Source organism: Acinetobacter sp. 826659 (genome assembly GCF_000588515.1).
In the GTDB taxonomy this organism is placed as follows: domain Bacteria; phylum Pseudomonadota; class Gammaproteobacteria; order Pseudomonadales; family Moraxellaceae; genus Acinetobacter; species Acinetobacter pittii.
Genome location: NZ_JFYD01000004.1, coordinates 115343 through 173013, shown reverse-complemented (window position 1 = coordinate 173013; position 57671 = coordinate 115343). Strand labels below are relative to the sequence as shown.

The following is a 57671-nucleotide window of genomic DNA, read 5'->3' as shown; positions in this document are numbered from 1 at the left end:
CTGCTGCAATTCAAGATTATGAGCGCGGTATTATTATTGGTAGTACAACAACTGGTAAGGGTACAGCTCAGGTACAACTTGATACTCTGGCATATGGTCAAGCGACTTTAACTCAGCGTAAGTTCTATCGTATTACTGGTGGTAGTACACAAAATAAAGGTGTAGTGCCAGACATTAAACTCGTCGATATCTATAACGAAGAGTTTGGTGAACGTAAATCGAAGAATGCGTTGAAGTGGGACACAATTCCTACCGCACCATTTAAACGTGAAGGTTCTGTTCAGCCTTATGTGACAAAGTTGTCTCAATTCTCTGAACAACGTGTTGGCAATGATGCTCAGTTTAAATATCTAAATAAACGTACTGCGATTGCTAAGGTGACGAGTGATCAAAAACAAGTGGTACTTGATATTGATAAGCGCCGTGCTGAATTACTTGGTTTAGAGAAACAAACTTTAGATGCAGAAAATGAACGCCGTGCTGCAACGGGTCAAAAGCCTTTTGCAAACTGGGAAAGCTATCAAGCTTCATTAGATGCTCTAGCTGAATCTCGCGCTAAAATGAAAGCATCGCAACGTCCAGCGTTACCAGAAGAGGAAACTTTTGTGACTGAAGCTGCTAATGTACTCATGGATTATGCAAAATTGCAAAATCGCTAAGAGTTACTAGAATTTAAGAAAAAGCATGCTGTCATCAGTGTGCTTTTTTTATTTTTCATGTCAGTAAACTGTCATGCATTTATCATCAAAATGTCAAAAAAACTGCTTAATCTTTAAGCATGAAAATAAATACATTGATGGATGGCGCTATGCAAAGTTCATATGCGACAGCACTATTAAAACAACAGCAACTTCCTGAAAGCTTCCAATTCTTTTTTAAACAAAAGCAGCAGCTATCTAATGCACATTCATTGCATGATTTGGTGCGTCCACGTTTAAAAATTGCGATTGTGACGGAAACTTGGCCACCCGAAATCAATGGTGTGGCACTTTCATTATTACAGTTATGCCAAGGTTTACAAAAACAGGGGCATAAGATTTTACTGATTCGCCCAGAGCAAAAAGCGAAATGTCATGACTTTACGCCAGAGCAAGAATGTCTGGTGATGTCACAAGCTATTCCAAAATATCCAACTTTACAATTTGGTTGGCCACAATATTTAAAAGTATCGAAAGCTTTTGAAAAGTTTGTGCCAGATGTTGTGCACATTGTGACTGAAGGGCCGTTAGGTTTAACCGCCATGCAGGCTGCTAAGGCAAAAGCTATTCCTGTTTCGAGCGGCTTTCATTCGCCATTTCAAGACTTTAGTCGTTTCTTCGATTTGGCTTTTTTAGTCAAACCGATTCAAAAATACCTGTGCTGGTTTCACAATAACACTCAAGTAACTTGTGTGCCGAGTAAAGATACTCAAGAAGCATTACGCGGTTTTGGTATTACTTGTCCACTGGTTGTCGTTGGGCGTGGCGTAGATACAACCAGATTTTCACCGAAGTATCGCTCTGAAAATTTGCGAAAACAATGGGATGCTGATGAGAATACACGCGTTATGCTTTATGTGGGGCGTTTGTCTCCCGAAAAAGAAGTACAAGTTCTCATTGAAAGTTATGCGAACCTGCAAACCATTCAGCCAAATAAAACTAAATTGGTTATTGTAGGAGATGGCCCAGATTTTGCTCGTTTAAAGTCACTACCTGAAGCGAAGGGTGTTATCTTTACCGGAAGTCTGAGAGGTCAAGATTTGGCGGCTGCCTATGCGAGTGCAGATGTATTCGTATTTGCGAGTCAAGTTGAAACGTTTGGTAACGTAGTTTTAGAGGCAATGGCAAGCGGTTTACCAGTTATAGCGTATGATTATGCATGTGCACATCAATACTTAACACATGGTGTGAATGGCTGGTTAAGCCCACTTGGACAAAAAAACCACTTTATACAACAAATTTATCAGCTTCCTTCAGTACAACAACTTAGAGAAATGGGCGTACAAGCCTGTCATAAAGTACAGCAAAGCGGTTGGCAACTTCCGGTTCAGCAATTGGAGCAGGCATTTTATCAGGTAGTGAAGGAGCCCTCGTTGGACTTCACCTAAGTATCCTAAGATAGGAGAATGACCATGAAATTTAAGAATGCAAAAATAAAAATACTCGATTTAGATTTGAGAGGCTGTTTATATCTGAACAATTTCTCTCACTCACAACGTGTTGCCCTTTTTTTCAAAATTATCAGTCGTGTTGGTGATGGTCCATTTTGGTATCTAATGCTGGCAATCGTGTGGGGTATGCAAGGCATTACCTATAGCTTGCAAATCATCTACTTGTTGCTAGGTGGTTCTGTTGGCACAGCAATCTATAAATTTTTAAAACATAAAACAACGCGGCCACGTCCTTATCAGGTGCATCAGGTAATTGTACTTGGTGAAAGACCGCTTGATCACTTTAGTTTTCCATCAGGTCACACGCTGCATGCGGTCATGGTGACAATTGTATTGGGTTACATCCAGCCAGTTTTGCTTGCTGCCATGTTCCCATTTATGGTGCTTGTCGCTTTGTCTCGTATGGTACTGGGTCTTCATTACCCAAGTGATGTGATTGTTGGTGCGCTAATTGGTGCAGCGGTCGCGGCTACGATTATTTTTGTGGCGCCATTATTGAACATCGCTTTATAAGCATCGGTAATTTTTATCAGCTTAAGCTATCGATTAGGTTTGTGGATTTGCTAAAGTACACAGTTCGTGATTTAGCAGATTAAACAGATAGGAGCCGCTATGGGCTTACGTTGGACAGATACGATTGATATTGCCATTGAATTGTCAGAAGCACATCCAGAAGTTGATCCGCAATGGATCCGTTTTACCGATTTACATGCATGGGTGTGCGCATTGCCAGACTTCAGTGATGACCCAAATAAATCGACAGAAGGATTGCTAGAAGGCATTCAGATGGCCTGGATAGACGAAGTTCGCTAAAAACAGTAGAAAAAATCGCAACTTTTACACATTCAAAGCTGATTATTGCCTATGACATCGGTATAATGCGGCAAATTTTTTAAAGTTTAAATCTTAAAATAAAGGAGCCACTCATGGCTATTGAACGTACTTTGTCTATCGTAAAACCTGATGCAGTGTCTAAAAACCACATCGGTGAAATTTTTGCTCGTTTTGAAAAAGCGGGTTTAAAAATTGTTGCGACTAAAATGAAACACCTTTCTCAAGCTGATGCTGAAGGTTTCTATGCTGAGCATAAAGAACGTGGTTTCTTTGGTGACTTAGTTGCATTCATGACTTCTGGTCCAGTTGTAGTATCTGTTCTTGAAGGCGAAAATGCAGTTCTTGCACACCGTGAAATCTTAGGTGCTACAAACCCTAAAGAAGCTGCTCCTGGCACTATCCGTGCTGACTTCGCTGTAAGCATCGACGAAAACGCTGCTCACGGTTCTGACTCAGTTGCTTCTGCAGAGCGTGAAATTGCTTACTTCTTTGCTGACAACGAGATCTGCCCACGCACTCGTTAATCGAAAGCATTCAAACCAGATAAGTGGTATACTACTTATCTGGTTTTTTTATTCTCTTAAGAGAATATTGTTTGATTCTTGAACAATATCTTCAGTTTTTTGACATGGTTTAGGTAAATACACATGAGTTCTGCAGTGGTCGTTTCATCTGAAAATCTTGATGGACAGCAGCAATCTTCGTCCACGCCGGTAATCCCTGCTGCCGAAAATAAAGTGAATTTACTCGGCATGTCTCGTCCTGAGTTAGAAAAATTCTTTGAAGATATTGGTGAGAAGAAGTTTCGTGCCGGACAGGTCATGAAATGGATACATCAATACTTTGTTACTGACTTTGCTGAAATGACCAATATTTCAGGCAAATTACGTGCGAAGCTTGAACAGATTTGTGAAATTAAAGCACCTGAAGTGGTTCACCGTCATTACTCAAAAGATGGCACACGTAAGTGGGTGTTTCGCGTAGGTGAGGGTGCAGGTTCTTTAGTTGAAACTGTATTAATTCCTGCCGAAGATAAAACTGGATTACGTAAAACGCTTTGTATTTCCTCTCAAGTGGGCTGCGCATTAGACTGCTCATTTTGTTCAACAGGTAAACAAGGTTTCCAACGTGATTTAACACCAGATGAAATTATTGGGCAACTCTGGATGGCAAACTATTCTTATATGGAAGAAGTGCCTGTTGCCGAGCGCGAACGTTCAGTGACCAATGTTGTGATGATGGGCATGGGTGAGCCATTGCTCAACTATGATGCCGTATTAAGCTCAATGCAGATAATGCTTGATGACTTTGCTTATGGCATGTCAAAACGTCGTGTGACTTTATCAACGTCAGGTGTTGTACCAAAAATTGACCAGCTTGCGAAAGACATTGATGTGGCTTTAGCCATTTCTTTACATGCGCCAAACGATGAATTACGTAACGAATTAGTACCTATTAATAAAAAATATCCATTGGCTCAATTAATTGCAGCATGTCAGCGTTATATTGCCAAAGATGGTAATGAAAGTACGCGTAAACATGTGACGATTGAATATGTGATGTTAGAAGGCGTGAATGATCAGCCTGAACATGCACAGCAAATGATTAAATTATTAAAAAATTTACCAAGTAAAATTAACTTGATTCCGTTTAACCCGTTCCCTCATGCGCCATATGGTCGCTCAAGCCGAAATCGTATTATCTCGTTCCAAAAAACTTTGTCTGATGCGGGATTTGTGTGTACGATTCGTCAAACACGTGGTGATGATATTGATGCTGCATGTGGGCAGTTAGTAGGTCAGGTGGCTGATAGAACCCGCCGTGCTGAACAGTGGCAGAAAAAAGTCACACAGCGTCAAGAGATTTTGCGTACACAAGGATAAATTGAGGGCAGGCTTTGAGTATTCCAAAGTTAAAAACGGTCTTATGTATGGGGATTGCAGCTGCATTTCTGGTAAGTGGTTGCCAGACAACGCATACGCAAAAAAAAGACCCAGAGAAAGCGGTAAAGGTGCGTACACAACTTGCTGCTGAACATATCCGTTCAGGTGACTTGGACTCAGCAAAGCGAGCTCTTGATCAAGCTTTAAGTGTAGATAGCCGCGATGCTACTGCAAATATGATGATGGGTATTTTGCTACAGCAAGAAGGTAGCCAACCCAATTTAGAAAAAGCAGAACATTATTTTAAAAGAGCAATTTCATCTGAACCGGATAATGCTCAAGCACATAATAATTATGGTACTTATTTATATCAAATGGAGCGTTATAATGATGCGGTTGAGCAATTTCGTATTGCTGGCGCAACATTAGGTTATGACCAACGCTATCAGGCATTAGAAAATCTGGGGCGTATTTATTTAAAATTGGGTGATGTTGCGAATGCTGAAAAAACATTCAAACAAGCACTCCTTGCTAACCGCGACTCTTATATTTCAATGTTAGAGTTAGCGGAAATTTTTTATTTGCAGCAGCAGATTCCGGCTGCTACACAAATGTATGAGCAATATGTTCGTACAGTGGGGCAGAAAAATCAGGGTGCAAGAGCACTTTGGATTGGTGTAAGAGTGGCTCGAGCCAATGCGGATAAAATGGGAATGCAAGTGTTAGTAAACCAGTTACGTGCTTTGTTCCCGGAAAGTCCAGAATATCAACGTTATTTGCAATTACAGTATAGTACTGAGGCCGTATGGAAATAAATCCTAATTCACAGCAGCCAACTGGCTCAAGCTTACCGACTTCTGCTTTAGGAAATATTCAACGTCCTGGTGAGTATTTACGTCAAATTCGAGTTGCTCAGAATAAAGAGTTAGGGCAAGTTTCTTCAGATTTAAATATGCCGGTTAAGACCTTGACCGCTTTAGAGCAAGATGACTATAAATCATTGCCGGAAGCGACTTTCATTAAGGGTTATTACCGTTCATATGCAAAATATTTAAATACGGACGCGACGGCAATTATTCAGCGTTTCGATGAGATTTATGCAAATGATACTGGGCTGTTACCAAATCATGCCTTAAATAATTCGCCAATTAAAATCATGGGTAAACTCCCGGGTTCTAATAGTGATCGTAATAAGAAATGGTTAAAGCGCGCACTTCTTGCTGTTGTAATTCTTGCTGTTGTGTCATTGCTTGTTATGGGTGTCCAAAAATGGACTTCAAAGAAAGAAGATGCTGATTTACCTAAAGTAAATCAATCGAATGTTGAAGTTTTACCTATGCAAGGGGCTACCACCTCAACCGTGGGTGACCAATTGGTGTTAAACTTTAACCGACCAACTTCTGTTCATATTGTTGATGCAACAGGTAAAGTTTTGGCGACAGGTCGTCAGTCATCAACTTTAAGTTTAAATGGTGAGTCTCCATTTCAGATTCGTCTTGATGATGCAACGGCTGTGTCATTAAGTCTAAACCAAGAACAGATTTCATTGTCTCCATATACGGTAAACGGTAAAGCAGAATTCCGTTTATCCCGCTAATACCATGAGTTGAGCGATACAATGATAGAGAACCCAATTAAACGTCGACCAACACGTAAAATTCGTGTTGGTTCGGTGTATGTCGGTGGCGATGCACCTATTAGTGTGCAAAGTATGACAAATACCGAAACTTGCGATGTCGATGCAACCGTTGCTCAAATCGAGCGTTGCGTTGATGCAGGTGCTGATATTATGCGTGTTTCGGTCCCATCTATGGAGGCTGCTGAGGCATTTGGTGCGATCCGTAAACGTGTTTCAGTTCCATTGGTGGCTGATATTCACTTTGACCATAGAATTGCTCTGGCAGTTGCAGACTATGGTGCAGACTGTTTACGTATTAACCCAGGTAATATCGGCTCAGATCAGAAAGTGCGTGAAGTCGTTGCTGCGGCACGTCATCATGGCATTTCTATGCGTATTGGGGTCAATGCAGGTTCTCTAGAAAAAGATTTACAAAAGAAATATGGCGAGCCTACAGGTGAGGCGTTGCTTGAATCAGCTTTACGTCACATTGATATTTTAGACCGCCTTGATTTCCATGAGTTTAAAGTTAGCGTAAAAGCCTCAAATGTGTTTTTAACCATGGATGCTTATCGTTTACTTTCAAAGCAAATTGATAACCCATTACATCTTGGTGTGACTGAAGCTGGTATTTACCGTACAGGTACTGTGAAGTCAGCGATTGCTCTTGGTGGATTGTTGATGGAAGGTATTGGCGATACGATGCGTATTTCGCTTGCCGCCGAACCGGAAGATGAAATCAAGATTGGTTTTGATATTTTAAAATCACTTGGGCTTCGTTCTAACGGAATTAACTTTATTGCTTGCCCGAGTTGTTCACGCCAAGAATTTAACGTTATTCAGGTGATGCAAGCGTTGGAAGAACGTTTAGAAGATATTCGTACTCCAATGGATGTGTCGGTAATTGGTTGTAAGGTAAACGGTCCGGGTGAAGCAAAAGAAGCTGATATCGGGGTTGTTGGGGCTGCGCCTCGCTCATTGGTTTATCGTAATGGTGAAAAAAGCCATTTAATCGATACCGATCAATTGGTTGATGAAATCGAAACTATGGTTCGTCAACGTGTCCAAGAGCTTGAAGAAGCTAAATCTAAAGAAATTATTCGTAGTTCATCATGAGTTCAATCGTCGCAATCAAAGGTTTTAATGACATCTTGCCAACGCAAACAGTAGCGTGGAGACGTCTCGAGCAACATTTAGCATCTTTAATGGATGCTTATGGATATCAACAAATTCGTTTGCCGATCGTTGAACAAACGGGCTTGTTTAAACGTACTATTGGTGATGCTACCGATATTGTTGAAAAAGAAATGTATACCTTTTTTGACAAAGGCAATCCACCAGAGTCATTAACCTTACGCCCAGAAGGTACAGCAGGTTGTGTTCGTGCATTGGTTGAACATAATTTGTTGCGCGGTGCTACGCCACGTGTGTGGTATATGGGACCTATGTTCCGTTATGAGAAGCCACAAAAAGGACGTTACCGCCAGTTCCACCAGTTTGGCGTGGAAACTTTCGGTGTTGCGACTCCTGATATTGATGCTGAATTGATTATGTTGACCGCTCGTTTATGGAAACGTATGGGCGTTGCTGATAAGGTTCAGCTTGAGTTAAATACTTTGGGCGAAACTGATGAGCGTACAGAGTATCGTAATGCTTTAGTTGCGTTTTTAAACGAGCATAAAGATGCGTTGGATGAAGACTCACAGCGTCGTTTAACAACGAATCCATTACGTATTTTGGATTCTAAAATTGAATCTACTCAGAAAATTTTAGAAAATGCGCCAAAATTACATGACTTCTTGAAAGAAGAAAGTTTGGATCATTTTAAGCAGTTACAAGATTATTTGACAGCTGCTGGTATCCAATTTGTCATTAATCAAAAATTGGTGCGTGGTCTGGATTACTACAATAAAACCGTTTTTGAATGGACAACTACCGCTTTAGGTTCGCAAGGTACTGTATGTGCTGGCGGTCGCTACGACGGTTTAGTTGGTCAGTTAAAAGGTAAGCCAGATCAATCTGTTCCTGCTGTTGGTTTTGCGATGGGTATGGAGCGTTTATTGCTTCTACTTGAGCAGGTTGAACAGGCTCAAGTTATACGTGATTGTGAAGTCTTCTTGGTTGCAGAACCTGCTTATCAAACTAAAGCTTTGATTTTAGCGGAGCAATTACGTGACCAGTTAGAAGCTGCAAATAGCAGTATTCGAATCAAAACAGGTTCACAAGGCAGTATGAAGAGTCAGATGAAAAAAGCTGATCAGGCTGGGGCTGTTTACGCCATGATTTTAGGTGAGCGTGAATGGGAAGCACAGCAGCTTGCTATCAAAGAGTTAGCAACAGCTGAGCAGTCACAAGTTGCGCTGGCTGAGCTTGTACCATTCTTAATCGAAAAATTTACAAAATAAACTGAAACATCTGGAAAAGGACAATCACATGAGTGTAAGTGATGAAGAACAATTCGACAGCTTAAAGTCGTTCGCCAAAAAATATGGTTCTGCCATGATTAGCGGGATTCTCATTGCATTGATTGCCTTTTTTGGGTGGGAATATTGGCAAAAAAGAAATCTTGCGAGCAGCCAGACAGAAACTGCAAAAGTACAGCAGTTAATGGATGAGGCAAATGCAAGTGCTGATAATCCTAATGCTTTAACTTCGGTCACTGCATCGGCAGATAAAATCGTAAAAGATGATATCGATTCTGTTCAGGCGATACAGACTCAGTTTGTATTAGCAAAATTAGCCTATGAAAAACAAGACTATGCTGCTGCTGAAAAAGCATTGAAGAAAGTCGAAAATTCAAAAGTAAAAGATGAAGGTTTGATTCAGGTTGTAAAATTGCGTTTAGCAGATGCACAATTGGCGCAAAACAAATATGATGAAGCACTAAAAACCTTGTCTGGTAACGTCGATCCTGCATTTAAAGCAACAGTAGAAGAGTTACGTGGTGATATCTTTGTTGCTAAGAAAGATATTGATTCTGCTAAAAAAGCGTATCAGGCAGCATGGGATTCGTTACTGGAACGTAAACAAGAACGACAAATTTTACAAATTAAACTCGAAAGTGTTGGCGTTTTAGTTGAAGATCCACAGATTGAGCGCCCAATTTTGGAAACACAGGTGGAAGAGTCTTAATGAATCAGAAATTCAAACTGCCTTTGGCAATTGCAATCGCATCAGCTGTACTGGTGGGATGTTCTAGCAACAAAGTAAAAGAAGCAAAACCAAATCCACTACCGAAATTGACTGAGTCGAAAAAGACTCTAGTACCCGTGTTTTCGCGCAGTGTTTCTTCTACTGATAAGGCAGATCCGTTACGTTTGCAGCTTGATGCAAGTGAGGGCGTGGTCTTTACGCTTGACCCAAAAGGTGAAGTCGCTGCATATCGTGGTAAGCAGCGTCTTTGGGAGAAAAAAGTCAGCAAATTAGGCTTGAGCTCTGGTGTTGAAGCTGCTGAAGGAATTGTTGTTGTTGGTAATAGTAAAGGTCAACTTTTTGCTTTAGATCAGGCAACAGGTGAACAAAAGTGGACTGCGCAGTTATCTGGTGCACTATTAAGTCCTTCTTTAGTTCAGTCTGGACGCGTTATTACCATTGCTAATGATGGTACTGTATTTGCGCATGATGCTGGTTCAGGCCAACAAGTTTGGGCTTATAAATTACCAAATGTCCAATTTAGTTTACGTGGTCAGGCGTCACCGGTGAGTCTTGACCCGCGTACCGTATTAATCGCATCTGCGAATGCGTATGTTTATGCAATTGATACGATTAGTGGTATTCCACGTTTCCAACGTCGTGTTGCGGTAAGTGAAGGTCGTTCTGATATTCAACGTTTGATTGATATCGATGGTGATCCTACTGTTGCTGGACAGTTTATGGTAACTACAAGTTTCCAAGGGCAAGTGACTGTAACTGATCTAGCTTCGCAACGTGTAGTTTGGAGTGAAGACTCAAGCAGCACGAAGCGTCCAGAAGTTTATGACAATAAAGTATTTGTTTCATCAACTGATGGTAAGTTAACTGCTTATGATTTAACGACAGGCGAACAAGTTTGGCAAAATGATAGTTTATTAAACCGTCATTTAAGTAACCCTGTTGTGTTGGGATCGGACCTTATTGTTGGTGATTTAGATGGCGTATTACATCTTGTTGACCCTGCAACAGGTAAGTTGATTGGTCGTTCAAAAACAAGTGGTGAGGTCAATACATTACGTGTTATTGAGAACCAACTTTACGTTTCGACCAGAAAAGGCGATTTAAGTATTTGGCAGAATCGTTAATTTCGTTTGCTTGTGCTAAAATAGCCGCTTAACAAATTACGCTGTTAAAAAAATATCGGGGTGTTTGAATTAAATCAGTTCAAAGCCCCGTCTTTTATTATGGTCATATCTGACCTTAAAATATATCTCCTGTATTGTTTCTAATGCTCATGCCATGAGATATGGCTGGGCTTGAATTAAGGTTATTGTATGAAACCCGTTATTGCGCTCATTGGTCGTCCGAATGTCGGAAAATCAACGTTATTTAACCAGATTACCAAGAGTCGTGATGCACTTGTAGCCGACTTCGCGGGTCTGACTCGTGACCGTAAATATGGTGATGCGACTTATCAAAATAAGTCTTTCATTGTTGTTGATACTGGTGGTATCGGTGAGAGCGAAGGCGGTATCGATAACTACATGGCCGAGCAGTCAAAAACAGCGATCAATGAAGCAGATATTATTATTTTTGTGGTTGATGCTCGTGCGGGATTGTTAGCTTCTGATGAGCAAATTGCTCGTGAACTACGTACTTTAGGCAAGAAAATTTATCTTGTTGCGAACAAGGTAGATGGTGTTCATGCTGAAGCAGCTTTGGTTGAGTTCTATAAACTTGGTATGGGTGAACCATTACAAGTTGCCGCTAGCCATGGTCGTGGCGTACAGCAAATGCTGGAAGATGTACTTGCGGAAGTTCCAGAAGATGAAAATCCTGAAGAACATGACAAAGATACTGGCTTACGTTTAGCAATTATTGGTCGTCCTAACGTTGGTAAGTCAACACTGGTCAACCGTTTGCTTGGTGAAGACCGTGTGGTGGCATTTGACCAACCAGGTACAACGCGTGACTCGATTTACATTCCTTTTGAGCGTGAAGGCCGTAAATACACTTTAATTGATACAGCAGGTGTGCGTCGTAAAGGTAAGGTTGATGAAATGATTGAGAAGTTCTCAATTGTTAAAACTTTGCAAGCAATGAAAGATGCACATGTTGTCGTAGTTGTAGTCGATGCGCGTGAAGGTATTGTTGAGCAAGACTTGCATTTAATTGGCTATGCGCTTGAAGCTGGTCGTGCCATGGTTATTGCCATCAACAAATGGGATAACATGTCTGAATATGACCGCAAGCAATGTAAGCTTGATGTTGAGCGTCGTTTTGACTTTATTCCATGGGCAAAAATCCATTTAATTTCTGCTTTACATGGAACTGGGGTAGGTGATTTATATCCTTCTATCCACCGTGCTTATGAGTCTGCGAACTTAAAAGTATCACCAGCTAAATTGACTCAAATTTTGAGTGATGCGACAGAAGCCCATCAACCACCAATGATTAGCGGTCGTCGTATTAAAATGCGTTATGCACATATGGGTGGTCAGAATCCACCGACTATTGTGATTCATGGTAATAAGGTTGATAAGACACCTGCCGATTATCGCCGTTATTTAGAAAACGTGTTCCGTAAAGTGTATAAACTCGAAGGTACACCAGTTCGTATTGACTTTAAAACTTCTGAAAACCCGTTTGAAGGTCGTAAGAGTCAGGTTGATGAACGTACTGCTGCACGTCGCCGTCGTTATATTCAGAAATTTAAGAAAGCAGAGAAAAAATTTAACCGTTAAGTTTTTTACTGTTCAAAAACCCAAAGTTTTCTTTGGGTTTTTTTTGCAAATAAATGAGCTACTCCGAAGAGTTATGAAAAAGTGTGAGTGATAAACGTAATTTTTTGTAAATTTTATAACGAATGCTATAATCAGCATCTTTATAAAATAATTTATATTTCGACAGAATAATGCGGCTTAGGGTTCATTTTTTAGCATGGTAACATTACATCTTGCTCAGCTTATATTTACACATGCTCAGCCTTCCTATGCGGCTCTCGACTGCATCCCAGCTATGCAGCGTAGACGTTTATCACCATTGGCCAAACTTGCTTTAAATAGTACGATCGGTGCATTAGAAGATAGTAAGGCCGATTATATTGTTTGGGTATCAAAATATGGTGATGAGGCAAAAACGTTAAATATCTTGCAAGACGTTTTAAATGATCAAACTCCATCGCCAACACAATTTTCAACGTCTGTTCATAATGCAATTTCGGGCCTCTACTCGATTTTATGTCAGGATGATACTCCCTCTACAAGCTTAAGCTGTTCATGGACTGAAGGTTTGATTGAGGCTTATGCACTTTTAAAGTCAATGCCTGAGATTAAGCGGGTCTTAGTCGTCGCTTATGATGAGCCATTACCTAATATTTATGCTGAGGCAGTCGATTTTTCTGCCTATGCGATGGCTGCTGTCGTTACTTTAGAGCAACCTAATTTACAAATTACTGCGTGGACGCATATAGATGAAGCAGATGCTCCTGCTTTTGCTCATTTTTGGCAGGATGCTGACCAGTTAACATCTGCATTTGGGTGGAACAAATGCTAAATCTTAAAAATCTCAAGCAAAAAAGTAATTATTGCTGGCGTGTGGCTGCTACTGGCTTTAGTTTTGCCAGTTTTGGGCTGGGTGGTATGGCAATTGCCTCAGTGATTGCACCCGTACTCAATGCAACCACTTCTGATCCGCAAAAGCGGCAGCAACGTGCGCAAAATGTGATTAAACATAGTTTTAAAGGCTTTACCGACATGATGGTCAAACTCGGCATCATGACTTATTCGGTAGAGGGGCTAGAAAAACTACAAAATAGTCGCCAAGAGCTGGTGATTGCCAATCATCCGACTTTGATTGATGTTGTAGTACTAATTGGTATGATGCAGCAGGCTAATTGCGTCGTGAAGCAGTCTCTTTGGTCGAACCCATTTACCAAAGGACCCGTACAAAGCGCAGGTTATATTTTAAATGCAGGTTCTCAGCAGTTTGTTGAAGACTGTGTAAAGCGTCTAAAAGAAAATAATGCGGCTTCTCTTTTAATTTTTCCAGAAGGAACGCGCACTGAAAAAGGGATGACCTTAAACGAGTTTCAGCGAGGCGCAGCCAATATTGCCATTCGTGCAAATGTACCAATTCGCCCAGTAATTATTACTTGTACACCATCAACTTTAACCAAGAATGAAAAATGGTACCACGTACCATCTCAACCATTTCATATCGAGGTCAAGGTATTAGATGCTGTGCAAGTATCAGATCTGTTAGATGATTTAACAGTAGGACCTAAACAAGTTCGTCAGTTAAGTCGTAGTTTTTATAAAATTTTTGATGAAGAGTTATCTTGAAATGAGCAATCTTGCTGATGAACTAAAGCAAATGATTATTGATGTTCTAGCACTAGAAGATATTACTATTGCCGATATTGATACAGAAGCTCCATTATTTGGAGAAGGTTTAGGATTAGACTCGATTGATGCACTTGAGTTGGGACTGGCTTTGAAAAAGCGTTACAACATTCATTTAAATGCAGAATCGGATGAAACCAAACAGCATTTTAAGTCAATCCAGAGCTTGGTTGCTTTAGTTGAAGCACAACAGAAGTCATAAGGAGCATGATGATGTTATCTCAAGAGCAAGTACTAACTAAACTCCGCGAATGGATGGAAGATTTGTTTGAAATTGAACCGGAGACTGTTCAACTCGATTCGAACCTTTATTCAGACCTTGATGTCGACAGTATTGATGCGGTTGATTTAGTTGTAAAAATTAAAGAGTTAACAGGTAAGCAAGTAAAGCCTGAAGACTTTAAAAATGTGAGAACCGTACTTGATGTGGTGACGGTTATTCAAAACATGACTGCTGAATGAAGTTTATTCTTAAAGGGATAATGACGGCACTTTTTGTGCTATATCCCTTTATTGTGGGTTGGAGTTTGAGTCACGGCCAATTTGTCTGGGTGAGTGCTTTACTCATCGGGTTGGGTGTCATCAGACTTTTTAGCAAAGGCAACTCGTTATTATGGCCATTAACGGGTTTTGCCATCGTTTGCGGTAGCCTTAGTTTATTGTCACATGATCATGCTTGGCTAAAGCTATATCCAGTGGGTATGAGTTTAGGTGCATTAATTATTTTTGCGCTGACGCTCATTAAGCCGCCGTCTATGATTGAGCGCTTTGCCCGACTCGTTGAACCTGATTTACCTGCTTCTGGCGTACAGTGGACCAGACAGGTCACTAAAGTTTGGTGTGTTTTCTTTTTTTGTAATGCACTGATTGCTTTAAGCACTGTGCTTTTTACCTCAACTCAGGTTTGGGTCATTTATAATGGCTTTATTTCTTATGTGCTGATGGGCATCTTGTTCCTTGGTGAATTTATTTTACGTAAGCGACATCAGCGTTTACATTCTTCAAATCATTAATTAAAAACTATGTATTGCCATTTTCAGAAATTCATCGATTCATCTCAGCCACTTTGTATAGACGGTACTCTAAACTCGACCAGTTTTAATCAATTTTGGCAAGATGTGGCGGTACAAGCTGCTGCAATTGCTCAAATGGAAAATCTAACTTGGGCTTTATGGGAAGCAGATAGTTATGAATTTCTGGTTTTATTCTTTGCTGCTTTGTTAGCGAAAAAGCAAATACTTTTGCCACCCAATCGAGTGCGTGAATTAGAACAGGATTTTTCAGCACAGCAGATCTATTTTTTAAAGCGTCAAGAAATTGGAGAGGTTGTTCCTTTATCTTTAATGTTAGACGATACTTTTTTAGAGCAGGCTCAACTCTATTTTTATACTTCGGGTTCAACTGGGGAACCTAAAAAAATTCCAAGAACACTTAGACAATTACTTAACGAAGTCCAAGGGTTGAGTCAGAGTTTTAGCTTTGATGAACATGCAACTGCGATTGCAACAGTTAGTCATCAACATATTTATGGATTACTGTTTAAATTACTACTACCACTTGCTACAGGTCGAAGTTTTTATAATCCTCAAATGGCATTCCCTGAAGATGTGGTACAAGCCCAAAAACAATTAGAAACAATGGGGTTAAGCAATTATTTGATCTCAAGTCCTGCTTTATTAAAACGCTGGACAACCGATGTTATTTTACAACACTGCCAGATGGTCTTTAGTTCCGGGGGCAAGCTAGAAAGTGGTGTTCGCCCTTTACTAAATCGTCCGATTATTGAAGTTTTGGGAAGTTCGGAAACTGGTGGTATTGCCCATCGCGCTAAAGATGAAGATGCTTGGACTGCATTTAGTAATGTGGCTATTCGTATTGAAGATCAACAGCTTATGGTCAAGAGTAATCATGCCTTCGAGAATGATTGGATTACCACAGGTGACGGTGCGGCATGGACAGATGCAACATGTCAGATCTTTAAGCTGCTGGGGCGTACAGATCGAATTGTAAAACTTGAAGAAAAGCGTTTAAGTCTAGATGCGATCGAGCAAAGTATCCAAGCTTTAGATGTCGTAAAGCAATGCCATGTATTGGTATTTGAACATGAGCAACGCCAAATGTTGGGTTGTATTGTCGTTCTAACAGAACAAGCTCATGAACAATTACAGCAACAGGGTAAGTCCGCTTTTGTCAGCCATTTAAAACAACAGTTAAAAGACAGCTTGGAAACGATCGCAATTCCTCGTCAATGGCGTTTCCTCAGTCAGTTACCACAAAATACTCAGTCCAAACTCAATAAAAACTATTTGAAAACTCTATTTAAGCCTATGTTACAACCCGTGGTGCTGTCACAGTCTCAAAATTCAGATAATCACATTTGGGAGTTAGAATTTCCACCTGAGTTGGCTTGTTTTAAAGGGCATTTCCCAACACAGCCCATTTATCCTGGGGTTGGGCAAATAGGGTTTTTACAACAATTTGCTAAATCAATTTGGTCTGATTTGAGCTGGTGTCAGGGGTATGAGCAGTTAAAATTTCAAAACCTAATTCGTCCGTATGCCGTGGTACAACTCAAGCTTGCTCGAAAAGAGCATAAAGTGAGTTTTGAACTACGTGTTTCAGAACAGATTCTGGCTTCAGGCCGATTATTATTTGCCTTGCAAATAGAGGTAGAGGATTAAAAATGCAGTCCAATTACGGCTTTGTTGTTCCGGTTTATAATCATCCACATTATTTAGCAGATTTAATTTCTTATCTGGACAGTTTTGATCTACCGATTGTGTTGGTCAATGATGGAAGTGATGATGCTTGTAGCCAAATTTTAAAAGCATTGGCAGAGCAATATTCTCAAATTCATTTTATTGAACAGGAGGTAAATAAGGGGAAGGGAAAAGCCGTAATGACTGGTTTACGTGCAGCCTATGAGCTTGGTTTAAGCCATGCATTACAACTCGATTCAGATGGTCAACACTGCTGGGATGACATTCCAAAATTTATTGAGCAGTCTCGACAACATCCAGATGCGATGGTAATTGGTCAGCCATACTTTGATGCCTCTATTCCTAAAAAGCGCTTATATGGCCGTTACATCACCCATTTTTGGGTCTGGTTAAACAGTTTGTCTTTTGAAATTAAAGACAGCATGTGCGGGTTTCGCGTGTATCCGCTTGAGAGCACAATAAATGTTTTAAATAGTGCTAAATTTCAGCCACGTATGGGCTTTGATAGTGAAATTTTAGTACGTTTAAAATGGGAAAATACTCCTTTCATTAATGTACCAACACCTGTGGTTTATCCAGAGCAGGGTATTTCTCATTTTCATGCTTGGCGAGATAACTTAGGGCTAAGTAAAGCGCATGCAACCTTGTTTATGGGGATGCTGGTTCGCTTACCAAAGCTATTAAAACAAAAGCTGCAAGGTTAATTATGACAAATTCAGCTTCACCAAAATGGAACGACATTAAAGAGCGAGGCGGTATGTTGCCCCTCATGCTGATGTTGTGGTTTTACCGTTTTGGTGGACGTTGGTTATGCAAGTTTGTGATGTACTTCGTCATCATGTGGTACTGGTTATTTGCTGTCGCAGCAAGACAGGCCTCCTTACTTTATTTACAAAAACTGCATCATTTTGCTGGATCGCAGTCTCCCTTTAGCCTCCAACCAAATTGGACAAATAGCTATGCGCATTTCATGCAATTTGGCGAATGTATTTTAGATAAGATTGAGGGCTGGCTAGGTAATATTCCCGAACAGGAACTGCAAGTTTTTGGACATGAAAACTTCTCTCAGCATTATCAAAAAGGTGCTCTGATTATTGTCTCTCACTTTGGCAATATTGAGTTGCTTCGAGCTATTAAGTCAGAGCATCCGCAGAAAATTAATGTGTTGGTTTACCAAAAGCACGCGACAAAATTTAATGAGTTTTTGAAAAAGATAAATGATAAGGCAGATGTCTGTCTTTTATCAGTTGATGAGCTGGGTATTGAAACTGCAATGCTGCTGCAAGACAAAATGCAGCAAGGTGAGTGGGTCATTGTGGCGGCAGATCGAGTACCTGTGCAGTCAGATCGCGTACAGCATGTTGATTTTTTAGGGGAGTCAGCAGCTTTCCCACAAGGTGCATGGATTTTAGCAAATTTACTCAAAGTGCCTGTTATTGCGGTATTTTGCTATCGAGTACAGCAGCAGTTTCAAGTGCATATTCACTCAATTGCTGAGCAGATAAATTTACCTCGTGCTAACCGTATTGAAAGTATGCAAACCATCACTAAAACATACGTTGCCGTACTAGAACAGCATTGTCTGCGTGCCCCTTATCAATGGTTTAATTTTTATAATTTTTGGACGAAATAACATGCGTGTGTTAACCGTAGGTGAACAGCCACTGAGTATTGAAGATGTTGTTTCTGTAGCCAGAGGCGAATGTCAGGTTGCTTTACCTGAAACGTCTGAGTGGCGTGAACTAATTCAGAAAGGCGCTGATTTTCTCGATCAACTCCTTGAAGAAGAAGGCGTGATCTACGGTGTGACTACGGGTTATGGTGACTCATGTTTGGTTGAAGTGCCATTGCATCAGGTTAATGAATTACCGCTGCATCTTTCACGTTTTCATGGTTGTGGTTTAGGTGAAAATTTAGATGTCATCACTGCTCGTGCAGTAGTTGTGACGCGTCTATGTTCATTGGCTCGTGGTTATTCTGGTGTGTCGATAGCACTACTTGAACGTTTGGTTTGGTTGCTGAACGAAAATGTAATTCCAGTCATTCCCTCTGAAGGTTCAGTCGGGGCAAGCGGGGACTTAACGCCTTTGTCTTACATTGCGGGAACTTTAGTCGGTGAGCGTGATGTGTATGTTGATGGGAATATTGTTCCAGTTGCTCAGGTGTATGCTGAAAAAGGCTTGCAGCCTTTAACGCTCAGACCAAAAGAAGGTTTGGCGCTTATGAACGGCACTGCGGTGATGACAGCAATTGCGTGCTTAAACTATAAAAAAGCAGAGCAGATTGCTCTTGCAAGTACCTTAATTACCGCGCTGAACGTGTTGGCTTTGGAAGGAAATCCAAGTCATTTTGATGAAGTGCTATTTGCCCAAAAACCACATCCGGGGCAGCAACAGATCGCCAAGCAATTACGTGAATGGCTGAACAGTGAAGTACAAACAGCACATCAAAGCCCACGTTTGCAAGACCGTTATTCGCTTCGTTGTGCACCGCATATTATTGGTGTGTTTGAAGACTCAAAAGTATGGTTGCGTCAGTTTATTGAAAATGAGCTGAATTCAAGTAATGACAATCCACTGATTGATCCAGTCGGTATGCGTGTATTACATGGCGGTCATTTTTACGGTGGGCACATTGCACAAGCAATGGATAGCTTAAAAATTATGATCGCTAATATTGCTGACTTGATGGATAGACAGATTGCACAGCTAGTCGACCATAAAATGAATCATGGTTTACCGCGTAATTTAACAGGTGCAACGGCTGAACGTTTGCCGCTAAATCATGGTTTTAAAGCGGTACAAATCGGAGTATCAGCGTGGACAGCTGAAGCTTTGAAAAATACTTTAGCAGCTTCAATTTTTTCACGTTCAACCGAATGTCATAACCAAGACAAAGTGAGTATGGGTACCATTGCTGCGCGTGATGCGAGCCGTGTGATTACCTTGACACAGCAAGTCATTGCAGCACTTTGCTGCGCGAGTGTGCAGGCGATTCATTTAAAAGGTTTAACGGCACAGTTAAGTCCAACATTGCAAACGTTTATGCAATGGACCTTACAAAGCTTTGCATTTGTCGAAGAAGACCGACCATTACAAACCGAATTACAACAGATTGTTGATCGTTTAGACCAACTTGAATTGTTTAATCAACCAGAATTTATGGGATAAGGTGAGCCAATGCATGCAGATGTAATCATTGAAATTCCATTTCATGATGTCGATACCATGAATGTGGTTTGGCATGGACACTATTTAAAATATTTTGAGATTGCGCGCTGCAAATTGCTCGATCAATTTCATTACAACTATATGCAGATGAAAGAATCAGGCTATGCATGGCCTGTGATTGAAAGCCATGTTCGCTATGCATACGGTATTGAGTTTGAACAAAAGATTCGGGTTCGGGCCATTTTAAAAGAATGGGAAAACCGTTTGAAAATTGATTATTTGATTTTTGATGCTGAGTCAGGAAAACGTTTAACCAAGGGTTATACCACACAGGTGGCGGTGAATATTGAAGCTCGTGAAATGTGTTTTCAATCGCCACAGGTTTTGTTTGATCGCTTGAATGCATGGTCTGAGTTTCAACCGAAGAGGAATGCGTGATGTCTCAATTCATCAAAACTTTAGGTTTAGGTGCTGCTGTTTGGATGAGCAGTTTAAGTGCGGTCTATGCAGCGCCAACACAGATCACTCAAATTTTTCAGCAATTGTCACAATCTCCTACGGTTCGTGCTGATTTCGAACAGCAAAAAAAATTGCCATCGTTGAATAAAACTTTTGTATCGAACGGCTCTTTGTTGTTCTCAAAATCTTATGGTGTAGCGTGGCAAATCAAACGACCTGTGCAAGCAGATTTGATCGTTACCCCAACCAAATTGATACAGAAAACTCAGCGTACATTTAGCCAAATACAAGTTGATCAATCGCCATATAGTTCGGTCGCGACTTTATTCTTACAGCTCATGTCTGGTAATGAACAGGCTTTGGCAAAGAATTTTAATGTGGTAAGTGCGAATTATAGTCCAGCGGGTTGGAGTATGAGCTTAACTCCGAAAAGTAGCTTGTTTAAAAAGTTATTTGTGCGTGTTGATGCTCAAGGTCAACAGTTCGTCAACCAAATGGTGATTACCGAGAAAGCGAATAATTTAACGACCATTCGCTTTAGTCACCAGACTTCTCAACCGACGACTCTAACGGCTGCTGAGCATGCGATTTTCCAACTGGCAAAATAAGTTCACCGCGCTTTGGTTAATTGCCCTGTTACTGATTGCTGCGGGGCTTGGCGTGACGTGGCTGAATAAAGATATTCATATTCAAACTAATATTTTTGCGTTATTGCCTAAAGTTCAGCAAGACCCAGAACTTGCACGTACTCAGCAGTACATGAATGAGCAACTCAACAATAAAGTATTTGTGGTGGTAGATGCCAAAGATGAAGCTGCGATACAACAAGCGACTCATTTCTTAACAGCGCAGGCCAAGCAAAGCCAGTTGTGGCAACCGCTGAAGCCACAACTTGATTTTGATCAATTTGCAAAACAGTTGTATCAACATCGCGCAGGATTGTTGAGTGCTCAAGATCAAGCCTTATTGCAAAAAAAGGATTATGCTGCGCTGACTGAACAAAGTCTGATGCAGATGATGAGTCCAGGTATGCCTGTCACTGCTGAGTCACTTAAGCAAGATCCGCTATTATTGTTCCCTCGTTATGCCATGCAGTTGGCAACCCCGTCACAACAAAATATTGAAATGGAGCAGGGTTTTGCCACGATTCATCATGAGCAAGGTATCTCTCGGCTTTTCGTATTACAGTTGACGCAAAGTCCATACAATATTGATTACCAAGAACAGACCTCTACTTGGATTGAACAAACTAAGCAAAAGCTAGCTGCAATGGGATTAAAATCTCATTGGACTGGAACTATTTTATTTTCAAATTTTGGGACGCAATCGGCTAAGCAGGAAATCTCAACAATTGGTGTTGGCTCGACACTGGGCTTAATTTTTCTGGTTTGGTTCGGCTTTCGCTCACTGCGACCTTTGGCAACCGAGTTTATTGCAGTTTCGACTGGAAGCTTTGTGGCGTTTGCGGTCACACATTGGGTGTTTGGTGAAATTCATCTGATGACATTGGTCTTTGGTGCAAGTCTGATTGGTGTCTGTGTCGACTTTTCATTTTATTTTATGGCGATGCAATCGCAGCATAGAAAGCTTGGTGGTTTTCAAATTTTAAAACCGCTATTACCAAGCTTGTTTATGGGCTTAATGACCACATTGGTTGCTTACATCTTTTTGAGTTTTACCCCATTCCCAGGATTTAAGCAGATTGCGGTCTTTTCAATTGTGGGATTAACTGCGGCGTGGATCAGTAGTGTACTGCTATTACCAAGATTACCTGCGCTCAATGCTCAGCCAGCAATAAAAGCTTTATCGTGGATTGGACAAGCACGCTTATGGTTTCAACAGCGTGCCAAAGTTCGTTATGGCTTGATTGCAGTCATTTTAGCAGTAGGGACAGTTAGTCTTTTCTATCTTAAAAGTAATGATGATATTCGTAACTTACAAGGTATGGACGCGAGGTTAAAGCAGCAAGACCAAGTGGTTCGTGAGCAATTTGGCCAGCAGCAAAGTAGTGATTATTTTGTGGTGCGTGCAGCATCTGCAAATGAAATGCAGCAACAAGAGCAGCAACTGATTGGACATTTGCAACAGTTACAGTCACAAGGGAAAATCAGTGCATTTCAAGCTTTAGGACAATGGATTCCACCATTAGCAGAGCAGCAAAGTAATCTACAATTATTAAGAAATATTCCAAAAGCGAGTTTGCAGCAATATGCACAAAGTATGGGCCTAAATGTCACTGATGTTTTACAGTGGCAACAGCAACTAGCGGCACAACCGTTATTAGATTTTTCAGTATTTAAAGATCACCCTTTAGCTTTTTTACAACCTCAAGCCAATGAGCGATTAGTGATGGTGACAGGGGTGAAACAACCTGACGCGTTAAAGCAACTACAGAATGATCACATACATTTTCAGCAACCGATTACTGCAATGTCGCAAATGTTTGCTGAACATCGGGTGCAGGCTCAACATCTTCTGACTTATGCCTTAATTGGTCTGGCAGTTGGTTTGGCGCTTATTTATGGATTAAGTTCGATTGTACCTTTGGTCTTGCCAGTCAGCTTGGCATTATTGAGCACTTTTGCTGTTCAGGCATGGTTAGGTGTCGAGATTAACCTGTTTAGTATTATGGCAACTTTTCTGATTATTGGGATTGGCGTCGACTATGCAATTTTCTACCGACATGGACATGACCATCCACAAGTAGTTGGAATGGCGTTATTTTTATGTATGATGTCGACCTTACTCGGCTTTGGATTACTTTCATTTAGCCATACTTATGCAATTCATTGTTTTGGTTTAACGGTTTTATTCGGGGTTATTTTCTCGTTTATCTATGCGACTTTGTTAACGCCCGCAGATGAAAAACATATTGTAAATTTACAAGACCATTCATAATTTGAATAAATTAAAAAGGAAGTTGTGCTATGAGCACTATAGAAAAAATTGATGTCGTGATTATTGGGGCTGGGCCATCAGGTAGTTCTGCTGCTGCACTTCTTCGAAAAAAGGGCTATACCGTTACGGTCATTGAAAAACAGTATTTCCCTCGTTTTTCGATTGGTGAGTCATTATTACCGCAGTCTATGGCGTTTTTAGAAGAGGCTGGCTTATTAGAAACAGTCCGTGAGCATGTTGAGCAATATGCTTTTCAATTTAAAAACGGGGCGGCTTTTTTACGTGGCAAACAGCGTAGTTTTTATGACTTTACAGAAAAATTTACGGATGGTCCGGGAACAACTTGGCAAGTTCGCCGTGCAGATTTTGACAACTTACTAGCAAAACAGGCTCAAGCTTATGGTGCTGATATACGCTTTGGGCATGAGGTTTTAGATGTTGATGTTGCATCTGAACAGCCTGTACTTACAGTAATTGATGAAGAACAACAGCGATATCAGATTCAAACTAAATTCTTGTTAGATGCGAGTGGCTTTGGACGAATTTTGCCAAAGTTATTAGATCTAGAAAGTCCATCAAATTTTCCGGTACGACGTGCGTTGTTTACCCATATTGAAGACGGAATTACGGATGATCCAGAATTTGACCGTAATAAAATTTTAATTACTGTCCATGAAAAAGATCATCGTGCATGGTATTGGTTGATTCCATTTGCAGATGGACGAGCTTCTTTCGGTGTCGTTGCAGAACAAGATTTTTTTGACAAATACACGGTCGAAAATGCTGAAGATAATGAGCCTGAGGCAATGTTTAAGCGTATTTTGGCTGATGAGCCAAGCTTGTCACATGTCTTGCGCCGTGCAAACTTTGATACACCAGTGCGCACCTTGGTTGGTTATTCAGCGAATGTAAGACACTTGGCAGACCGCAACTATGCGCTATTAGGTAATGCGGGTGAGTTTCTTGATCCAGTCTTTTCATCAGGTGTAACGATTGCTCTTAAATCTTCAAGTTTGGCTGTTCCTTTAGTTGAACGAGTTTTACAAGGTGAACAAGTCGACTGGTTAGAAGAATATGAAAAACCATTACGCCGTGGTATTCAGGTGTTTCGTGCCTATGTTGAATCATGGTACGAAGGTGAGTTCCAAGATGTGGTGTTTTCGCAAAATCAGAATGAAGGCATTCGCCGTATGATTTCTTCATTATTGGCTGGTTATGCGTGGGATGAAAAAAATCCAATCCATAAAAATGCCAAACGTAGACTCAGAACTTTGGCAGAATATTGTCGTGAAGGCTTGGCGCAAGAACAGGTACTTGAGGGATAACCATGCAACGCAAATGGGCAACGATATTACTCAGTAGCTTGATATTTTTAAATGGTTGTCAGGTTATGCCACATGCTAAAGGGCTGCAAAGTCCACTATGGCAGGCTCAGACTTATCAAAGGCAAGATCAGGTTGAGGTTCAGTGGAAGCAGCAAAGTTTTAGCTTCTTGCTATATCAACAGCAAAAGGGTGCTGTACTAGATATGGTTGCTTTGAGCCTGACAGGTCAACAATTATTTAAGTTACAGTTTGATGGGCATCGGGTTCATGTTGAACAACGTATTGATCAAATGCGTTTATTGCCTTTTGAGTTTGTAGTGCGTGACCTTTTGTTTGCGACATACCCTCAGTTTTCGCATTTAGGGCAGCAAGCTGTAGAGATGAAACAACAAGCAGACAAGCAGGTTGTTTATATTGAAAAGCAACCTGTGTTGCAGCTTAAACAGGGACAAGGAAGCATTGAATTGATTAATGAACAAGTCCCTTATACCATGACGCTGAGTTCGATTGAGAATACCTTACAGACAGAAGAAAGCCCTACGCCATGAAACATCTACCTTCAGAAAATGCAGCTCCAATGGCAGTAGGCATACAATTTAGTGTTGGTTTGTCAGCTTTAGGCTGCGAACTTAATCAAATTAAACAAGCATTACAGCAGCCGCAGCAAACCTTGAGTTTGCGTAATGATTTAATCGCTGATCGTGATGTTTGGGTGGGACAATATACGCATCCATTATGTTCGAGTGTACCTGCTGCTTTGCGGTCTGTAGATTCACGTAATTTACATTTTGCCTTAACCGCGTTATCTAAAATCGAAACAGAGTTAAAAGCTTATACAGCATCCTTTGAACATAAACGTTTGGCCATTGTGGTGGGCACATCGACTTCTGGTATTGCAGATAATGAATTATTACTTAAGCAATATTTTCAAGGGCAAACAGATCTATCGATATCACACTATCCTCAAGAAATGAGCTGTTTAGCGAAAGCATTGCAGCAGTACTTAGGATGGGAAGGACCTGCATATACGATTTCGACAGCTTGTTCTTCAAGCGCTAAAGCATTAGCTGCAGGGCAGAGATTACTTCACGCAGATTTAGCCGATGTTGTGCTGGTCGGTGGCGTTGATACCTTGTGTAAGTTGACCCTAAATGGATTTAATAGTCTAGAAAGTTTATCTGGACATATTTGCCAACCCTGCGGTGTAAGCCGTGATGGTATTAATATTGGTGAAGCTGCTGCGTTTTTTGTGCTGAGTAAAGAACAAGCACCAGTCATGTTAATGGGAGCGGGTGAATCTATGGATGCATGGCACATTTCAGCCCCGCATCCTGAAGGCAAAGGTGCCGCTTTAGCTATGCAACGTGCATTAGATATGGCACATATTTCAGCTCAAGAGGTGGGCTATATCAATTTGCATGGAACAGCAACTCCACAAAATGATGCAATGGAAATTAAGGCTGTAAGACAAGTTTTTGGGGATTACCCAGTGGCTTTAAGTAGTACAAAACATAAAACGGGACATTGTCTGGGTGCAGCGGGTGCCATAGAAGCTTTTGTTTGTGAGCAAGTTTTAAAAGATCAAAGTTGGTTGCCTTTACATCAAAGTGTTGAGGTTGATCCAGATTTGGCTGACCAAAACTATGTGCAAGAAGCTGAACTAAAACAATCCATTCGCTATGTCATGAGTAATTCTTTCGCTTTTGGGGGAAGTAATATTAGTCTTGTTTTTGGAGTAAAACCCTAATGAAACTAGATGCAATTCAATATATTCCTCATGAGCAACCGATGGTATTTATTGACCATTTAACGGATGTTGCAGAAGGGTGGGCGCAAGCAGAACTAATGATTACACCAGAGCTCATGTTTTGTGAAGCAGAAGGTTTGCCGACATGGGCAAGCATTGAAATTATGGCACAAACAATTAGTGCTTATTCAGGCTGGCAGGGTCAGCAGTCAAAACAAGCACCAAAAGTCGGTTTCTTATTGGGAACGCGTAAGTTAAATTTACCCATCCCTTATTTCGCCTTAGGTTCACGATTGATCATTCAAATAGAACAACAATATTTTCATGAAGGACTTGGGCAATTTTCCTGTGAAATTCAATATGCTGAGCACTGCATTCAGGCAACGTTAAGTGTATTTGAGCCAACAGAATCACCATTTGAATAACCACAAAGAATTAGGAATACATTGTGACAAGACGAATTTTAGTAACAGGTTCAAGTCGAGGAATTGGGAAAGCGATTGCATTACAACTAGCAAAGGCTGGTTTTGATGTAACTGTACACGCGCGTTCACGTCAGGCAGAGGCCGAGCAAGTTGTACAAGAGATTCGAGCTTTAGGACAAAATAGCCATTATTTAATGTTTGATGTAAATGAGCGCCAGACGGTTCAACAAATTCTAGAACAAGACGTAGAGCAGCATGGCGCTTTTTATGGTGTTGTATTGAATGCTGGTCTTACTCATGATGGGGCTTTTCCTGCTTTAACAGATCAAGATTGGGATGAAGTGATTTCGACCTCTTTAGATGGTTTCTATAATGTTTTAAAACCACTCATCATGCCAATGATTCACTTACGCAAAGGTGGCCGTATTGTCACTTTATCTTCTGTGTCTGGAATTATGGGTAACCGTGGTCAGGTTAACTATAGTGCTGCAAAAGCAGGTCTGATTGGTGCGACCAAAGCCTTAGCACTCGAATTGGCGAAGCGAAAAATTACTGTGAACTGTGTAGCTCCTGGACTGATCGAAACCGAAATGGTGACAGATGAAGTCAAAGAACATGCGCTTAAAATGATTCCGCTGCAGCGCATGGGACAGGTCGATGAAGTGGCAAGCGTGGTGAAATTCTTGTGTTCAGATGAAGCCTCTTATGTAACCCGACAGGTGATCTCTGTAAATGGAGGACTCATCTGATGAAACGTGTAGTTGTGACAGGAATGGCAGGCATTACCTCTTTAGGTGAAACTGCCGATGACATCTTTGCGCGATTTGAAGCTGCTAAAAGTGGTATTCGTTACATGCCGGAGTGGGAGCAATATGTTGATCTTCGGACCAAGCTTGCTGGCCCTGTGGAAACATTCCATGTTCCAAAACACTTTAACCGTAAGGTTACCCGTGGGATGGGGCGTGTAGCGCTCATGTCTGTGGTTTGTGCCGAAACTGCTTTACAAAATGCTGGGTTGCTTGGGCATGAAATTTTATCTAGTGGCGAAGCGGGTGTTGCCTTTGGGTCTTCTGCGGGTAGCGTAGACGCCGTGGGTGAGTTTGCAGGCATGTTGCTTCACCAGAGCATGAGTAAGATTAATGCCACCACTTATATTCGTATGATGGCCCACACCAGTGCGGTGAACATGACCGTATATTTTGGTCTAAAAGGATTAACTCTACCTACCTCAAGTGCATGTACCTCTGGTTCCATGGCAATTGGGCAAGCTTATGAAGCAATCAAATATGGCAAACAACAAGTCATGATTGCGGGTGGTGCAGAGGAACTCAGTGCGGCAGGTGCGGCAGTTTTTGATGTATTGTTCGCAACCAGTGGAATGAATGATCAACCTGAAAAAACACCACGACCATTTGATGCTAAACGAGATGGATTAGTGATTGGTGAAGGGGCAGGGTGTTTAATTCTCGAAGAATATGAACATGCCAAAGCACGAGGTGCTCATATTTATGCAGAAGTGATTGGCTATGGTAGCAATACCGATGGTCAACATGTAACTCGTCCTGAATCAGAAATGATGGGGCGCTGTATGGAGTTAGCGCTTAAAGATGCATCTGTAGAGGCTAAAGACATTGCCTATGTAAACGCGCATGGTACCTCAACTGATCAGGGCGATGTGGCAGAGAGCCAAGCCACTGCAAAAGTTTTAGGCTATAAACCAATCAGCTCTTTAAAGAGTTATTTTGGACATACGCTGGGGGCGTGTGGGGCTATTGAAGCTTGGTTAAGCATCGAAATGATGAATCGTGGCCGTTTTATTCCAACTTTAAATCTAGATGAAATCGACCCGCTATGTGGTGAACTAGATTATATCGTTCAGCAGCCGAGAAATTTGGATGCTGACATTATTATGAGCAATAACTTTGCTTTTGGCGGAATTAATACTTCGCTTATTTTTAAACGTGTTAAACAATAAGGAACACAACAATGTTAAATAAAAAACTTTTATTTGTAGCAATGCTAAGTGCGGGTTTTACTGCCACTGTTCAGGCTGGAGATGAAGTACATCAGTTAAATTTTAAAGAAGCTGTAGACCGTGCGGTTGCAGATGGGACTTTGGATGGTTCGGTAAAGTTTTATTTAAAGGGTACAAAGTCTGGTGGTAAAGTTATTCAAAAAGATGCTGTGACGAATAAAAAGACCAATGGTTTTGGTAAGTTGGCAGCAACTTCTTGTGACTGGGTTTTGCGTTCAGCACTAATCCAAATGCAAAACAATGCCAAAGCACAAGGGGCAAACGCCGTGACCAATATTGTGAGCTATTTTAAAGCTAATGAAACAACGAGTACGACAACTTACGATTGCTATAAAGGCACCATGATGGCGGGTGTTGCTTTAAAAGGCGATGTCGTTAAATTCTAATAATTTTAAGTAAGGTCGAGATAATGTCTAAGCGCAAAATTGAAGTCTATACACAGGCATTATCTCAGCTTCTTTTAAAGTCTAAACAAGATTTTCCAGACTTCCGTTCATTTAATCATTATAAAAAACAACAAATACAGAGTGTCAGAAATAGACTGATTGCAGAGAAACTACAAATCAATTCAATGGAATTGGAGTTTGCCAAGTATAAACATGGTAAACCTTATTTGTTGAATCACAATTTGCATTTTAATCACTCACATAGCCAACAATACTACGCTTTAGCCATGAGCGAACATGTTAAAGATATTGGTGTGGATGTTGAGGAACTTGATCGGAATGTACGCCTAGATGCTCTAGCAAAACATGCCTTTCATCCCGATGAATATAAAACATGGCTAAGCTTAGAACAAGATAGAGAATATTGGTTCAAAGTCTGGACCACGAAAGAAGCTGTTTTAAAAGCTTCAGGATTAGGCATACGTTTAGATTTAAATACGTTAAATACTCAGGCACATCCTACTGATCATGGTGGAGTCTGTTCTCATCCACTTAATGGAACATTTGCGTATCAGAATTTTATTATTGGCAATATGATATTAACCGTGGCATGGCGTTCAGAGTTATCTTGCCGTGGTTTTCAGTTTCCATCTATTCAGCTTCACTCGCTTGATCGTTAATAATATAAATAGCACACATAAAAAAACCGCGTATTACGCGGTTTTTTTATTAAAAGGGAAAGCTAAAATATTAAGCTTGACCTTCAACAGCAGCAGCTTGAGCACGTTGCATGTTAGCTTCGAACTCTGCATCAAAGTTGATTGGAGTAAGAAGTAACTGTGGGAAGCTACCTTTAGTTACTAAATCATTTACAGCTTCACGTAAGAACGGGAACAAAATATTCGGGCAGTATGCGCCTAAAATATAAGGTAAACGCTCTTCTTCAATGTTGTCGATCAAGAAAATACCTGATTGAGTTACATCTACAATGAACGCTGTTTCGTTGTCGTTATCAGCTTGTACCACAACTTTTAAAGAAACTTCAAAGTGAGTTGGGTCAATCTTTTCTGCAGCAGAAGACAGATTGATATTAAGTTCAGGTTGCCATTGTTTAGTAAAAACCTGCGCCCCAGGAACCTCAAAAGAAATATCTTTTGTATAAATACGCTCTAAAGCTAATTGTGGTTGAACTTGTTGTTCTTCGCTCATTGTTTTTTCCTTAATATGGATGCGATGTTAAGCCAATAATTCGTCGAGTTTACCTTCACGCTCTAAAGCATAAAGTTGGTCAAAACCACCGATAAACTGATCGTTAATGAAAATTTGTGGGACAGTACGATGATTTGTGCGTTGCATTAATTCAACACGTACTTCGGGTGCTTCAACAGAAAGATTTACTTCTTTATAAGCAACACCTTTACGCTCAAGTAACTGTTTAGCACGAACACAATACGGGCATACAGAAGTTGAGTAAACAATGACATTTGCAGCCATGATAATTCTCCTTAAGCTTTTGGTTTGCTTTTAACAAGAGGTAAGCCTTGTGCTTTCCAGTTACTAATACCACCATCAAGACGATAGCTATCGTGGTGAGCAACTTTTTGCAAAGCACTTCCAGCAACTTGCCCCAAGTTGCAAATAAATACCAGTGGACGGTCACTTGCTTTTAATTCGTCAGCATGACTTGCGATTTGGCTATACGGAATATTGCGACTGCCACTAATGTGACCTTCGCGGAAATCTTTGCTATCGCGTAAGTCAATCAAAAGAGCATTTTTCGCTTTCACTAAAATACCAAGCGACTGTGGAGAAATTTTACGACCATTACGTTGACCTTCAAAAATGAAGAACAACACGATCAAGACTCCGAGCGTACCAAACAAAATGGGGTGATTCCCCATAAACTCTAACCAGCGTTCCACAAGTCACCTAAAAAAATTAAAAAACAAAATTGACCTAGAGTATAGCGTATATAGATGGTGATCAAAATCACCACTTCAAGGGCAAATAGGGCAGAAAATCAGTTTTTTTGCTGCGCTTCTTGAATCTCATCGATTAAACGCAAAAAGCTATCTAAACGTCGTGGCAAAATTTCACCCGCTTCAACGGCCTGTTTAAGCCCACAATTCTTTTCATGAGTATGTGTGCAATTACGGAATTGGCAAGATCCTAGATGTGCGGCAATGTCAGGAAAGCCCATACGAATTTTTTCTAAATCGAGATGCCAAAGCCCAAACTCACGAATTCCCGGAGAATCAATTAAGGCACCATTTTTACCGAAGTTGATTAAGCGCGTAGAGGTTGTCGTGTGTTGTCCAAGTGCAGAATTTTCAGAAATAACATTGGTTTTTTGCTCTGCATCTGGAATGAGCACATTAATTAAAGAACTTTTTCCTACGCCTGATTGCCCTACAAATGCTACGGTTTCACCATCTAAACGCTCAGATAAAGCCGAGATATCTCCCTTCTTCGACTGACAAATCATCACCTCATAACCCAAGGTTTTATATTCTTCTAATAGGGTAAGAATTGGGTCATTTTCAGTGAGTAAATCAGACTTATTGAGGACCAAAAGAGCAGGAATATTTGCATCCGCACAAGCAACTAAATATCGATCGATTAACGTTGGAGCGGGTTCAGGAAGCGGTGAAAATACAATCACAATCAAACTGATATTCGCGGCCACTGGTTTAACTTTGTGATAGCGGTCAGGGCGGGTAAGTAAAGATGTACGTGGGTGAATGGCTGTAATAATGCCTAAACCCGTATTGGGGTCTGCCTGCCATTTAACACGATCACCAGTTACAAGTAACTCAAGATTAGTTCGAGTATGGCAACGCCAAACACTATCGAGCTCGATCGGCTTCCAGAATGGTTCTGGTTCTCCTTCGGCAACTTGTGGTTTTTCTGGATGATGCTCAGGTACAGAGAGGGCTTGTACTTCAAGTTGACGGCCATAGTGTTGTACAACGAGTCCATCTAGATCCTGTGAAGTATCGATCTCTTCTTGGCGAGTTTTATGCTGTTTTTCAATACGACGTTGCTGTTGTTCAGTTAAACGACGCTTACGAATTAAAGCCATTCATATCCCAAAAAAACCATTGTTTGAAGACCGCAAAAATAGCATGAAGCAGCTATAGAATTACAGCGCGGAAGCAAGAAATTTGCTACTATTGATGTTTTTACGGCATTTTAGAACGTACATTCATGAGCAGTACTTTAAATACACGATTAATTTGGATTGATCTGGAAATGACCGGATTAGATACCGATAATGACCAAATTATTGAAATCGCAACAATTATTACAGATGATCATTTAAATGTACTTGCCGAAGGTCCAGTTTTGGCTATTCATCAACCTGATCGTATTTTAAATGCAATGGATGAATGGAACACTCGTCAACATGGGCAGTCTGGTCTGATTGAACGAGTTCGTCGCAGTAAATTAACAGCCCGTGATGCTGAGTTACAAACTTTAGAATTCCTAAAAAAATGGGTGAATCCAAAAGTTTCACCAATGTGCGGCAATTCAATCTGTCAGGATCGCCGTTTCTTACACCGCCTTATGCCTGAACTTGAGCAGTATTTCCACTACCGTAATCTTGATGTGTCTACAGTAAAAGAGCTTTCAAAACGCTGGCGCCCTGAAATTATGAGTGGTCTGAAAAAGAATGCATCTCATTTGGCAATGGATGATATTCGTGACTCAATTTCAGAGTTGAAATACTACCGCGAATATTTCTTTATTATGAATACTGATGGTAAAGATTGATTACATTATAGACGTGATATGAAAGGAGGCTTAGGCCTCCTTTTTTTATTGCATAAAGGACATTGTTACAATAATGCCGATCGCCTGATTTGGCTTTCATATTCATTTTGCTTAAAATAATGTTTTAAATTTTTATTATAAAAAGAGAGCATTTATGCAAAGTAATAACCCGATACTGACGCGTGTTGAAACGGTCAGTGACTATAGTCAACCGATGACTGTGCAAGGTGCGATTCAAAAATCTGTTATGTTGACTGTCATTGCAGCTGCGGTGGGTGTCGCTTTATTTTTCTATGCAGCCTTTACTGCAAATGTTGGTATTGCTTACGCGGCTTCAATTGTGGGTGCAATTGGTGGCTTGGTTTTAGCTTTAATTACAACGTTTAAGCCAACGACTGTGCCAACATTGGCAATTCCGTATGCCTTATTTGAAGGGGCTTTTTTAGGTGGTATTTCGTTTACTTTCCAGTTGAAATACCCAGGTGTTCCACTTCAGGCTTTATTAGCAACCTTTGTCACCACTTTGGTGATGTTTGGTTTATATAAATTCCAAATTATCCGCGCAACTGAAAAGTTCAAGTCAGTTGTAATCTCTGCATCTTTGGCAATTTTTATTGTATTTATTGTGCAGATGATCATGCGTTTAGCATTTGGTTCAAGTGTTCCTTATATTTTTGAAAGTAACTGGTTAGGTATTGGTTTTGCTGCATTCGTCGCGGTCATTGCTTCGCTTAACCTAATTTTAGATTTTGATTTAATCGAAACTAATGCAGCTTATCGTGCACCAAAATTCATGGAATGGTTGTGTGGTATCGCATTACTTGCAACTTTAGTATGGATGTATATTTCTTTCTTACGCTTACTGGGTTTATTGTCTGACGACTAAGATTGAATTCATCTAGAAGTCGCTCCTCATCAGGAGCGATTTTTTTTTCGTGCGATTTTTGAAAAAAGATGCATTATGCAATTTCGAAAACCGCCGAATATTGGCATTATGCTTGAAATTGTTTTGAGTGAGATCGGCATGACACAAGGACTTTTAGCAGGTAAGCGCTTTTTGATTGCAGGCGTTGCTAGTAAATTATCAATTGCTTTTGGTATTGCACAAGCATTACACCGTGAAGGTGCAGAGCTTGCGTTTACTTATCCAAACGAAAAATTAAAAAAACGTGTGGATGAATTTGCTGAGCAATTCGGTTCTAAGCTTGTGTTTCCATGTGATGTTGCTGTTGATGCTGAAATTGATAATGCATTTGCAGAACTTGCAAAACATTGGGATGGTGTAGACGGTGTTGTACACTCAATTGGCTTCGCACCTGCACATACACTTGACGGTGACTTCACTGACGTGACTGACCGTGAAGGTTTTAAAGTTGCTCATGACATCAGTGCATACAGCTTTGTTGCAATGGCACGTGCTGCAAAACCTTTATTACAAGCTCGCCAAGGTTGTTTATTAACTTTGACTTACCAAGGTTCTGAGCGCGTTATGCCTAACTACAACGTAATGGGTATGGCAAAAGCTTCTTTAGAAGCTGGTGTTCGCTATTTAGCATCAAGCCTTGGCGTTGATGGTATTCGCGTAAATGCGATTTCTGCGGGTCCAATCCGTACTTTGGCTGCTTCTGGTATTAAATCTTTCCGTAAAATGTTAGATGCCAATGAAAAAGTTGCGCCGTTAAAACGTAACGTAACCATTGAAGAAGTAGGTAACGCAGCGTTATTCCTATGCTCACCTTGGGCTTCAGGTATTACTGGTGAAATTCTATATGTAGATGCTGGTTTCAATACTGTAGGTATGAGCCAATCTATGATGGATGATGAATAATTAGATTTATCTAATTTATATAACAAAGCCGCTTTAATAGCGGCTTTGTTTCTCAAAATTATAATGCCTTGCTTACCGATAAATTAGGAGCTCAGCGAGTAATTTATCCTTATTAACTGCCAACTAACGCCGGAGGGTTCAACAACCACACAATGACAAACACAGCTATCGCGCCTGTTGCCCTTATAGAAAACTTGTGAAACCTGGACTCTACATTTAGCAATCCAGGAATAATTGCTGCAATAGCGGCTAATGAAACAGCAAAAACCCCTCGAAAAACAAAAAATTGCGTTGGTGTCGGACTAGGAATAAATATAGCTGAAAGGAGTATTATTAACGCGAACAAGACGCCGACAACCAATCCTGTTACAAGCTGCCATTTAGGTGTTTCATTCAAATCATTTGCTCCCGCGTATTCAAACCCTGCAATTGGCAGGGAGTTATTTTTAAAAAGAAATTCCAATGTTTGCCATTGCTCCTTTGGGAGATACTCTTTAGTCATTCTTTGCATGTTTGCATAAGCTGCCGTATCGGGCTGCTCTAGAGATCCTTTAAGCATGTCAGAATGACTTCGGAGAAAATTCACATGAACCACAAAGGCCTTTAGGACACTGTGACAGTCTTCAGCAAAACCAGTAACCCATTTTCCATTTGCATGAGCGCCTAATAGTCCGCTATTGCCAACAAAATTTTCGATAAAATTAAAATACGTTGCACCTAATTTCTGGCAAGTTAATAAATCCTGAAGTGAAGGATCTTCTTGATGTTCATGGATTTTAATAACAATGGGAGTAAGATGTTCCATGTAGGCCTGCTTAAGCTTTTCAATTTCTGCCTCAGCTTGGAGAACAGCTTGCTCATTGGTCATCATTTTTTGGTCGTTTTCGTTGCCATTAGAAGTAATGTTGTCAAGTCGCTATTATCGACACCTTCCATTGTCACACATTCATATGAACCAACTACATCAAGGACTATTTTCTCAATATCAGTCTTTGACGTAGCACTACTTGAGCATTTAATTCGCCTTGCGATCTCATGAAGTTCACTTTCAGTAGGAGACCATTTAGTAATCAAAAGAGCCGCTTCAAGTTCCTTTTTTAAATTTTCTATACTCATGTCGAGTTTCCTATTTCTTAGTTGCTAATTGCAACAGGGTAATAAGGTCTGAAGTGTCTACACCTTTGTAAATGTAACTACCGGCATCAGGACAATATTTTTTAACAATATCTGCCCAGTCTTTTGCTGAAGGCGTAATCCCTTTAGCTACGAGAGCCTGTATGTCCTGCTTTATTTTCTCCAACTGATAAGAGGTAGGCTCACTTGGAGCGGTGCCGAACTTGATTTTTATGTAGTGCGCTAGCTTTTGATCGTTGGTATTCATATTTCTCGATTGTAAATTAATAGAAAAACTTAACTATAGTTATATTTCATAACTGCTATATAACCAAAATAAAATATTCTATAAATAATTGAATTTTATATGTCAATATTTAGATTAGCATATAAAACAGCAATATTTGCGTCAACATAAATGAGCGATCTATTGAAAAAATATCAATAAGTATAATTATCTATTTGTCCTCCTAACCTTTATATACTAATTAAGGCTAGTTTTTTTGTTGAATCGAAAATTCTAAAGAGAATGACGATAAACATATTTTTTTAGCTTTCGGGGTAGGTTAAAACGTGAAGAAAATAGTTGTTATTTTAGGATTAGTCACTCTTCTTTCACTTCAAGGTTGCGCCACGGAGATGACAAGTAACCCACCGTATAAAAAGAATATAGCAGTTTTAGAGGTGGGAAAACATCGAAATTATGTGATTTCAGAAGTGGACGCACCTCTCACTTCAGAAACCGTGAATGGTGAACGTAAAGAGATTTATACCTTCTAGCAAGACTACTCAAAAGCAGCCAGAATCAGCCGTACGCTATGGCACACGACTGTGGATATTGCCACCATTGGTCTACGGGAAGTGATAGGCTCTCCAACCGACATGTATTTCAATGGTCAGAAACTTCTCTATGAAGTTGTTTTTGATGATCAGGATAAGATTAAGAGTATTCACCAGATCCAGAATAATCCAGATCTGGTGAAAGAATAAATATGCTAAACAATACCGCTAGGGCAATTGTTTCGGCAGTTCTTTTACAGGTGAACCACCTAAAGCTTGCATGAGAGTGACATACGCGTTGTATTGGCTTTGCTTGGTTTCAACGAGGCTTAACCGTGCAGTACGTGTGGTTTGCTGAGCATCGAGAAGTGTTTTTAATGCGACAGCACCATAACGGTAACGGACTTCAGTTAAACGTTCAGTTTTTTCTGCAAGTTCAACATTACGTTCCTGTAACGCTACTTGTTTGTCGAGTTCGGTACGACTCGATAAAGCATTTTCTACATCAGCAAAAGCCTGATAAAGCGTTTGACGATATTGAATAATCGCTTTTTCATAATCTAGATTGCTAATCGCGATATCTTTCTTCATATCGTTATATTGCAAAAATGGTAAGCTCAAACTCGCCCCAAGTGTCAGAGCAGGGTTACGTAATAACTCAGTTAACGATGTGCTACTTGAACCCAAACTACTGGTTAAGCTAATTGATGGATAGTAACTCGCCTTAGTAGCATCTTTAGTGGCTAATGCTTTTCTTAAACGTAGCTCACTTGCTTGCAAATCAGGGCGGCGCGATAAAATGTCGGCAGGTAAGCCAGCACCAATTGCAGGTAGAGCAGTGCGTGGTAAACGCTTTGGCTCTTGAATATTTAATTGCTGCAATGGTTCATGCAATAACACCGCAATGGCTGTGCGAGTTTCAACCAGTTGTTGTTCAATCTGGCTTAAACTCGCTTTCTGGCTTTGTACTGATTGTTCTGCTTGAGTCAGATCTACACCTGAAACGGCACCAGCTTTATATTGAATCTGTACCAAGTCATAAAGCTTTTGAGAGGTTGCTAGACTTTGCTGGGCAGTTGTGTAGCGCTCATTTAAATAACCGAGTTGCCAATAGAGTTTGGCAGTGGTTGCAATTAAACTTTGCCCCGTGGCTTGTAAGTCTTGTTCAGTCGCTAAAGCTTCCCATTTACTTGCTTCGGTTTGGCGGGCAAGCTTGCCAAACAAATCAAGCTCATAGCTTACCCCAGCACTCATGGAAAGACCTTTAGCACTGTCATCTCCCAAATTTAAATCGAAAGAATGTCCTGTAGAAACACTAGAGCTCGTTCGCAAGCCTTGTTTGTTAGCGGTTAAGTCAGCTTGTAGACGGGCTTGCTTTAAGGTAATACCTGCAACAGCCAAATCGCTATTACGTTCTAATACGTTGTTTACGAGTTGGTTGAGCTGTGCGTCGTTAAAAAGCGTCCACCAACGATCAGAGTATTGATCGGCAGACATGTTTTTTGCTTTTGTTGTGTCATACTGAAAACTACCCGGAACTTGTACCGCAGGCGTTTCATAAGGTGTTTTTACTACAGCTGCACATCCTACAAGAGAACCTGTGAGAAGAAGTGCTGTGCTGAGTTTAGTCATAGAGAAAGACATGCAATTTTCCTTATTCTCGAGATAGTGCGGCAACAGGGTCAAGCTTCGCGGCATTCTTGGCTGGTAAGAAACCAAAAACGACCCCAATCAGTGTTGAACAGACAAAGGCTGCAATAATTGAGGTGCTTGAATAAGCCACACTAAAGTTACCACCAGCAAATTTATTAATAAGTTGCCCAAGGCCAAGCGATAGTAAGACGCCAAGCACACCACCAATTAAACACACCAAAATTGCTTCAATCAGGAATTGCTGCAAAATATCACTTTGACGCGCACCTACGGCCATACGTACACCAATTTCTTGAGTACGTTCAGTCACCGAAACCAACATAATATTCATTACCCCGATACCACCAACGACCAATGAAATTACGGCAATTGCTGAAACCAGAAGGGTCATTGTGCTGGTTGTTTTCTCGATGGTTTGGCGGATACTGTCACTGTTCATAGTGAAAATATCTTGTGCACCATGGCGCTGGGTTAATAAATTCACAATCGCATTTTCTGCGGCAGCAGTTGAATATTTGTCATTAATACGAACCACGATATTGCGAACATGGGTTTGCCCTAACATACGGCTCATCACGGTTGTATAAGGCATATAGACATTTAGCGTGTCATCTGAGCCCATACCGCTTGTTTGCGGTTCTACAATGCCAATAATACGAGCTGGTACACTACCGAGTAACACTACTTGACCGATAGGGTTGGTACCGTCACTAAAGAACTGTTTTTGAGTATTGGTATCAATGACTACATCCTGCGAGCGATCACGAACACTACGTTGATCAAAAGTTTGTCCATCTTTAAAGACCAAACCTTTCACATCGAAATAATCGTTACTTACACCATTAATGGTCGCGTTTGCTTCATTTTGTTGGTAACGCATGGTTTTGGATGTGCTGACGATTGGGCTGACTGCACTAACATACGGTTGAGTCATTAACGCATCGGCATCGGCAGGCACCAAGGTTTTAAAACTTGCAGTTTTAGAGTTGTCACCAAAACCACGGCCCTGAAATACCGTAATCGTATTTGTTCCCAGACTACTAATATTACTTAAAATTTGCTGTTGAGAGCCTTTACCTAATGCGACAACCGTAACAACCGATGCAATACCAATAATAATCCCCAGCATGGTTAAAAAAGTACGCATGCGGTGGGCATTCATAGACAGTAAAGCCATTTGGAAGGCTTCAGATAAACGGTCTAAAGTAGAACGCCATGCAGAAATACTTTTGCCTTTCTTCTGTTTACCTTGTAAAGCAGGAGCGGCATCAGGATCAGTCTTGATTGGTTCGGCTGCTTGATCTGGAACATTAGGGCGGTCACTAATAATCTCTCCGTCACTAATCTCAATAATACGAGTCGCATTTTTTGCAACTTGCATATCGTGGGTGACTAAAATAATAGTGTGACCTGCAGCATTGAGTTCACGCAAGATACGCATCACCTCAACACCACTATGAGAGTCGAGTGCCCCCGTCGGTTCATCTGCCAGAATAACGTCACCGCCATTCATCAGCGCACGGGCAATAGAAACACGTTGCTGCTGACCGCCAGAGAGCTGGCTGGGTCTATTAAGTGTTTTAGTACCTAAACCTAATTCAGTCAGTAGAGCCGTTGCGCGTTGTTTACGCTCAGAAGGTGTAACCCCTGCATAAACAGCTGGAACTTCTACGTTACCTTCGGCAGATAAGTCACCGAGTAAATGGTAGCGCTGGAAAATAAAACCAAAATATTCACGGCGTAGTCGAGCCAGCTGATCTGGCTCAAGTTTACCTGTTTCTTGTCCATTAACCTTATAACTACCACTCGTAGGTCGGTCCAAACACCCCAAAATATTCATGAGGGTCGATTTACCAGACCCAGACTGGCCGACAATAGCAACCAGTTCACCTTCATAAATGGTCAGGTCAATGCCTTTTAAAATTTGTATCGTGCTTTCGCCAGCAGGGAATTCCCGGACTAGATTGCTGACTTCAAGCAAAGCTTGTTTTGTCATGCTTACATTCCCATTGGGCCACTACGGCGACGGTTATTACTACTATTTGCTGATGCAGCAGAAGTATCGGCACTATCGGCAATGACAACTTGATCACCTTGTTTTAAGCCCGCAAGAACTTGCGCATTTACACGGTTGTTAATGCCTACCAAAATTTGAGTCGGTTTAGTTGTGCCGTCAGCTTGTAATACACGTACAACACTTAACGTTAATTTACCTTGTTCAACGAGTTGTTTTTGTTCAGCAGTCAAGTTTAGGCGTTGTAGACGAGCTCCGTTTCCTTGAGATTTTTTATCTGCTTCAGGTGAAGAACTTGATTTATCAGAGGATTGACCTGATTTTCTTTGACCTGAAAATTGTTTAGAACTCAGTGCTGATGAAGGAACGAGTAGAGCATTTTTAGCTGAATTTAAGACGATATAAACTTGTGCGGTCATATCAATACGCAATTTACCATCGGTATTTGGCACATCGAATAAAGCATTATAATAAACAGCCGAGCTTGTTGTTGAGCTTGTCGTACTTGTTGATTCGCTAGAAATTGAGTCGGGAGCAGGCTCAATTTGACGTAAAGTTGCGTAGCGTTTAGTTTCATCACCTAAGGTTGTAAAGTAAACCTGTTGTCCTTTTTCAACTTTCATAATGTCAGCTTCACTGACTTGCGCCTTAATCGTCATGTTTTGTAATTTTGCAATTTTGACAATTGTTGGCGCGCTTTGGTTCGCGTTTACGGTTTGACCTTCTTCAGTCACAATCGCGACAACCGTACCATCAGTTGGAGCAACAATACGTGTGTAACCAATATTGGTTTGTGCCGTAGATTTTGTGACTTTTGCAGATTCGATCTGTGCATCTAATGCTTTAATTTGTGCCTGAGCTGTTTTATAGCTTGCCTCAGCCGATTCTAAATCTGCACGTGGCGTTGCGTCTTGCGCATACATTTGTTGCTGACGACGGTATTCAAGTTGCTTTTCATTTAAGGAAGCAACTTGTTGAAGACGCTGTGCTTCTAAATTTTTAATGTTTGCATCAGAGGTCTTTAAGCTATTTTCTTGGGTGGTTGAGTCAATTTGCGCAATGAGTTGACCTTGTTTAACCTGATCACCCAACTGTACATACATCTTTTTAACCTGACCAGATACCTGCGCACCCACACTAATCAGTTTGGTTGCATCCAGTGTACCTGTCGCAAGTACATTATTTTCAATATCCCCACGTGTTACCTCAGCAGTAATATATTGAGGTTGCTGCTCTTTAGGCTTTAAAAACTTCCAAGCTAATACAGCAATAACTGCTATACAGAGGATAATAATAACAAGTTTGATTGGCTTTATTTTTGGCATGGTGAGAGGTCGAAAAGTTTAAAATTTAATTTAGTATAAAAGCGAAATGAGGATAAAACGTGAATTTTTATTATATTTCAAGAATGAAGAAAAATGATTCCGCCGAATTATTGTATAAATAGCGTTTTCCCACATAATTCAGCAATGGCCTGCTGCATCAAATGTTGAGCATTTTCATTCGACATACCTTTAATTGCTGCATCAACTTGCAATAGAAGGGTAGACCATCCTAAAAACTGTTGAGGATTTAATCTTCTTAAAGCTTGTTGATATAAACTGACTTTAGTTTTCCAGATACCAAGTTGTAATGCATTATGAGGCTGTTCAAATAATTGCATCAGTAAACGCATTTCTTTGCTTAGTGTCCATAAAATCAGACTTTCTGGTTCGCCAGCAGCAATTAAATATTGAAAAATTTTAATAGATTGAGCGAGATTACCTTCTAACAGTGCGTCACTTAAATCGTAAGTGGTGTAACGAGACTGATCTTGTAAACAAGCATACAACTGTTCAATTTGAATCAGTTGTTGGTCTGGAAAAGTATCTCTTACACGCATCAAGCTATTCTTAGCTGCGAGCAGATTATGCTCATGATGCTGCATGAGCCACTGCCATGCGTCATTATCGAGTTGAATTTCAAGTTTCTCTGCTTCAGCAGATAAAATTCTTTGACGGTCTTGCGGATAGTTTGCCGTTAGGGCAACGACAACACCATTTGCTTCCACAACTTGGAAAAAAGCAGACTTTAAGCTACTACTATCTTGCTTAGGTAAAACAATTAAAAGAAGGTTAGTTTCATTATGTTGAATATAACTTTTAAGTTGTTTTAGCCCATTTGCGTCAGGCTTTATATTGCCATGTACTTCAATGGCAAGCTGCTGAGAAAATAAAGATAAGCTGTTAAGAGCGTTAAAAACATTTTTCCAGTCGCTTGCACTACTAATATCGTAGCGCTGTCTTTCAACTTCTTGTTGTTGCCAACTTTTACGAAAAGCATCTAATAAATTTTGTTCCAGCAAAGGTTCTTGGCCATGTAAAATCCACGCACCCCGTGCTTCCGGAATGCGTTTTAAGGCTTGTAAATAGTCAATTTTCATTGCTGGTAAAAATAAAGATTAAGGCTGAGCTTTTGGTAAACGGTTTGCTGAAATCTGACGAGTAATTTGCTGTGCAATGTCATCAATCACAATACGTTGCAAATAAGATTCTTGCTGATTTTCGGTGTTAACCGTTGCAAGATCATATTGGTAACTACGAGATGCAGTTAATGAACGTGGTTCAGTAATTTTATTACCCTGACGGTCTTCAATCTGGAAGGTTACGGTTAAGCGTAATAATACTTCCGTTAGTTTTCCATTTAAAAGCTGACGACGTGGTGTGTACTCTAAAACACGGAGTACGTAGGCATCATTATCATTGCTGAATTGAACACCATTTGCAGCTAAATAAACTTTTAACTGGGTTTCTAAATCATCAGTTTTAGCTGGTAACTCAAGGCTTAATTTTTTATAAACAAGCGGAGTTGCAGTCGGGTTGGTTCCTTTTAAATGAAATCCACACCCGACTAAGCCTGCACTAAGGCCTAAGGTCAAAACAACAGCGGCTAAACGTTTGGCAAAGTGCATGCTTGATCCTCTCATTAATAACTTTAATTAAACCACGAGGTTAACTAATTTATTTGGAACCACAATTTCTTTCTTTGTTGGTCCTGTTAAGAATTGTTGAACTTCTGGAAGGGCTTTAGCTTGAGCTAATAGATCTTCTTTAGAGATATCAACCGAAACTTCAAGTTTACCGCGAAGTTTACCGTTAACCTGTACAACAATCGTTTGTGTATTACGAGTTAATGCAGAAGCATCGACTTCAGGGAATGTTGCTGCTGTTACATCTGTACCAAACTGAGCCAATAATGTTTGACTTAAATGCGGTGCAAATGGAGCAAGTAAAGTTAACAGTGTAGTGATCGCTTCACGTTCTACAGCAACGTCGTTGTCATCTTTTGCTTCAAACTTATTGCTTGCATTTAACAATTCCATCAAAGCAGCAATCGCAGTATTGAATGCATGACGACGTTCGATATCATCACTTACTTTTTGGATAGTTTCGTGAGTTTTACGACGTAAATCTTGAGCATCTTTAGACAAGTTAGCAGCATCAATCGTAGAAGCTTGGTTGCCCTTTTCAAGGAAGCTCGCTACAAGGCGCCATACACGTTTCAAGAAACGGTTTGCACCTTCAACACCTGCATCAGACCATTCTAAAGATTGATCTGGTGGAGCAGCGAACATCATAAATACACGTGCTGTGTCTGCACCGTATTGATCAATAATCGCTTGTGGGTCGATACCGTTGTTTTTCGATTTAGACATTTTTTCTTGCCCACCGATCACAACTTCTTGACCATCACCTGAATATTTTGCAGAAAGAATGCGACCTTTTTCATCGCGTTCTAATTCGATATCAGCAGGGTTAAACCAAGTTTTCTTACCATTTTCTGCTTCACGATAGAATGTATCAGCAAGCACCATGCCTTGAGTTAACAAGTTGGTAAATGGCTCATTACCTTGTACTACACCTTCATCACGCATTAATTTGTGGAAGAAACGTGCATAAAGTAAGTGAAGAATCGCGTGTTCAACACCACCAATGTATTGGTTTACAGGAAGCCAGTTTTGAGCTGCTTCAGGTTTAACCATGCCGCCAGTAAAGTCTGGAGATGCGTAGCGTGCGTAGTACCAAGATGACTCAACGAAAGTATCCAAGGTATCTGTTTCACGGCGTGCATCACCACCACAACAAGGACATTTAGTTTCATAGAATTCAGGCATTTTATTAAGCGGGTTACCTGAACCATCTGGAACAACGTCAGTTGGTAATACGACTGGAAGCTGGTCTTCTGGAACTGTGACTTGACCACAAGTATCACAGTTAATCATTGGAATTGGACAACCCCAATAACGTTGACGAGAAACACCCCAGTCACGTAAACGGAATTGAACTTTAGAATTTGCTAAACCTTGTGGTTCTAATTTTGCAAGGAATGCATCGAAAGCAGCTTGGAATTCCAAACCGTCAAACTCGCCAGAGTTAACAAGTTTACCTTCTTTAGAACCGTACCATTCTTGCCACTCAGTTGCAGAGTAATCTGCATCATCAGCGCCTTTGGCATCAATTACTTGCTTAATAGGTAAGTTGAACTTGTTAGCAAATTCAAAATCACGTTCGTCATGCGCTGGTACAGCCATCACTGCGCCAGAACCGTAAGACATTAATACGTAGTTTGCGATCCAGACAGGAAGCTCTTCACCAGTTACAGGATGCTTTACAAACAAACCTGTCGCCATGCCTTTTTTCTCGGCTGTTGCCAAGTCCGCTTCTGCAACTGAACCCATGCGGCACTCTTCAATAAATGCAGCCAATTCAGGGTTGTTTTCAGCAGCTTTAAGCGCAAGAGGGTGTTCTGCTGCAACGGCAACATATGTCACGCCCATAAGCGTGTCAGCACGTGTTGTATAAACAGTTAAGCCATCAGCATAAATTCCGGTATTGGCAGATGGGAAAGTAATTTCCATGCCTGTAGAGCGACCAATCCAGTTACGTTGCATGGTTAACACTTGTTGAGGCCAGCCGTCTTGTAGAGTGTCTAAGTCGTCTAATAATTCTTGTGCATAGTCAGTAATACGGAAGTAGTACATTGGAATATCGCGTTTTTCAACCAATGCACCAGAACGCCATCCGCGACCATTTTCAACTTGTTCGTTTGCTAAAACTGTTTGGTCAACCGGATCCCAGTTTACTGTTGAAAGTTTACGGTAGATCAGGCCTTTTTTATAAAGCTGAACAAATAACCATTGTTCCCAGTGATAATACTCTGGTGTACAAGTTGCAAATTCACGATCCCAATCTACAGATAGACCTAATTTTTTTAATTGGTCACGCATGTAGGCAATGTTTTCAAATGTCCATTTTGCCGGAGCAACTTTATGAGCAATTGCTGCATTTTCTGCAGGTAAACCGAATGCATCCCAACCCATAGGTTGTAATACAGTTTCACCTTTTAAACGGTAAAAACGGCTAATCACATCGCCAATTGTATAGTTACGCACATGCCCCATATGCAGCTTGCCGCTTGGGTAAGGAAACATTGACAGGATGTAACGATGTTTACCTTCGACAGTGTCGGCAACTTTAAAGACTTTACGATTTTCCCAATCTTGTTGAACTGATGGTTCAATCGTGTTTGCTTGATATTCGGGGTCAATGTGAGAAATAGTCATAGACGTAAGCTATACAACAAAAATTGATATTAAAGATTGTTGCACAGCATAGCGCAAAATCGACAAAAATGCAGTTTTGGGATGGATTTATTTTCCGTTAAAAATTAAACAAGAATAAACCTGAAAAAAGCGGGGTAATCATAAAAAAAGAAAAGTGGAAAAATCAAATAAGATGAAAAAATAGTCAGTTAAAAAATAATCATAGAAAAGTGTTTCTTTAATCTTGACTTTAGTGAATTAAACAACAAAAATGCTTCCTTTAGTTTTATATGCGATTATTTGATCACCCTTCGAATAACCGTCATGTTTTGTAATAGACATTCTCTCTAGCCGAGAGATTGATTTTACTTAAAGTATGTATATCCAGACATGCTTTATTAATGTTAAAAAAGCTTATACGGCTGAAAAACAGAAATTTTTCTATTGCAACGAAAACTAGACAATATGTGTGCTATAACAGTGCAGACAATTCAATGAATGAAACACTATTTGTGCCTTCCATAAATAGTGATAAAGATTTTAGGGTGAATCACGTTGGAACTTTTATCTGGTGGTGAAATGCTCGTTCGTGCTCTTGCGGACGAAGGCGTTGAACATGTTTTTGGTTATCCAGGCGGCGCTGTATTACATATTTATGATGCGCTATTTCAACAAGACAAAATTAATCATTACCTCGTACGTCATGAACAAGCTGCTGGTCATATGGCAGATGCTTACTCGCGTGCCACAGGTAAGACTGGCGTAGTACTGGTCACTTCTGGACCTGGCGCAACTAATACTGTGACTCCAATTGCAACAGCTTATATGGACTCAATCCCAATGGTGATTTTGTCTGGCCAGGTTGCATCACATCTTATTGGTGAAGACGCTTTCCAAGAAACTGATATGGTAGGTATTTCACGTCCAATCGTGAAACACAGCTTCCAAGTTCGTCATGCAAGTGAAATTCCTGCAATTATCAAAAAAGCATTTTATATCGCAGCAAGTGGTCGCCCTGGTCCAGTTGTAGTTGATATTCCTAAAGATGCGACAAATCCTGCAGAAAAATTTGCGTACGAATATCCTGAAAAAGTGAAGATGCGTTCTTATCAGCCACCTTCACGTGGTCATTCAGGTCAAATTCGTAAAGCGATTGATGAGCTTTTAAGTGCAAAACGCCCTGTAATTTATACGGGTGGTGGTGTTGTTCAAGGTAATGCATCGGCATTATTGACTGAACTCGCACATTTACTAGGTTATCCAGTAACTAACACACTTATGGGCCTTGGTGGCTTCCCTGGCGATGATCCACAGTTTGTGGGCATGTTGGGTATGCACGGTACTTATGAAGCAAATATGGCGATGCATAATGCTGATGTCATTCTTGCAATTGGTGCGCGTTTTGATGACCGGGTAACTAATAACCCAGCAAAATTCTGTGTGAATGCTAAAGTTATTCATATTGATATTGATCCGGCGAGCATTTCAAAAACAATTATGGCGCACATTCCAATTGTAGGGGCAGTTGAGCCTGTACTACAGGAAATGTTGACGCAATTGAAACAATTAAATGTGTCTAAGCCAAACCCTGAAGCAATTGCTGCGTGGTGGGATCAAATTAATGAATGGCGTAAAGTTCATGGCTTAAAGTTTGAAACCCCGACTGATGGCACAATGAAGCCGCAGCAAGTTGTTGAAGCTTTATATAAAGTCACTAATGGTGATGCCATTATTACTTCGGATGTTGGCCAACACCAAATGTTTGGTGCGTTGTATTACAAATACAAACGTCCACGTCAATGGATTAACTCAGGCGGTTTAGGCACCATGGGCGTAGGTTTACCTTATGCAATGGCTGCTAAGCTTGCTTTCCCTGATCAACAAGTTGTTTGTATTACTGGCGAAGCTTCAATTCAAATGTGTATTCAAGAGCTTTCAACATGTAAGCAATACGGCATGAATGTGAAGATTTTGTGCTTGAATAACCGTGCTTTAGGTATGGTGAAGCAGTGGCAAGATATGAACTATGAAGGTCGTCACTCAAGCTCATACGTTGAATCATTGCCTGATTTTGGCAAGTTGATGGAAGCTTATGGTCACGTTGGTATTCAGATTGATCATGCTGATGAACTAGAGTCGAAGCTTGCTGAAGCAATGGCGATTAATGATAAATGTGTATTCATTAATGTCATGGTGGATCGCACAGAACATGTTTATCCAATGCTGATCGCAGGTCAGTCTATGAAGGATATGTGGTTAGGTAAAGGGGAGCGTACATAATGAGACATATTATTTCTGTACTCGTTGAAAACGAAGCTGGTGCGCTTTCTCGCCTTGTTGGTTTATTTAGCCAACGTGGATATAACATTGAAACACTGAATGTTGCGCCAACCGAAGACCCAACTTTGTCACGCTTAACATTAACAACTTATGGTGATGACCATAAGATTGAACAGATTACAAAGCAGCTCAATAAACTTGTTGAAGTTGTAAAAGTAGTTGATTTATCAGAAGGTTCACACATTGAGCGTGAACTGATGTTGATTAAAGTAAAAGCGTTAGGTGCTTCACGTGCTGAAATTAAGCGAACAGCGGATATTTTCCGTGCGCAAATTGTAGACGTGACACCAACGACCTATACCATTCAAATAGCAGGGACAACTGAAAAATTAGATGGTTTTATCGATGCGCTTGCAGAAAACACTATTCTAGAAGTCGTTCGTTCAGGTGTATCTGGTATCGCCCGTGGCGAAAAAGTATTAGCCATTTAATTTTTTAAAAAGTATTTTAGCGGAGAACACAAATGCAAATTTTTTACGATAAAGACTGTGACTTATCAATCATCCAAGGCAAGAAAGTAGCGATTATTGGTTACGGTTCTCAAGGTCATGCTCATGCACTTAACCTTAAAGACTCAGGCGTAGACGTAACTGTAGGTTTACGTGCAGATTCAGCTTCTTGGAAGAAAGCTGAAAACGCAGGTCTTAAAGTTGCAGAAGTTCCTGCTGCTGTTAAGCAAGCTGACCTCGTAATGATTTTGACTCCAGATGAATTCCAATCACAACTTTACCGTGACGTGATTGAGCCAAACATCAAAGAAGGCGCGACTCTTGCATTTGCTCATGGTTTCTCTGTTCTTTACAACCAAGTTGTTCCACGTAAAGATTTAGACGTAATCATGGTTGCTCCAAAAGCACCAGGTCACACTGTACGTTCAGAGTTCCAACGTGGCTCAGGTGTTCCTGACCTAATTGCAATTCACCAAGATGCTTCTGGTAATGCTCGTAACGTTGCTCTTTCTTATGCTTCTGGCGTAGGTGGCGGCCGTACAGGTATTATCGAAACTTCATTCCGTGAAGAAACTGAAACTGACTTATTCGGTGAGCAAGCAGTTCTTTGTGGTGGTGCGGTTGAATTGGTGAAAATGGGCTTCGAAACTTTAGTTGAAGCTGGTTATGCACCAGAAATGGCTTACTTCGAATGTTTACACGAACTTAAATTGATCGTTGACTTAATGTTCGAGGGCGGTATCGCTGACATGAACTACTCAGTTTCTAACAATGCTGAGTACGGCGAATATGTAACTGGTGTTGAAGTAATCAACGAACAATCTCGTGAAGCAATGCGTAATGCATTGAAACGTATTCAATCTGGTGAGTACGCTAAGATGTTCATTCAAGAAGGTGCGTTAAACTACCCATCTATGACTGCTCGTCGTCGTCAAAATGCTGCACATGGTATTGAAGTAACTGGTAATAAGTTGCGTGCAATGATGCCTTGGATTCAAGCAAACAAAATCGTAGACAAAGAAAAGAACTAATTTTCTTTATCTAACGTTTTAAAAGAACCCTGCTTTAAGCAGGGTTCTTTATTTATACTATTTTATTTGAATGTGAAAATTGCGATTAGGTCAACTTGACTAGATTAAATAAATTCTATATTTTTCATATAATTGGCTGCTTAATTTTTATTTACTTTATTGATTTATAAAGTAAAAAATACTTGACCAAAAGATAGATAATGTTATTGTTTATAACTGACTGAATAAGTCAAATTTACTAAAATTTCTTTAACATGTTTAATTGTATTTTGGGCAATGAGTTGAACAAAATAAAAAAAAGTATTGAATAATCATGGAAGTCCAATATGGGTCATGTTGATTACGATAGCACATTGATCGTCGGCTCTTTTATTGCAGCTGGCTTCATTTGTTATATTGTAATTTCCATGGAGCAGCTAATATTCAAGCAAGTCTATAAGAAATTTGAGTCCTTAATTTTATTTATTAATGGATTGCTACTCGCCTTAGCAATTAGCATCGTCCATATTGTTGGTATACAAGCTTATCATCTGTTTGATACAGCTCACTCTAATATTCCTTTAATTGCAATATCTTATGCTATTAGTGCATTGTTATCTTGCATTGCGATGTGGTTGACTTCGCGTTTTACACTCCCTTTATTTAGACTCATTTTGAGCTCGATTATTATGGGAATCGGAATTTCAGCTTCATATTACATTAGCATGCTGGGCTGGAATATTAATGTTTATAAAAAAGATTACACTTCGTTTTTACTTTTATTTTCTGTATTAATTGCGATGAGTGGTTCAGGGCTAGCGTTTTTATTAGCCTATAAATTAAAAGACACTGAACGATATCGCTTAACTTTAAAAATTGCATTTTCGGTTATGATGACCTTAAGTATTATGGGGATGCACTACACAGCGCTTATTGCGACGAATATTACTGATAAATTTATTAGCCAATATCAGGCTGAACATGACTTATTATTATTCACAATTATTCTAGTCACCTGTTTGGTACTCGTAGCAAGTTTTATTGTTGCAATGTTAGAGCAACGCCTTACTCAACAGAATTTAGAGCTGCGCAAAGCAAATAAAGAATTAGCTAATCTATCTATACAAGACAATTTAACCAAATTACCTAACCGCCTTTATTTGGTGGATTATGCTGAAGTATTACTTTCAGATCATCGATACAAAGACCAGAAAATTGCTTTCTTATACATTGATTTAGATCGATTTAAATCGGTGAATGATGCATTTGGGCATCATGTGGGGGATCAATTACTTATTCAGATGGCGAACCGCTTACATTGGCAACTCAATGAGAAGTGCAAACTGCTTAGAATTGGCGGTGATGAGTTTTTGCTTATTGCCGAAAATACAAATGCCGATGAAGCAGTTATTTTGGCTGAGAAAGTTTTACAGCTGATTCAAGAGAGTTATCAGATTTCTGGTAAAGAAATTAATATCTCTGCAAGTTTAGGGGTGGCACTATTTCCTGAGCATGGACAAAATGTTCAGGACTTACTCATGAATGCTGATGCCGCGATGCTCATGTCTAAAGAACAAGGCCGAAATACTTACACCATCTTTAGTTATTCAACCCACCAACAAGAAACGAGAAGTCAGTCAAAACTGATCAATGATCTTTATAAGGCCGTAGAAGAAAAGCAGTTCATCTTATATTACCAACCAAAATTTAATACGAATCTTGAGGTCTGTGGCGTTGAAGCATTAATCCGTTGGAATCATCCAGCTTTAGGAATACTCACACCGCATATGTTTATAGAGGGTGCAGAAAAAACGGGTTTGATCATTCCAATGGGATATTGGGCACTTGAGCAAGCTTGCCTGCAAATTCAAGAGTGGGAACGCAGTAACACCCCATTTTATCCAGTCGCAGTAAACCTATCTGCACTACAGTTCGAAAATAAAAAATTATTTAGTACACTCGAAGCGTTATTGAAAAAATATCAAATTCAACCTCATCACTTAATTGTTGAGATTACTGAATCAACTGCAATGCGACATATCGATTTAAGTATTCGTGCTTGTGAGCGACTACGTGATATGGGCATTCGAGTCGCAATTGATGATTTTGGAACAGGCCATTCAAGCTTTTTATATTTAAAAGATTTACCTGTAGATGAATTGAAAATTGATCGTGGTTTTATCGTTGACTTAAAACCAGGCTCAAAAGAAGAAGTTATATTAGAAAGTATAATACATTTAGCTAAAAAGTTAGGTTTAACCGTAACAGCGGAAGGAGTGGAAACTCAACAGCAAGTTGAGATTTTAACCCGTTTAGGTTGTCAGCAATTTCAGGGTTATTTATTAGGAATGCCTGTTCACGTCGATCAACTGATTGAATCTCAAGGCGCTCACTTCGCTTAATCTTTTCTATATCGATTTTTAAAACTAATATTTCCTTTTAATTTTTTCTTTAAAGAACAATTAATTAAAATGAATTTATCTTCTAAAACACTCCTATATATTTGTAGTAGTGAATAGTATTAGTTTCTCAGTTAGTTAAGTGTTTTACATATAATAATTTATGAATATATACTGCAAGTATAAAGTAATACTAATAAATTGATGTTTGTATTTTATAAAATATAAGGAGTTAAAAGGGTTGTTATAAAATATTGTGAAGTTTATATAATAATTAGAATTAATGAAGATAGAACTAAATAAAAATATTAATTTTTATAAAATATAAATATATTAATTTTAGGGGTTGAATAGATTTTGGGTGGAGTTGGAGAGTAGACTCCACCGAACAAAAAACTTCTATCTTTATTAAAATATAAAAACTTAATTAATTTATAAATTAAATAGTTGCGTACTCTCGAACTGTTTCTAATTCAATAATTTTGTTTATATAAGACCACGTTTGTTCTGGATTAATCTTTCCTTTATTTATAGTGCCGTCAATAATGATTCCATCTACAATGTTAAGAAAGAGTCCTGTTAGAATTTTTGTGTTTTCCACTTCTAACTCTGAAAGAGCTGCGAAAACTAATGAGTAAATCCACTCCCGATACTCATTAATTTGATGCTTAATAGAAGGGTACAATTGCATGACTTCTATTGTAGCTTTTTTAAATAAGCAGCCGTTAAAGTCATCTGTATTAATCCAATCGATATACCAATTAAATATCTTTTTTAATTTAATCAATGGGTTGTTGGTATTTTTTATTTTTTCCAATATTGAATATTGGATCTCTAAATTTCTTTTATAAAGACATTCTTCAATTAAGGCTTCTTTAGAAGAAAAGTATTTATAAAAAGTCATTTTTGCAACATTTGACTCAGCAATAATGCGATCAACACCAATAGAAGTATAGCTTTTTTGGTTAAAGAGGGATGTTGCAGTTGTTATAATAGTTTCTCTTTTTGTCATCGGGTTCCCCGTTGCGGATATTTTTTGATTAACTTTGCTATTGTAAAGTGTATAAGCTTAAATAAAACTTATTTTATAGTATTTAAAAAATTATATTTATTCAATAGCTTGGTTAATTTAAAAAACAACATATTATATATTTAATTGGCAATAGTTTACTTTTTTAAATATTATTAATTAATCCGTTGATTTGTTGAGATAATACACATAGTATCAACTTGTTAAGTATGGGTGTGCGGAATTTATTTTAGCAATTGAATGCAAAATTGTAATAAAGAGAGAGCCTATAACTTAACTATAAGAAAAACTTTTTACAGAGAATCATTATGTTAAAAAAATTTGAAGACTTTAATAATCCAAGAGAAAAAGCATTGCAGGGGATGAGAAATAGTATTCCTGCAAAACAATGGGATGAAAATTTACAATTTCTTAAACAGTTAAGAAAAACGATTGCAGAATTACCAGTTTGCAACCATCCTGCTATTGAACTGTTAAACGGTGGATATCTTGATAAACAACGTTTGACTCTTATTCATTTAGAATATCGTCATGCGATTGTACAAATTTTTACTGATGCTCTATTAAAGGCTCAATTTTTAACAAAACAATTGGAACCTAAACTTCACTCTGGGGCGAAGATGTATCCACGGGTATTATTAAGTTTAAATATACTTGATGAGTTTGGTTTTCGCCCTGGTTTAGACAAAGATAATTACTATCTGGGTAATCCTGAATATGCTCATTATCCTTTATATGAAGATTTACTTAATGATTATGGTTTAACGGAACTTGACCGTCGTAATTATAAACCATCAAAATTTGCAGATCAGGTTAGATCATTTTTAGAATCTTCTTATGATAGTTATATTAATGTCGTGGCATTATTGGCTGTTGCAGAGGAGGAAGTCATTCTTTTTAGTCCTCCATTACGTCAAGCAACCAAATTCGTAAATATCGATGTTGAAGGTGGTGGTTACTACCATGTACATGGTGTATCTACAGATGAAACATCTGAGGCCGCTGATGACGATCATGAAGATGACTTGTGGTTTGCATTAGCACAAGCAATTACAAAAGATGATTATGAAAGCTTAACCAAGCTATGTATTGATTACTGTGCTTTATGGAATGAGTTCTGGGATGCACAAATTGCAGATGTTCAATTCATTGAAGAAAAGAAATTGGCATAACGATTCTGTTAAGTCTTAACCAAGCCCCATCTATAAACAGGTGGGCTTTTTTAATTGTAAAATTTCTAAGAAGTTAAACTACATACTCAAAAAAGATCTAAAAAGTTTGTGAATAACTCATGGCTTATCAACAATCATTAAACAGTTCTATAAATCTGCTACAATTACGCCAATTTTTATTTTGATCGACTTTAGGTCTTTGGCACTGCGATCTCCGCAGTAGGTGTATTTCATGAGTTTTAAAGATGAGTTAGCGGCACAGGTTGCTCAACGCCGCACATTTGCCATCATTTCCCACCCCGATGCCGGTAAAACCACCATGACAGAGAAATTACTGTTATGGGGTAAAGCAATTCAGGTTGCAGGGATGGTAAAAAGCCGTAAATCTGACCGCGCAGCTACATCTGACTGGATGGAAATGGAAAAAGAGCGTGGAATTTCCATTACCACTTCTGTTATGCAGTTCCCTTATAAAGGTCACACCATTAACTTACTTGATACACCGGGGCATGAAGACTTCTCTGAAGATACTTATCGTACCCTAACTGCAGTTGACTCTGCATTAATGGTGATTGATGGTGCAAAAGGTGTCGAAGAACGTACCATCAAATTGATGGAAGTTTGTCGTATGCGTGACACTCCGATCATTTCATTTGTAAACAAGATGGACCGTGAGATTCGTGAACCACTTGAGTTACTGGATGAAATTGAGAATGTTCTCAATATTCGCTGTGTACCTATTACATGGCCATTAGGGATGGGGCGTGATTTTGCTGGTGTATACAACATTCTTGAAAACAAATTGTATGTCTACAAAGCAGGCTTTGGTTCAACTATTACAGATATTGAAGTACGCGATGGCTATGACCATGCAGATATCCGTGAAAAAGTAGGTGAGCTGGCTTGGGCGTCTTTTGAAGAGTCACTTGAGCTCGTACAAATGGCGAATGAGCCTTTAGACCGCGAATTATTTTTACAAGGTAAACAAACTCCAGTTCTATTTGGTACAGCATTAGGTAACTTTGGTGTTGACCACGTGTTAGACGCATTTATGAATTGGGCACCAGAACCTAAAGCACATCCAACACAAGAGCGTGTTGTCGATGCTAAAGAAGAAGGTTTTTCTGGTTTCGTCTTTAAAATTCAAGCCAACATGGATCCGAAACACCGTGACCGTATTGCCTTTATGCGTATTTGCTCAGGTAAATACGAGAAAGGTTTGAAGATGAATCATGTACGTATTGGTAAAGATGTACGTATTAGTGATGCATTGACATTCCTTGCGGGTGAGCGTGAACATCTAGAAGAAGCGTGGCCAGGTGATATTATTGGTTTGCATAACCATGGCACAATTCAAATTGGTGATACTTTCACAAGTGGTGAAAATCTACATTTCACAGGTATTCCGCACTTCGCACCAGAGATGTTCCGTCGTGTGCGTTTGAAAGATCCATTAAAGTCAAAACAATTGCAAAAAGGTTTGAAAGAGTTGTCAGAAGAAGGTGCAACTCAGGTATTTATGCCACAAATTAGCAATGATTTGATCGTGGGCGCAGTTGGTGTACTTCAGTTTGACGTTGTTGCTTACCGTCTGAAAGAAGAATACAAAGTTGACTGTGTGTATGAGCCTGTAAGTGTTAATACGGTTCGTTGGATTCATTGTGATGATGACAAGATTCTCAATGAATTTAAGAAAAAAGCGCATGATCAGCTTTCTATCGATGGTGGTGGTCACTTAACTTATCTTGCACCAAGTCGTGTCAACTTGCAGATTATGCAAGAGCGTTGGCCTGATATTCAGTTCCGTAACACACGTGAACACTAATCTTTAAGATTTGACAGACAGCTTCGAACAGAAGCTGTTTTGTTTTGAAAAATAAGAAAGGATGATGAAATGAATTTGAATAGAAAGACAGTTATTGCACTTTTAGTTGCGGTAATCATATTACTTTTAGCTATTTGCCTTTTTGTCTGGAAAAGCTTTCAATCTTCATCATCTTCTCAAATGAAATCAGCTTCTACCCAAAATCAAAATATAGAGAAAGCTGAAGTACTCCCATTTCTAAACTTACAACAAGTAAAAGCTGATTATGCTTTGCCATTTTGTGAGAAGAAAAATTGTATTGATGTCGATATTCAAACGATAAAGACTCAAGATGCATGGCTAAATGAATGGATCGCGAAAAGTCAGGCTAAAGTAATTCAAGATCAAATTGATTTGAAAAAAGACTTAAGTTTGCAGCAAGCCATTAATGCTTATGTTAAAAAGTCTGATGAATGGCAAGATAAATATTCAAAGAATAGGGCTTATGAATTGCATCTTCATACCCGTATTGCATCGCAGCGTAACCAATATGTTTTATTGCAATTAGGACTTGATACCAAGCAAGAAGAGCTCACGATTAAAGACCGTTATTACTTTTTTGTGGCTGACCGAAAACTGCATAAGAGCTTAACTTTATTAGATGTTTTGAAAAAAGATCAACAAACTACTGTGCATCAAATGGTGCAGGTGGCATATCAAGACTGGTTAAAAAAGCAGACTGCTGACATAAAGAAAGAAGCACCAAAAACTTTATATTGGGGACAGGCAGATTGGTTCTTTGATGGTGAAGGTGTTGGCTTACATTATCAGGCAAACCAGATTACTAAAGAAGCTCCACAGCTCGATATTTATTTATCTAAAGAACAAACCAAAAAAATATTACAACCCGAGGTTTATGAACAAATGTTTTAAGATGGTAGCAGAATTTGCAACCTCTATTTATATGCGCTAATTTCTTAGAAAGGCATAGCGTAATCTCCTTAGAATAAAAGGCAAAATATGATGTTATCTTCTAAAGCTTCACTGCGTTTAACTTTGCTTGCTTCTGCTATATTTTTGGCAGCATGCCAACCTAAAGCTGATCCTAAGGATTCTCAAGAGCAGCAGAAACCAGCAGTCGAGGAACAAAAGCCAGTAGAGTTGACTTTGAAGGGTGAAACAATTCCTAGTAAGGTGGTTTTACCTGATTGTGATGGTAAAATTTGTCCAGAATTTACGGTAGAGCGCTTACAGAGTAATTTTCCTTTTATTGACAAAATTATAGATCAACAAATCTTAAATACATTAAATCAAATTTTAGAAATTGCTGAACCTGATGCTAAGAATACGCAAGCGGAACAAAAAGCAGAAGCTTCAGCGGCAGCGAGTGCAGAGCAAAAAAATAGCTTTGATACACAGGTGCAACGCTATGCAAATTCATTTATTGATCTAGATAATGAGTTAAAAGCTTTAAGTAGTAATCATCAGATTAATCTTTTAGTTAAACCTAAGATTTTGCAGGCTCAAGGTAAAGTTGTAA

General features: G+C 39.7%; 58 protein-coding genes and 1 pseudogene (2 of these 59 running past the window's edge). 45 read left to right on the top strand and 14 right to left on the bottom strand.

Features of this window, described 5'->3' with window-relative positions; translation table 11 throughout:
- From J663_RS09925 to J663_RS09765, 33 genes are all read left to right on the top strand, one after another.
- Window positions 1-659, top strand: the end of a protein-coding gene (locus J663_RS09925) for a carboxy terminal-processing peptidase (RefSeq protein WP_033849437.1). The gene continues 1525 nt to the left of window position 1, outside the view; only the last 659 of its 2184 coding nucleotides appear in the window; the start codon falls outside the window, past its left edge; it ends in the stop codon at window positions 657-659.
- 137 nt (window positions 660-796) lie between these two features.
- Window positions 797-2086 (top strand): glycosyltransferase family 4 protein, encoded by a 1290-nt coding sequence (locus J663_RS09920; protein ID WP_081404694.1) that lies wholly within the window; start codon window positions 797-799, stop codon window positions 2084-2086.
- Between the two features lie 24 nt (window positions 2087-2110).
- Window positions 2111-2662, top strand: a complete 552-nt coding sequence (locus J663_RS09915) for a phosphatase PAP2 family protein (protein ID WP_017482038.1) — start codon at window positions 2111-2113, stop codon at window positions 2660-2662.
- A gap of 99 nt (window positions 2663-2761) precedes the next feature.
- Window positions 2762-2962: a Fe-S cluster assembly protein IscX gene (gene iscX, locus J663_RS09910; protein ID WP_004698764.1), complete on the top strand. Its 201-nt coding sequence runs from the start codon at window positions 2762-2764 to the stop codon at window positions 2960-2962.
- Between the two features lie 113 nt (window positions 2963-3075).
- Window positions 3076-3507: a nucleoside-diphosphate kinase gene (gene ndk, locus J663_RS09905; protein ID WP_000963851.1), complete on the top strand. Its 432-nt coding sequence runs from the start codon at window positions 3076-3078 to the stop codon at window positions 3505-3507.
- A gap of 123 nt (window positions 3508-3630) precedes the next feature.
- On the top strand, window positions 3631-4866 hold the full coding sequence (gene rlmN, locus J663_RS09900) for a 23S rRNA (adenine(2503)-C(2))-methyltransferase RlmN (RefSeq protein ID WP_002115097.1): 1236 nt from the start codon (window positions 3631-3633) through the stop codon (window positions 4864-4866).
- A gap of 14 nt (window positions 4867-4880) precedes the next feature.
- Window positions 4881-5681 carry a type IV pilus biogenesis/stability protein PilW gene (gene pilW / locus J663_RS09895; protein WP_212771399.1) on the top strand — a complete coding sequence of 267 codons (801 nt, stop codon included), beginning with the start codon at window positions 4881-4883 and terminating at the stop codon, window positions 5679-5681.
- The gene (locus J663_RS09890) at window positions 5672-6463 is read left to right on the top strand and encodes a helix-turn-helix domain-containing protein (protein WP_033849429.1); all 792 of its coding nucleotides are present in this window, start codon (window positions 5672-5674) and stop codon (window positions 6461-6463) included. Before pilW ends, J663_RS09890 begins: the two co-directional genes overlap by 10 nt.
- A gap of 21 nt (window positions 6464-6484) precedes the next feature.
- Window positions 6485-7600: a flavodoxin-dependent (E)-4-hydroxy-3-methylbut-2-enyl-diphosphate synthase gene (gene ispG, locus J663_RS09885; RefSeq protein WP_033849427.1), complete on the top strand. Its 1116-nt coding sequence runs from the start codon at window positions 6485-6487 to the stop codon at window positions 7598-7600.
- Window positions 7597-8889, top strand: a complete 1293-nt coding sequence (hisS, locus tag J663_RS09880) for a histidine--tRNA ligase (RefSeq protein WP_033849425.1) — start codon at window positions 7597-7599, stop codon at window positions 8887-8889. The genes ispG and hisS overlap by 4 nt, the downstream gene beginning before the upstream one ends.
- A 28-nt stretch (window positions 8890-8917) precedes the next feature.
- Complete coding sequence (locus J663_RS09875; RefSeq protein ID WP_017398816.1) at window positions 8918-9616, top strand: YfgM family protein; 699 nt, start codon at window positions 8918-8920, stop codon at window positions 9614-9616.
- Complete coding sequence (gene bamB, locus J663_RS09870) at window positions 9616-10761, top strand: outer membrane protein assembly factor BamB (protein WP_032005187.1); 1146 nt, start codon at window positions 9616-9618, stop codon at window positions 10759-10761. The genes J663_RS09875 and bamB overlap by 1 nt, the downstream gene beginning before the upstream one ends.
- 189 nt (window positions 10762-10950) lie before the next feature.
- Window positions 10951-12360 (top strand): ribosome biogenesis GTPase Der, encoded by a 1410-nt coding sequence (gene der / locus J663_RS09865; RefSeq protein WP_005066184.1) that lies wholly within the window; start codon window positions 10951-10953, stop codon window positions 12358-12360.
- A gap of 196 nt (window positions 12361-12556) precedes the next feature.
- On the top strand, window positions 12557-13171 hold the full coding sequence (locus tag J663_RS09860) for a beta-ketoacyl synthase chain length factor (RefSeq protein WP_033849423.1): 615 nt from the start codon (window positions 12557-12559) through the stop codon (window positions 13169-13171).
- Window positions 13156-13959, top strand: coding sequence for a lysophospholipid acyltransferase family protein (locus tag J663_RS09855; protein ID WP_014208347.1), 804 nt, complete (start codon window positions 13156-13158; stop codon window positions 13957-13959). Before J663_RS09860 ends, J663_RS09855 begins: the two co-directional genes overlap by 16 nt.
- Window position 13960: 1 nt before the next feature.
- Window positions 13961-14221: a phosphopantetheine-binding protein gene (locus J663_RS09850; protein WP_000067033.1), complete on the top strand. Its 261-nt coding sequence runs from the start codon at window positions 13961-13963 to the stop codon at window positions 14219-14221.
- A gap of 5 nt (window positions 14222-14226) precedes the next feature.
- The gene (locus J663_RS09845) at window positions 14227-14481 is read left to right on the top strand and encodes an acyl carrier protein (protein ID WP_001987856.1); all 255 of its coding nucleotides are present in this window, start codon (window positions 14227-14229) and stop codon (window positions 14479-14481) included.
- Window positions 14478-15032 (top strand): septation protein IspZ, encoded by a 555-nt coding sequence (locus J663_RS09840; protein ID WP_000668777.1) that lies wholly within the window; start codon window positions 14478-14480, stop codon window positions 15030-15032. The genes J663_RS09845 and J663_RS09840 overlap by 4 nt, the downstream gene beginning before the upstream one ends.
- 9 nt (window positions 15033-15041) lie before the next feature.
- Complete coding sequence (locus tag J663_RS09835; protein ID WP_033849420.1) at window positions 15042-16700, top strand: AMP-binding protein; 1659 nt, start codon at window positions 15042-15044, stop codon at window positions 16698-16700.
- 2 nt (window positions 16701-16702) lie between these two features.
- Window positions 16703-17443: a glycosyltransferase family 2 protein gene (locus J663_RS09830; RefSeq protein ID WP_033849418.1), complete on the top strand. Its 741-nt coding sequence runs from the start codon at window positions 16703-16705 to the stop codon at window positions 17441-17443.
- 2 nt (window positions 17444-17445) lie between these two features.
- Window positions 17446-18372: an acyltransferase gene (locus J663_RS09825; protein WP_033849417.1), complete on the top strand. Its 927-nt coding sequence runs from the start codon at window positions 17446-17448 to the stop codon at window positions 18370-18372.
- Between the two features lies 1 nt (window position 18373).
- Window positions 18374-19909, top strand: coding sequence for an HAL/PAL/TAL family ammonia-lyase (locus J663_RS09820; protein WP_033849416.1), 1536 nt, complete (start codon window positions 18374-18376; stop codon window positions 19907-19909).
- A gap of 9 nt (window positions 19910-19918) precedes the next feature.
- Window positions 19919-20347, top strand: coding sequence for an acyl-CoA thioesterase (locus J663_RS09815; protein WP_000542808.1), 429 nt, complete (start codon window positions 19919-19921; stop codon window positions 20345-20347).
- Entirely contained in the window at window positions 20347-20976 is a 630-nt protein-coding gene (locus J663_RS09810; protein ID WP_033849413.1) for a LolA family protein, read from the top strand. Before J663_RS09815 ends, J663_RS09810 begins: the two co-directional genes overlap by 1 nt.
- Window positions 20951-23266 carry an MMPL family transporter gene (locus J663_RS09805; RefSeq protein WP_033849412.1) on the top strand — a complete coding sequence of 772 codons (2316 nt, stop codon included), beginning with the start codon at window positions 20951-20953 and terminating at the stop codon, window positions 23264-23266. Before J663_RS09810 ends, J663_RS09805 begins: the two co-directional genes overlap by 26 nt.
- A gap of 29 nt (window positions 23267-23295) precedes the next feature.
- A complete protein-coding gene (locus J663_RS09800) occupies window positions 23296-24591 on the top strand; it encodes an NAD(P)/FAD-dependent oxidoreductase (RefSeq protein ID WP_033849410.1) in 1296 nt (431 codons plus the stop codon).
- A gap of 2 nt (window positions 24592-24593) precedes the next feature.
- Window positions 24594-25139 carry a DUF3261 domain-containing protein gene (locus J663_RS09795; RefSeq protein WP_033849408.1) on the top strand — a complete coding sequence of 182 codons (546 nt, stop codon included), beginning with the start codon at window positions 24594-24596 and terminating at the stop codon, window positions 25137-25139.
- On the top strand, window positions 25136-26338 hold the full coding sequence (locus J663_RS09790) for a beta-ketoacyl-[acyl-carrier-protein] synthase family protein (protein WP_033849407.1): 1203 nt from the start codon (window positions 25136-25138) through the stop codon (window positions 26336-26338). The genes J663_RS09795 and J663_RS09790 overlap by 4 nt, the downstream gene beginning before the upstream one ends.
- Window positions 26338-26763 (top strand): 3-hydroxylacyl-ACP dehydratase, encoded by a 426-nt coding sequence (locus J663_RS09785; protein WP_033849405.1) that lies wholly within the window; start codon window positions 26338-26340, stop codon window positions 26761-26763. The genes J663_RS09790 and J663_RS09785 overlap by 1 nt, the downstream gene beginning before the upstream one ends.
- A 23-nt stretch (window positions 26764-26786) precedes the next feature.
- Complete coding sequence (locus tag J663_RS09780; RefSeq protein ID WP_081404693.1) at window positions 26787-27512, top strand: 3-ketoacyl-ACP reductase FabG2; 726 nt, start codon at window positions 26787-26789, stop codon at window positions 27510-27512.
- Window positions 27512-28738: a beta-ketoacyl-ACP synthase gene (locus tag J663_RS09775; protein ID WP_033849403.1), complete on the top strand. Its 1227-nt coding sequence runs from the start codon at window positions 27512-27514 to the stop codon at window positions 28736-28738. The genes J663_RS09780 and J663_RS09775 overlap by 1 nt, the downstream gene beginning before the upstream one ends.
- 11 nt (window positions 28739-28749) lie before the next feature.
- Window positions 28750-29184 carry a hypothetical protein gene (locus tag J663_RS09770; RefSeq protein WP_033849401.1) on the top strand — a complete coding sequence of 145 codons (435 nt, stop codon included), beginning with the start codon at window positions 28750-28752 and terminating at the stop codon, window positions 29182-29184.
- 23 nt (window positions 29185-29207) lie between these two features.
- Window positions 29208-29864, top strand: coding sequence for a 4'-phosphopantetheinyl transferase family protein (locus J663_RS09765; protein WP_033849398.1), 657 nt, complete (start codon window positions 29208-29210; stop codon window positions 29862-29864).
- 70 nt (window positions 29865-29934) lie between these two features.
- On the opposite strand, the gene secB is transcribed toward J663_RS09765, so the two are convergent.
- The 4 genes from secB to rsgA form a co-directional block, all read right to left on the bottom strand.
- Window positions 29935-30393 (bottom strand): protein-export chaperone SecB, encoded by a 459-nt coding sequence (secB, locus tag J663_RS09760; protein ID WP_002115005.1) that lies wholly within the window; start codon window positions 30391-30393, stop codon window positions 29935-29937.
- 27 nt (window positions 30394-30420) lie between these two features.
- The gene (gene grxC / locus J663_RS09755) at window positions 30421-30678 is read right to left on the bottom strand and encodes a glutaredoxin 3 (protein ID WP_002114715.1); all 258 of its coding nucleotides are present in this window, start codon (window positions 30676-30678) and stop codon (window positions 30421-30423) included.
- 11 nt (window positions 30679-30689) lie between these two features.
- Window positions 30690-31106: a rhodanese-like domain-containing protein gene (locus tag J663_RS09750; RefSeq protein WP_000443006.1), complete on the bottom strand. Its 417-nt coding sequence runs from the start codon at window positions 31104-31106 to the stop codon at window positions 30690-30692.
- 98 nt (window positions 31107-31204) lie between these two features.
- The gene (gene rsgA, locus J663_RS09745) at window positions 31205-32266 is read right to left on the bottom strand and encodes a ribosome small subunit-dependent GTPase A (protein ID WP_033849397.1); all 1062 of its coding nucleotides are present in this window, start codon (window positions 32264-32266) and stop codon (window positions 31205-31207) included.
- Window positions 32267-32391: 125 nt separating this feature from the next.
- Here rsgA and orn point away from each other — a divergent pair, with 125 nt between their 5' ends.
- The 3 genes from orn (at window position 32392) to J663_RS09730 (ending at window position 34786) form a co-directional block, all read left to right on the top strand.
- Entirely contained in the window at window positions 32392-32958 is a 567-nt protein-coding gene (gene orn / locus J663_RS09740) for an oligoribonuclease (protein WP_000099436.1), read from the top strand.
- 154 nt (window positions 32959-33112) lie between these two features.
- Window positions 33113-33844: a Bax inhibitor-1/YccA family membrane protein gene (locus J663_RS09735; RefSeq protein ID WP_033849394.1), complete on the top strand. Its 732-nt coding sequence runs from the start codon at window positions 33113-33115 to the stop codon at window positions 33842-33844.
- A gap of 138 nt (window positions 33845-33982) precedes the next feature.
- Complete coding sequence (locus J663_RS09730) at window positions 33983-34786, top strand: enoyl-ACP reductase FabI (protein WP_031944198.1); 804 nt, start codon at window positions 33983-33985, stop codon at window positions 34784-34786.
- 112 nt (window positions 34787-34898) lie between these two features.
- On the opposite strand, the gene J663_RS09725 is transcribed toward J663_RS09730, so the two are convergent.
- The 3 genes from J663_RS09725 to J663_RS09715 are packed head-to-tail and all read right to left on the bottom strand — an operon-like array spanning window position 34899 to window position 36167.
- On the bottom strand, window positions 34899-35657 hold the full coding sequence (locus J663_RS09725) for a hypothetical protein (RefSeq protein WP_081404692.1): 759 nt from the start codon (window positions 35655-35657) through the stop codon (window positions 34899-34901).
- Complete coding sequence (locus tag J663_RS09720; RefSeq protein ID WP_033849393.1) at window positions 35654-35902, bottom strand: hypothetical protein; 249 nt, start codon at window positions 35900-35902, stop codon at window positions 35654-35656. The genes J663_RS09725 and J663_RS09720 overlap by 4 nt, the downstream gene beginning before the upstream one ends.
- Window positions 35903-35912: 10 nt before the next feature.
- Window positions 35913-36167 (bottom strand): hypothetical protein, encoded by a 255-nt coding sequence (locus J663_RS09715; RefSeq protein WP_033849390.1) that lies wholly within the window; start codon window positions 36165-36167, stop codon window positions 35913-35915.
- 305 nt (window positions 36168-36472) lie between these two features.
- Here J663_RS09715 and J663_RS09710 point away from each other — a divergent pair.
- Window positions 36473-36889, top strand: a pseudogene (locus tag J663_RS09710) (hypothetical protein).
- An 18-nt stretch (window positions 36890-36907) separates the two neighbouring features.
- Here the strand turns inward: J663_RS09710 and J663_RS09705 are convergent.
- The 6 genes from J663_RS09705 to leuS form a co-directional block, all read right to left on the bottom strand.
- Entirely contained in the window at window positions 36908-38311 is a 1404-nt protein-coding gene (locus J663_RS09705) for an efflux transporter outer membrane subunit (RefSeq protein WP_081404701.1), read from the bottom strand.
- Between the two features lie 22 nt (window positions 38312-38333).
- Complete coding sequence (locus tag J663_RS09700; protein ID WP_017385757.1) at window positions 38334-40328, bottom strand: MacB family efflux pump subunit; 1995 nt, start codon at window positions 40326-40328, stop codon at window positions 38334-38336.
- A gap of 2 nt (window positions 40329-40330) precedes the next feature.
- Window positions 40331-41671: a MacA family efflux pump subunit gene (locus J663_RS09695; RefSeq protein ID WP_033849386.1), complete on the bottom strand. Its 1341-nt coding sequence runs from the start codon at window positions 41669-41671 to the stop codon at window positions 40331-40333.
- A gap of 107 nt (window positions 41672-41778) precedes the next feature.
- Window positions 41779-42768: a DNA polymerase III subunit delta gene (gene holA / locus J663_RS09690; RefSeq protein ID WP_033849384.1), complete on the bottom strand. Its 990-nt coding sequence runs from the start codon at window positions 42766-42768 to the stop codon at window positions 41779-41781.
- A gap of 18 nt (window positions 42769-42786) precedes the next feature.
- Entirely contained in the window at window positions 42787-43296 is a 510-nt protein-coding gene (lptE, locus tag J663_RS09685) for an LPS assembly lipoprotein LptE (RefSeq protein WP_002115142.1), read from the bottom strand.
- 27 nt (window positions 43297-43323) lie between these two features.
- On the bottom strand, window positions 43324-45948 hold the full coding sequence (gene leuS, locus J663_RS09680) for a leucine--tRNA ligase (RefSeq protein WP_033849382.1): 2625 nt from the start codon (window positions 45946-45948) through the stop codon (window positions 43324-43326).
- A gap of 534 nt (window positions 45949-46482) precedes the next feature.
- Here leuS and J663_RS09675 point away from each other — a divergent pair.
- The 4 genes from J663_RS09675 (at window position 46483) to J663_RS09660 (ending at window position 52128) form a co-directional block, all read left to right on the top strand.
- Window positions 46483-48207 (top strand): acetolactate synthase 3 large subunit, encoded by a 1725-nt coding sequence (locus tag J663_RS09675; RefSeq protein ID WP_005079103.1) that lies wholly within the window; start codon window positions 46483-46485, stop codon window positions 48205-48207.
- Window positions 48207-48698: an acetolactate synthase small subunit gene (gene ilvN, locus J663_RS09670; protein ID WP_002114824.1), complete on the top strand. Its 492-nt coding sequence runs from the start codon at window positions 48207-48209 to the stop codon at window positions 48696-48698. Before J663_RS09675 ends, ilvN begins: the two co-directional genes overlap by 1 nt.
- Window positions 48699-48730: 32 nt before the next feature.
- A complete protein-coding gene (gene ilvC / locus J663_RS09665; protein WP_002115094.1) occupies window positions 48731-49747 on the top strand; it encodes a ketol-acid reductoisomerase in 1017 nt (338 codons plus the stop codon).
- A gap of 326 nt (window positions 49748-50073) precedes the next feature.
- On the top strand, window positions 50074-52128 hold the full coding sequence (locus tag J663_RS09660) for an EAL domain-containing protein (RefSeq protein ID WP_005066201.1): 2055 nt from the start codon (window positions 50074-50076) through the stop codon (window positions 52126-52128).
- 436 nt (window positions 52129-52564) lie between these two features.
- Here the strand turns inward: J663_RS09660 and J663_RS09655 are convergent, their stop codons facing one another.
- Complete coding sequence (locus tag J663_RS09655) at window positions 52565-53137, bottom strand: TetR/AcrR family transcriptional regulator (protein ID WP_033849379.1); 573 nt, start codon at window positions 53135-53137, stop codon at window positions 52565-52567.
- Window positions 53138-53463: 326 nt separating this feature from the next.
- Between J663_RS09655 and J663_RS09650 the strand changes: the two genes are divergently transcribed.
- From J663_RS09650 to J663_RS09635, 4 genes are all read left to right on the top strand, one after another.
- Entirely contained in the window at window positions 53464-54327 is an 864-nt protein-coding gene (locus tag J663_RS09650) for a hypothetical protein (RefSeq protein WP_019767990.1), read from the top strand.
- Between the two features lie 232 nt (window positions 54328-54559).
- Window positions 54560-56152: a peptide chain release factor 3 gene (locus J663_RS09645; protein ID WP_005066204.1), complete on the top strand. Its 1593-nt coding sequence runs from the start codon at window positions 54560-54562 to the stop codon at window positions 56150-56152.
- Window positions 56153-56221: 69 nt separating this feature from the next.
- On the top strand, window positions 56222-57064 hold the full coding sequence (locus J663_RS09640; RefSeq protein WP_033849376.1) for a hypothetical protein: 843 nt from the start codon (window positions 56222-56224) through the stop codon (window positions 57062-57064).
- Window positions 57065-57154: 90 nt separating this feature from the next.
- Window positions 57155-57671: the 5' portion of an RsiV family protein gene (locus J663_RS09635; RefSeq protein ID WP_033849375.1), read on the top strand. It continues 425 nt past the right edge of the window; the window shows 517 of its 942 coding nt (coding positions 1-517); its start codon is at window positions 57155-57157; the stop codon falls past the right edge of the window.

Coding starts and splice junctions, on each gene's coding strand:
- bamB (WP_032005187.1), top strand. CDS start 9,616: ATGAATCAGAAATTCAAACTGCCTTTGGCAATTGCAATCGCATCAGCT.
- J663_RS09770 (WP_033849401.1), top strand. CDS start 28,750: ATGTTAAATAAAAAACTTTTATTTGTAGCAATGCTAAGTGCGGGTTTT.
- iscX (WP_004698764.1), top strand. CDS start 2,762: ATGGGCTTACGTTGGACAGATACGATTGATATTGCCATTGAATTGTCA.
- leuS (WP_033849382.1), bottom strand. CDS start 45,948: ATGACTATTTCTCACATTGACCCCGAATATCAAGCAAACACGATTGAA.
- J663_RS09645 (WP_005066204.1), top strand. CDS start 54,560: ATGAGTTTTAAAGATGAGTTAGCGGCACAGGTTGCTCAACGCCGCACA.
- J663_RS09875 (WP_017398816.1), top strand. CDS start 8,918: ATGAGTGTAAGTGATGAAGAACAATTCGACAGCTTAAAGTCGTTCGCC.
- J663_RS09765 (WP_033849398.1), top strand. CDS start 29,208: ATGTCTAAGCGCAAAATTGAAGTCTATACACAGGCATTATCTCAGCTT.
- J663_RS09720 (WP_033849393.1), bottom strand. CDS start 35,902: ATGAGTATAGAAAATTTAAAAAAGGAACTTGAAGCGGCTCTTTTGATT.
- J663_RS09850 (WP_000067033.1), top strand. CDS start 13,961: ATGAGCAATCTTGCTGATGAACTAAAGCAAATGATTATTGATGTTCTA.
- J663_RS09655 (WP_033849379.1), bottom strand. CDS start 53,137: ATGACAAAAAGAGAAACTATTATAACAACTGCAACATCCCTCTTTAAC.
- J663_RS09730 (WP_031944198.1), top strand. CDS start 33,983: ATGACACAAGGACTTTTAGCAGGTAAGCGCTTTTTGATTGCAGGCGTT.
- J663_RS09890 (WP_033849429.1), top strand. CDS start 5,672: ATGGAAATAAATCCTAATTCACAGCAGCCAACTGGCTCAAGCTTACCG.
- J663_RS09805 (WP_033849412.1), top strand. CDS start 20,951: ATGCGATTTTCCAACTGGCAAAATAAGTTCACCGCGCTTTGGTTAATT.
- rlmN (WP_002115097.1), top strand. CDS start 3,631: ATGAGTTCTGCAGTGGTCGTTTCATCTGAAAATCTTGATGGACAGCAG.
- rsgA (WP_033849397.1), bottom strand. CDS start 32,266: ATGGCTTTAATTCGTAAGCGTCGTTTAACTGAACAACAGCAACGTCGT.
- J663_RS09695 (WP_033849386.1), bottom strand. CDS start 41,671: ATGCCAAAAATAAAGCCAATCAAACTTGTTATTATTATCCTCTGTATA.
- J663_RS09700 (WP_017385757.1), bottom strand. CDS start 40,328: ATGACAAAACAAGCTTTGCTTGAAGTCAGCAATCTAGTCCGGGAATTC.
- ispG (WP_033849427.1), top strand. CDS start 6,485: ATGATAGAGAACCCAATTAAACGTCGACCAACACGTAAAATTCGTGTT.
- J663_RS09725 (WP_081404692.1), bottom strand. CDS start 35,657: ATGATGACCAATGAGCAAGCTGTTCTCCAAGCTGAGGCAGAAATTGAA.
- J663_RS09830 (WP_033849418.1), top strand. CDS start 16,703: ATGCAGTCCAATTACGGCTTTGTTGTTCCGGTTTATAATCATCCACAT.
- grxC (WP_002114715.1), bottom strand. CDS start 30,678: ATGGCTGCAAATGTCATTGTTTACTCAACTTCTGTATGCCCGTATTGT.
- der (WP_005066184.1), top strand. CDS start 10,951: ATGAAACCCGTTATTGCGCTCATTGGTCGTCCGAATGTCGGAAAATCA.
- J663_RS09650 (WP_019767990.1), top strand. CDS start 53,464: ATGTTAAAAAAATTTGAAGACTTTAATAATCCAAGAGAAAAAGCATTG.
- J663_RS09715 (WP_033849390.1), bottom strand. CDS start 36,167: ATGAATACCAACGATCAAAAGCTAGCGCACTACATAAAAATCAAGTTC.
- hisS (WP_033849425.1), top strand. CDS start 7,597: ATGAGTTCAATCGTCGCAATCAAAGGTTTTAATGACATCTTGCCAACG.
- J663_RS09915 (WP_017482038.1), top strand. CDS start 2,111: ATGAAATTTAAGAATGCAAAAATAAAAATACTCGATTTAGATTTGAGA.
- J663_RS09810 (WP_033849413.1), top strand. CDS start 20,347: ATGTCTCAATTCATCAAAACTTTAGGTTTAGGTGCTGCTGTTTGGATG.
- J663_RS09920 (WP_081404694.1), top strand. CDS start 797: ATGGATGGCGCTATGCAAAGTTCATATGCGACAGCACTATTAAAACAA.
- ilvN (WP_002114824.1), top strand. CDS start 48,207: ATGAGACATATTATTTCTGTACTCGTTGAAAACGAAGCTGGTGCGCTT.
- J663_RS09785 (WP_033849405.1), top strand. CDS start 26,338: ATGAAACTAGATGCAATTCAATATATTCCTCATGAGCAACCGATGGTA.
- J663_RS09815 (WP_000542808.1), top strand. CDS start 19,919: ATGCATGCAGATGTAATCATTGAAATTCCATTTCATGATGTCGATACC.
- J663_RS09840 (WP_000668777.1), top strand. CDS start 14,478: ATGAAGTTTATTCTTAAAGGGATAATGACGGCACTTTTTGTGCTATAT.
- J663_RS09735 (WP_033849394.1), top strand. CDS start 33,113: ATGCAAAGTAATAACCCGATACTGACGCGTGTTGAAACGGTCAGTGAC.
- ilvC (WP_002115094.1), top strand. CDS start 48,731: ATGCAAATTTTTTACGATAAAGACTGTGACTTATCAATCATCCAAGGC.
- J663_RS09820 (WP_033849416.1), top strand. CDS start 18,374: ATGCGTGTGTTAACCGTAGGTGAACAGCCACTGAGTATTGAAGATGTT.
- J663_RS09800 (WP_033849410.1), top strand. CDS start 23,296: ATGAGCACTATAGAAAAAATTGATGTCGTGATTATTGGGGCTGGGCCA.
- J663_RS09795 (WP_033849408.1), top strand. CDS start 24,594: ATGCAACGCAAATGGGCAACGATATTACTCAGTAGCTTGATATTTTTA.
- lptE (WP_002115142.1), bottom strand. CDS start 43,296: ATGCACTTTGCCAAACGTTTAGCCGCTGTTGTTTTGACCTTAGGCCTT.
- J663_RS09845 (WP_001987856.1), top strand. CDS start 14,227: ATGATGATGTTATCTCAAGAGCAAGTACTAACTAAACTCCGCGAATGG.
- J663_RS09660 (WP_005066201.1), top strand. CDS start 50,074: ATGGGTCATGTTGATTACGATAGCACATTGATCGTCGGCTCTTTTATT.
- secB (WP_002115005.1), bottom strand. CDS start 30,393: ATGAGCGAAGAACAACAAGTTCAACCACAATTAGCTTTAGAGCGTATT.
- J663_RS09775 (WP_033849403.1), top strand. CDS start 27,512: ATGAAACGTGTAGTTGTGACAGGAATGGCAGGCATTACCTCTTTAGGT.
- holA (WP_033849384.1), bottom strand. CDS start 42,768: ATGAAAATTGACTATTTACAAGCCTTAAAACGCATTCCGGAAGCACGG.
- J663_RS09640 (WP_033849376.1), top strand. CDS start 56,222: ATGAATTTGAATAGAAAGACAGTTATTGCACTTTTAGTTGCGGTAATC.
- J663_RS09790 (WP_033849407.1), top strand. CDS start 25,136: ATGAAACATCTACCTTCAGAAAATGCAGCTCCAATGGCAGTAGGCATA.
- J663_RS09825 (WP_033849417.1), top strand. CDS start 17,446: ATGACAAATTCAGCTTCACCAAAATGGAACGACATTAAAGAGCGAGGC.
- J663_RS09860 (WP_033849423.1), top strand. CDS start 12,557: ATGGTAACATTACATCTTGCTCAGCTTATATTTACACATGCTCAGCCT.
- J663_RS09705 (WP_081404701.1), bottom strand. CDS start 38,311: ATGACTAAACTCAGCACAGCACTTCTTCTCACAGGTTCTCTTGTAGGA.
- orn (WP_000099436.1), top strand. CDS start 32,392: ATGAGCAGTACTTTAAATACACGATTAATTTGGATTGATCTGGAAATG.
- J663_RS09835 (WP_033849420.1), top strand. CDS start 15,042: ATGTATTGCCATTTTCAGAAATTCATCGATTCATCTCAGCCACTTTGT.
- ndk (WP_000963851.1), top strand. CDS start 3,076: ATGGCTATTGAACGTACTTTGTCTATCGTAAAACCTGATGCAGTGTCT.